Here is a 54,775-nt window from a genome sequence, read left to right on the forward strand (position 1 = left end):
TTTTTGTTCGGATTTAATTCATATTAGAATAGTTATGTCCCAGCCTCGTCCGTCTTTTTATTTATTTAACCGCCTTAAAGAAGAAGGAGTCAACCTTCATTACTATGCTCAAATAAGGAATTCGCACGCTATGTCGGACAGTTTATGCTCGATTTAATGCGTGATAACACCAACTGAAATCATTCCCCGTTTTGCTAACCGAATCCGTGCAATCCATTTATAAGCTTACCGGGTCGGAGAAATTGAGGTGGGCAAGTATCCTGGTGAAGCCATAGAGAAAACTGGTTCTTGTCTATACCTTTTTTCAAAACATGTGACATTTATGAAAACTTTTGCTATGCTAGATTCGAACTAAATAATATGAAACTACTAGGGGTGCCCTAACTGGGCTGAGAGGAAAGTGTGTTTCCGACTCTTATCGACCTGATCTGGTTAATGCCAGCGTAGGGAAGTAGTGAGATTGTTCTCATAACTATTTTCTTGTGAAGCCAGGTCTAATCATGACCTGGCTTTTTAATTGGTTGATTTTACCCCTTAAGATTGGAGGTCAAGTATGAATAAAACCCGTCTCATCACGACGATGGCCGTCTTTATCGCAATTGGAACAATCAGCGCACAATTAATCTGGTTTCCCGCCGGTGTAGCCCGCGCTTATCCAGTACAGCATGCGATTAATGTCGTAGCCGCTGTCACCTTGGGACCCGGTCCGGCAGTCATTATTGCTTTCATTATCAGTCTATTACGCAATATGCTCGGACTAGGAACCTTATTAGCCTTCCCAGGTGCAATGGTCGGCGCTTTTCTTGCAGGGTTCCTGTATAAGCAAACCAAGAAGCAATCGCTCGCCGCATTAGGTGAAGGGATTGGCAGTGGGGTTATTGGTGCATTATTTGCAGTGCCATTTGCTTATGTATTTATGGGGACATCGGCCGGTGCATTTGTTTTCATCCCCCCATTCCTTGTAAGCAGTATATCTGGAGCAATTCTTGGACTGCTCGTTGTATCTAAAGTTTACACCAAGGGCTTAATAAAAAATTAAAATGAGTAAGTTGATGAAGGAGAATGTTCAATGAAGAATGTTGCATGTGCTCTAACGATAGCGGGTACGGACCCGAGCGGCGGTGCTGGAATTCACGCCGATCTGAAAACGTTTCAGGAATTGAAAACTTATGGGATGTCGGTTATCACCTCCATCGTGTCCCAAAACACGACAGGTGTTCAAGCTGTTTCCCACGTCTCTCTAGAAATGATCGAACAGCAACTAGACTCGATTATTTCTGATATGCCTATCCATGCATTTAAAACAGGGATGATTGCCAATCAGGATATGATGAAATTGATTTATAATAAAATAAAGCATTTGGATGCACCTTATGTTATGGACCCGGTCATGGTTGCCACAAGCGGTGACACATTGATTGAACGCGATTCCCGTAATTATCTGCGGAAGAATTTGCTTCCGCTTACAACAATTGTAACTCCAAATATTCCAGAAACAGAATATCTAATAGGTGAAAAAGTTGAAACCGATGAGGACATGAAGCAGGCTGCCGAAATGCTTGTGAAAAATTTTGGCGCGAAAGCTGCACTAGTTAAAGGCGGTCACCGCGAAGGCGATGCGGTTGATTTCCTTTATGATGGTTCAAGGATCCATAGCTTTTCGGCTCCCCGAATAAATACAAATAATACACATGGTACAGGTTGTACGTATGCAGCAGCGATAACTGCTAATCTAAGCCAAGGCCTCCCTCTTAACATTGCGGTTAAACAGGCAAAACATTATGTAACGCTCGCGATCAAGTATTCTTTGGACTTAGGAGCTGGTAGCGGACCGACGAATCATTGGGCACCGCGTATCCATACAAATAATTTAACGACAACTGAGGTGGAGTAACGATGTCATCATTTAATCCATTAAGCTTAAGGAAATATTTCATTATGGGTAGTCAAAATGTTAAAGGTAATCCCGTTGCTGTTCTGGAGCAAGCAATACAAGCTGGAATTACAATTTTCCAATTTCGGGAAAAAGGTCCAGGCTCCCTTTCAGGAGATAGTAAAATTAAGTTAGGAAAAGAATTGCGGGCAGTTTGTAGCGTACATCAAATTCCATTTATTGTTAATGATGATGTAGAATTAGTAGACAAATTAGATGCAGATGGGATACATGTCGGGCAAGATGATCAATCGGTGAAAGAATTACGGGAGATGTTTCCTAATAAAATCATTGGATTATCTGTTTCAAATCAGGACGAATTAAATAATAGTGCGCTAGAATATGTTGATTATATAGGTGCTGGTCCAGTGTTCCTTACTACAACGAAAGTGGATGCAAAATCTAGTGTCGGGTTGGATTGGATCCGTTTCTTGCGTGCAGAATTCCCTGAGTTTCCGATAGTCGGAATCGGTGGGATTAATACAACAAATGCGAGCTCAGTATTAAAAGCTGGAGCAAATGGTGTTTCTTTCATATCCGCTGTAACGAGAGCAGAAGATATAAAAGAAGCAGTAAGTAAATTATAATATTCTTATTTTTGTTCGCTATGGCAAATAACAGACAGGAAATTATGAACGGTGTATACAATGGAATCTGCTCCAGCGCTTTATATTCACCACAAGAGTGCCTTCTGGGCGTTGATAAAATACGTAAAAGATTTAAATCGATACGCAAGGCATCTACCTTATATCAAAGAATAAGCATAGAAAACAGCCTCATACATTTTTGTACGAGGCTGTATTTTTATTTATTTTTTGGAAGCAATCGGTCATCAACCGGAATCTCCGGTCTTATATCTAAGAGCATAGAGATGAATTGATCCCTATTTTCCGGCGATATAGCAACTCGTCAAGTTTACTACAAGATATTTGTATTCGTTTTAAGGATAGTGCCGGAGAGTTAAGCGGCATTTTTGACAAAGCAATTAATTTAATGTCCGGGATATGAACAGTCTGCCGAATCGGGCCATAATAGATTTTATCTTGTCCCCTTCTATTTTATATCCAGTCCGGAACCAGAACCAGAGCAGAAATGCAGCTAATCCGAACATAATGAACATGATAGTAACCTGCCCTTTTAAGAGCGGAAATAATATCCCAAGTAGCGAAATTATCCAGACGATGCCAGTTATCCACTTGTCTCTTATGGATGGAAAATACATAGACTTCCTCCTATTTGGCACTTACTGCGAGCATCCGGTCTAAATTTTTAAATTCGAGCGATTCCAGTTTCGGTTCAATCTTTGTTCGATCGAATCTTTTCTGTGCCGTTTCCAGCTCACAAGAGACGGGTACATCACATTTAATTTCAGCAAGTTCCCTTGAAATGTGAAGCATCTCAAGATCGGTTTCTAATTTGGTACGGATCCCTTTTGTTAATTGATCCGTATTAGCTAGAAGTCCTTCAATGGATTGATACTCTTTAATTAATCGAAGCGCGGTCTTTTCCCCTATTCCTTTTACACCTGGGTAATTATCTGCGCTATCTCCCATTAATGCTTTCATATCAACGACTTGGTGTGGATATATCCCTTTTTTCTCAAAGAAGTTTTCTCTTGTAAACAATTCATAGTTCCCTTGTCCTTTTCTCATGATCGAGACGTGTATATTCTCATCAACTAGTTGAAGCATATCCTGATCTCCTGTTAGAACAATAACCTCGTGATCTGCTTGAAATAGACGAGCAAGCGTACCAATACAGTCATCCGCTTCATAATTTTCCAGACCGACATTTGGAATGTTGAAAGCTTCGACGACTTCTTTAATTAAGTCAAATTGTGGTACAAGCTCTTCCGGGGGTGCTCCACGGTTTGCTTTATAATCTGGATAAATTTCATTACGGAACGTTTTGCTCCCCATGTCCCAGCAACAAATTACGTGGCTCGGTTCATACGTGTCAACTGCATCAAGGAAATACCGTAAAAATTGATAAATTCCATTTGTTGGTATTCCTTCACTTGTTTTCATAAAGTTTCCTCGGAAGGCAGTAGCGAAAAATCCTCTAAATAACAATGCCATTCCGTCTACTAATAAAATCTTATTCTTTTTCATTTATATATCTACTCCTACCTTTTCTTCCATTATGAGTTTTTCCAACTGTTCTAGTGTATCATCTAATCTTGGAAGTTCTGCTGGTGCTGCTAATATCGTGAAGTAATTAGAAACTTGTTGCTCCAGTCGTTGGATGGTTGACTCTTTCATCACCTTGATTAGTTCTTGCCACTGCTCTTTGTAACCTGAAACCATCCTCTCTTGATTTGCTTGGATAAACTTTTCAACTGATGGTAAAAGCATTTGATACAGTTCTTCTTTCATTGTTTCTTTTTCATTTTGTACGAAAAATGCTTTTGTTCCTTTATATTTTCCAATAATAGGTTGGAAGAGTTTCATTTGTATAGCTGGCATTTTCTCCTCATAATCCGGTGTATATAATTCATAATCAAACTGGTCCGGTAAAGCAAATAGTGAATTAATCTCCTTATTTCTTTGATGCATTGCCTGGTATACCTCATTTGCCAATCGTAATGTATGGCGTTCCATCCTTAAAGATACGGCTTGAAGTTCTTGATTAAGTTCAAATTGAATATATTCGATTAAGTTCTCTAGCGCATTCCTCAACTCGGCAGTTGCTTTTCTGCCATTTTCAGTAATTGTTGTTGGATTGAACATTTCCTTAAACATATCGTGATAACGAATACTAAGTCGCTCTATAACATAGTAGAGCTGCTTCTCAATCCGTTGCTCGAGCTGCTGCATATAGACATCCGTTTCATATGTGCGAACATATGTAGCGGCTTGTGTCTGGTCTTGTTTTATCCGCTCTTTTTGCTGCTCTTTATCTGCTTCATCAAGTGTGATAGAGGAAATATAGTGTTCCATTGTTTCATACGCTCGCTTCATATCCCATAAGGCACTGTCAATTGTTAATGAAGCTAAGTCATGATGAATAAAGGAATAAAATTGGCTTTCAAATGCTTCCATTTGCCCGTTTAATGGAAGTTGTTTTACCTTCTCACTAAGCGACTGTTTACTAGATACTGGAAATAATCTGGCATTCCGAATCCCAAGTTTTGTTAATTCGTCTGTGACATAAGTCGTGACGAGCTGTAATTCCTCTTTACTTTCCGCAAGATCGGCAGCATTAACAATGAAAAACATTTTATCCAATTGAAATGCTTCTTTTACCCGGCCGAGTTGTAAAAGAAAATCTCGGTCGGCGCGTGATAACGCATGATTATAATACGTGACATAAAGGATAGCGTCCGCATGTTTAATATAATTGAATGCCACATTCGTGTGCCGGGCATTCACCGAATCCGCACCAGGAGTGTCTACTAAACTGATACCTTGTCTTGTAATGGGGCTATCATAATAGACATCGATTGCTTCAACGAAACAAGCCATCGTCTCATCTGCGACATAAGCGACAAATTCATCAAAGGGGATTGTCCGCTTTTTCCCGATATATTCTTTATTGGCAATATAGCCTTTCATCATGGCGCGGATATAAGCTTGGTACATCTTATTTAAACGTGCATCTTCAGCAATATTCTTCTTATCAATCCATGTAAGCAGCCGATCGAGGGTATCCCCCTTTGGAGAGAATTTATCCGTCATATCGGTTAATTCCTCATATAATTTCGCTTCCTGCTTCATTGTCACAATGACCGTACCGTGCGGGTATTCTTCTGTTATTGGATGGATGCGGTTGACAGTTGCCGTCGTTGGGTTCGGTGAAACAGGTAACACATTTTCTCCAATCAATGCGTTGGAAAAAGATGACTTACCAGCACTGAATGCACCAAATAGAGCAATCGTAAATGTTCGATTTTTAAGCCTATCTTGCTTCCTTTTAAGATCTGTTATTAAATCGGTAAAACCTGGGATTTTCTCCGTAAGCGTGATTGTCTGCTCAATCCGTTTCAGCATTTCTTCAGCTGACAGATTCGTAGGTTGTGCTTCTGCTTCCACTACAGCTTTTATCTCCGTCTTAGTTTCTTCCTGATTTTTTTCATAAATAGACTGCTCGGCGATAACAAATTTATCTTCTTTCCGCTTTGCTTCAGTCAGCGTTTGTTCCCATTCTCTTTCATCGACACGCGGGAAGGCGAATACTTCATCTATTACGCTGATCTTGCTTTCCAATTCAGCTTGAATTTTATTGTATTTATCGATAACCTTCCGTACTTCTTCAAGACTTTCTGAAGATGTTTCTTGTTTTGCCAATGTTTCAGCATGCTTATCCGCTAGTGCTTGCTGGATCACTTCAAGAAAATCTAAGGAGCGCCGCCTGAATTTAGCTTTAATATCGCTTGCGACGTCATTTGTATAATTTAATACATACTCCCCGTTCACTTGAGCGCCATGCTTTAATAACTTTTCAAAATCAGAGTGATCATAATTGATTGAGAAATTATTCACTTCTTCGATTAACGCTTGATCAGTCAGTGCATAGTCCTTCAGGAGCTGAACATATTTATCCCTCAGCTTCCATTGAATTGATGAGCGAATTGTTTCTTGGATTAATTGCTCAAATTCTTCTCTGCGGTTGGCCCTTTCTTCCTCGGTTTTCTTCTTGGATCCAAACAAGCCTACTTTAAAACGTGGTTGCTCGGCTTCAAGATAACTTTCAGCAAGATCACGTACTTCTTTCGGCATTAAATACGCATTTTGCAATGTTTGTTTTAATTCCGATTGAAACGTCTCTTCCAATTCTTCTGGCTCTTTCGCAAGATTTCTCATTAGTTTCTCAGCAGTTTCCATATGAGCCAACTGTTGTTCTACATCTTCATCCATTTCTATTTCGCTCTTTAGTTCATCATACTGCTGTTCCAGGAAGGATTTATGCTTCTCCATAACCTGTTTGACTGAGGCTTGAATATTGAAATGCGTGTCTCCTTCATTTTCTAGGATGGAAAACAATGTAGTTTTTACCTTGTTGAATTCATTGATTGTTAGCGAAGGATCATAAAGTGATGTATAAAAAACTTCGACAGGTTGAATATTCCAAGCTGTAAAGGTTTGCCTGATACTTTCTTTGAAACTGGCAAATGATAATTCCTTTTCATTATGTTTATCAATCTGATTAATTATTAAATAAAATGGGATTTGATTTTCTTGTAGTGATTGAAGAAAATACAAATTAACTTCAGATTGGACATGATTATAGTCCACGACATAAAACAGGACATCTACTAAGTGAAGTGCACTCTCCGTCATTAAGCGGTCAGCATCATCCGCAGCATCAATCCCCGGTGTATCCATTAGCGCTGCTTTATGTGGTATAATTACTTCTTTCGTACTGATTTCGATTCGCTTAATTTCATCTTTATCTGTTGAATAGGCCTTAATCATATCAAGATCGTAAGGTTCCTGATACTCAATAGGATCCCCTTTGGTAAAGAAGACTCTTGCCCAGCCCTCTCCAGATGTTAACTTAACAATATTTGCACTCGTTGGAATCGGACTTTTTGGCAAAATATCCTTTCCAAGCAGTGCATTAATCATGGATGACTTTCCCGCTGAAAAATGTCCTGAGAAACTGACGACGAGCTCCTTATCATGTAACTTTTGATACAACTCCAATATTTTCTTTGCATTTTCCTCATCATTATTTGCCTGCATCAGTTGATAAAGAGCTGCAAGCTGTTCTTCGTTCAACTCTGTTCCTGTATTAACCTGCACCATGAATACTTTCTCCTGCCCCTCTTAAAATAACGATTTTAATCTATTATACGTAATAATTTTTATTGAACGCAAATTACATCATTAAAACATGTACCCCTAATACTAACAATCGTTTAGTTGTTTTACAACTTTATTGGATATGTAAGATAAGGCAGGTTAATGAACCGATTTGGGGCTACTTTTGGGGCTGAATTGGGGCTACATAATATCATGTGGGTAGGCTTTAAAACAACTGACGAATATAAATTAGACCGCTAATGCAGCGGTCTTTTTTAAACTATTCAAACACTTGCGGGTAAACCAGAGGTATTAATGAGGAAATATCTGGCTAATGTGGTGTTAGAGAGATGAGATATCGAGTTTAAAAAATATTTGCCGCTAAATACTAGCGGCCAAATAAATTAATATAAGTCATCTTCATTTTTAGGTTTTGTTTTATGCTCGGTTAAAACATAAATATCCCCGATTAGATTTACCTTATTAACAGATAGTTGTCTTTTTGCAATGATTCTCAACTTTGATTTACTTATTTTTGTAATATAAACATCTTCTTCTGCAGAAAACACATTGTATCCGCATATATTATATAAAGGATTCATAAATAGTTGATCGTTTTTAACATAAAAAGTACCAATGATTATAAATAATAGTAAATTTATTACTAAGCTTCTAGAACTACTTATGTCCATTGATAAGAGAGGTACTATGTAAGTGACTATATACCCCATGGTATCCTCTCTAACAAATTCGGCATTTTTAATTACCCCCACTCTACCCTCAGTTTTTGTGTAAACTAAGAAGAAAAGACTGACTCCAAACATGGATAAAAAAAACATAATCATTAAGCCAATCCAAAAAAACGACTCAGTAGTGCTATTGTTAATAAATTGGTTTAGGAATTGATTAAACGATAGGATTTCCCCATGCTTATCATAAATACGAATGTTTTGAACCATAAGTAATAAATACAAAGGTATAAAAGATGACAGGTAGAAGAGTATTTTTTGAATTGTTCGATTGAACTTCATAACTCATCCCCCATTAATGTTATATTTATTGTGTAATGTCCTCCCCGATACGTCCCAACATAAGAGAAAGATAGTAAGCATCGGCGATACAGAAGAGTATTTGGCTCCTAACTTCCCTGTTACTCATATACACTATTTGACCTTCCTCATTTAATTCAATATCTAAGTCTGCTTCAGCAATTACACCAGGTAATAGGTGTGCCATCTCTAGAAATCCTTCTATACGTCCTGGAGTGTTTATAATTTTGGTTATCCTTTTAGATGCTTGTCTATCATTTAAACAGTCGTCTCTAAATTCTCCAAAATTCGCTATTACATTTCCGTCTTGAATTCTGTCCAATGCCTCAGTAGCTCTTCCAATAAAATAGTCGCTTAAATTAAAAATTGTTTGTAAAGCAAATCTATTAACGATTAGCATTTCACCTCGAAAAACTAATATATCAACATCCCTATCTAATCCTATAAACAATTCATTGTCTACCTTTCTTAAGGTATTATCTTCAATTACTCCTAAAATTCCACGTCTTATCTTTTTCATCTTAGTAAACCTTCTAAAAACATACATTGACTCACCATTATGAGTAAATCTTATACAGTAAAAATTAATTGATTCTAGATCTAACTCCCCTAAATCACCGTGAATATTATCTTCTTCCTCAATTTCCTCTATGGTATCGTTAACGTAGGCAACTTCCAAATTAGCTACAGCTAAGTATCCATCTTGTCCAACGTTAGGATTATATTGTTCTTGGGGTAATTCGAATAACCTCATTTGAAATACTTCATTGTATAATCCTTTTAGCTCTCTCCTTACGGTTCTATGCACTGCTGGTTCAAACACTTCGTAATTTGTCCCTATTTTTTGCACTAATTTCACTGAAACCGATGCTGGGTTTGTTGTATCAAGCCCTTGCAAGAATTGATTAACTTCATTAATATTCAATTTAATCCCCCCTCTGAGTATTAATAACTTAATTCTACAAAAGGGAGCATAATTCCTTCTTTTTATCTAATTAATTTACAATCGTAATAAAATTGAACTAGTAACTTTGATACTCAAATAAAATAAGCCCGGGTTTTCCACGCCCGGGCTTTAGTGTGTTTGCCACATATTATAACACTTTAATTATACCTCATTTAACTCTTAAGCGTTGTCCTGGCTGAATAACATCACTCGTCAAGCCATTCAAGCTCTTGATAGCATTAACAGTAGTATTATACTGTTGAGCGATTCCCCATAAGGTTTCTCCACTTTTTACAGTATGATAAACAGCCCCGCCACCACTGACAATTAACACTTGTCCAGGCTGAATGACATCCCCAGTTAATCCGTTTAAATCTTTCAGCTGCTGTACAGTCATGTTGTGGGCTTGAGCAATACTCCAAAGTGTATCCCCTTTTTTAACAGTGTACGTATTACCTCCACCGCCGGACTTTCTTTTCAATCCTAAGGCTTGTGCAATGCCATTTGCATGTCCTAATGCAATACGATTCAGGTATGCATCTGATTTGAGCTTATTTGCATCGGCCACCGTATCAATGAATCCATTTTCGGTTAACACAGCTGGCATGTTTGATTCGCGCAAGACATGGAAATTCGCACGTTTCTTCCCACGATTTCTAAAGTCCACTTGCTTCATCACTTCTGCATGTAGCTTATCGCGATACGTTACAGTATTGCTGGACACACTACCATTGTAAATGTAATCTTCATAGCCGGTACCACCACCAGCATTGATGTGGATTGATACAAAGTAATCAGCTCCCCAACTATTTGCATCATTAGTACGTTGTGCTAAGCTAAATGTCTTATCGGTTGTCCGACTCATTCGGATGCTATGCCCTTCATAATCCCGATTCAAAATATCGCGGACTTTTAGAGCAATTTTTAACGTTACATCTTTCTCCTTAAGTCCATTGGCTTGTGCTCCTGGGTCCGTACCACCGTGTCCTGGGTCTAAATAAATTTTACTCATTATAAATCTCCTCCTAATAATTTTTATTATTAAAAAAGTGGCTTGCCCGTTTGGACTAGCCACTTGATTAATCAATTGTTTTATAAAGTGTGTTATTTCTCTTTTTTGTCAAAAATATTTTTAAAGAACTCAATAAAAGGATCCATGCTCTTGTCATCCTCGGCCAGTTTAAAATGATTTAATACCGAATTAATCTCACTCAGTAAATACCCAAAATAAAGTACATACAGCGCACTGATTCCCAGTGGCTCTGGCATCAACAATGCGACTGGGATTGAATATACAAGCAAAATAAATAAAAGCAATTTCCGGGCTATCCCAAAAATTGCTTTTGAACTTGAAAAATCTACCTTTGGATTAAACTTAGCGTTAATCCAACCGACAGTAAAGTCGATAATATTCGCCCCCATAATTAAAGCTAAAATATAAATTAATTTTGTGTTATCTGATTCCAAGAAACGCTGCAACCATTCTATCATTTGCATCTATACTCACCTTTCTTTGTTAATTATTCTTTCTCGTATTTCTCCAAAAGAAAAAGCACCCCATTTGGAGTGCACATCCACTATTACATATTCATATTTCTATAGCGCACGAATCACAAATCGGTTCTGCACCATCTTCTTTTATCATTTCAACCTCAATCTCACTAAATTCAGTACCGCATTTTAGGCATTTCATAGATTATCCCTCCAGTGTCAATTATTCGAGATAAGGAGCAATTATCCTCTTTTTACCTACCAACTTTCAATAAAAATCACCCCATCAGGAGCGCTTCTTAATTAGGTATTATTATTTTTTACATCCTTTAATCTTCCTAGTAGAAATAAATGGAAATCATAAACCAAAGTAGAACATGAAAGAATAGACTTCATTAAATAGTAGAGTGCTTCTTTTACAAAACCATGTCGTATGCAATATCGAAAAGCATATTTATTTGCATTAAATTCAACTCTACTAAAGAAATTATAATGCATCCATCGTAATAGTCTCTTTAATAATTTCTCGTTAGTAGGTGTTATATTTAACTTGATTTTAAACCTTTTCTTTTCACTGTTCTTATACTGCCAGGCATGTCGCATTTCATGAGCCAACGTACCAATCAATTGCTCGTTTCTTACTAAAACCACTTTATCTAAATGCCACAAAAATACACCGTTTATTATCTTTGATTTAATTAATAGCTCGGTTAACGATATGTCACACTTTTCTTTATAAAACTGTTCATACTTTACCAATCTTTCTTTTTCGTCATTTACTGGTATGACAATGACCTCATCATCAAGATTCAACTTTTTCTTCAATTCTTTAACATGATCTTGAAATGTTAATTTACTCATAATGTCTACCTCCTTACCCACTTTATCGGAATAAGAAGGGATTATTTAACTTTAATTGTTAAACATCCAGCAATCCAGACTTGTATTTGTTTAAATCGTCGATATACTCCTGCACATCCGCAAGCACCTTATCGACAACCAAAGCACGTAAACCATTAGTATTGCTCTTATTAGCTTCGTACTGTTCTTTGGTGATTTGTACAGGAGTGTTATTGGAAAACTTAAATCCTGACGTAATAAACTGTAACTCCACGCCTGTATATTCTTCACCATAGCCATTGTCATATTTAAAATTAATTCCCGTTATTGTCACTCTCATTTACATCCTCTCCTTCATCTAAATTAAATGCATCATACAAAACAGAAAGAGCGTAAGCATCGTCCCCGGAGAACTCTTGCTCACACTCTTCGCTAGTTAATTCTTTAATTTTTGCTTTAACAACGTTCAGTGGCTTTAACATGTTACTCCCTTCTACGGTTACTGTTTCATCAAAATATGCCTTTAATTCTTGTTCTAACCATTGTTTTGGTTTATCCTTCCCATCCTCTCGAATTGTCCTTTCTCCTGCAACAACAGTTTCTAATTGTTCACTTAGATAGTTCGTAAGCTTGGAGCGATTAACACTCTTTAAACCTTTAAAATTCTCATTTTCAAGGAAGATAATTACCTTTTCCAAATCAATATTTCTGATCTTAATTTTCATATCATGCTGCCTCCAATTTATTTATTCTCGCTTCAAGGCGAGCCACTTTTAATATTAATTCTTCCCTTGTCAGTTCTATCTTTTCATCTACTTCTTGAATAGCTTTCCAGCTGACACTGTTCATGGCGTATTGCTCCACTCCGTCGCCATCGATAACATGCTTAGGGGTATTATAACCTTCACCAATTACTAAGCCATAACGGAGCTTTTCAGTACCTTTTAATCGGTATTGATAAATTGTACTTTGATTAATCACTGCTAGTGCCGATTCATTCCAGGCACGAATATCATCTTTGTATTCTGCCAAGGATCCGGTCGGAAAGCTTGCTGCTCTTAATGGATGATATCTTCCGGCAGTGTCTGCAATTCTAACTTCATTGCTACTAGAAACATGCGGCCGGATGTAAAGATGGGAGTTTTCTGTTGCTATTAACTGATTTTGAAACGTAACATTTCGTGATACAGTTAATTGCCCCATCACCCCAACATCTTGAGCTCTCAAATCAGCATAAGCATTATCACCATAGTGTCTAATTTGAAGCTCTCTTGTTGAACCTGCCAACATTTTTAAAGCAACTGTACCACCGGTAATAATTGCATGGTCGTACCCGTCATCAGACAGTCCAAAGCGTATCATATTTGTACCTTTAGCCATCATTGCAAACAAGTTACGTCTACTACTTACACCAGCTCCACCAGAAGCACCACCACGGTTAATGTGTAAGTAAGTGTAAGGATCCCGCTGGAATCTAAATGCTTCTCCGCTGTAATCAATCCTGCCGTTAAAGTTGTTTCCAGTCCCTCCAAATGTTAGCTTAGCGCTACCCATCGATAAATTACCGTTATTTAAGTTAAACGTCACGCTATTATTTTGGGATTGCAAAATACCACCAACAATACTATTGGCGGTTAACCCTATTACTGTTAATTTACCTACATCAAGCGTACCGGCTGTTATTTTACCAGCGTTAAGGTTTGTGATATTTGCGTTACCAACTCGGAAAGTACCTGTGACTGTTGTATCCCCATCAAGGATTAGCTTTTTACCAGAGATTAAAACACCAGAAGTATCAATATTTATCTGGTTGACAACGTCGCCTTTTTGGACGCGTAGATTAATATTATCGGCTAGTTGGCTTATTTGGGATTGGGTTGCTAGGTCTTCAGGTGCCGGGGACCAGTCGGGAACTTTTGTTCCAAAACCAATGAACCAATCCTTAACATCTATAGTACCGTCATATGGAGTTATAGTAGAATTCCCATTATCTGCTGTATATAAAAGGAATCTAATATATTCCGTATCAGGATTCCTAGTAATTAAAGATTTCGGAACAGGCATTTTTAATGTAGTCCAACCATCACTTGCCTTTACATCAAAATAGCCTTCTTTTATTAAAGTGCTGGGAGTTTTCCCCCAGTCAGCAAACCTGAATCTAAGTTTCACATCCTTACTAACTCTAACGGTTATTGAAACACCCATATCCCTACCCAACCAACTTTTATCATAGATTGGATAGGTAGAATCGTTTAATTGTGAATAGGTACTTAACCCGCTATTGCCTTGAGGTTCATATCTCCGGTAATCATCAAACTCTGTAATTTTCAGTGGATGTGTATTACTATTGTTTGTTCTGAAGTTTGGCTTTTTGCTGTTACCTAAGATGTTCCTACCACCAATCTCAAGATCATCCAAATCATCCCTAACGCTTTTAATCGTACTATCCAAACTTTTAGAAGTCTGCGTAAGTGTATTAATATTTCCTTCCGCATCTGCCATCCTAGTTTGTAAAGCGTTGGCTAACTGTGTAACGGATGAAACGTTACCCTCCACATCTGACACACGAGTCTGCAAACCAGTTGCAAGCTGGGTAACAGATGAAATGTCACCTTCCGCATTTTCTAAACGTCTTGCATAATCGGTTGCTGTCTGTTGTAGAGTAGATATGTTTCCCTCTGCATCACGTAAATCAGATTGTAAAGTATTGGCTAGTTGCGTGACGGAAGATATGTTACCTTCCGCGTCAGTTACACGGGTCTGTAAACCTTTGGCAAGCTGCAAAGCACTACTAGCGTTACCCTGGGCATCTGATACATCTGTCCGCAATCCTTGTACAGACTGTTTAATCGTACTGATTTCACCTGTCTGTTCGTCAACCATTTTGCTTAATGTCGTCATATTGCCACGTATAGTAGTAGCTAAATCTAATGCGCTCCCAGCTGTACTTAATGCATCTTGCGCCTTGTCAAAGGACTTCTGGGCTTCTTCGATTGCTTCTGTAGCATTTCTAGTTGCAATGTTGGCATTTTCCACCGCTTCGTTGGCTCGGTTGCGGGCATTGTTTGCTGTTTCTTCAATGTCTTTGATCTCTTTACTGACAACTAATTGCCATTGAATACCATCATAACGATACGTACGAGTGTATTCACCGTCAACCACTCTAAACCATAGGTCACCCTCTACTAAGTCGCCTGTCGGTTCATCTGGTCCATAATAAATGGTGTTTTTGCCATCGATTCGTTTAATGGATTCGTTATAATCTTTCTCAATGACTTCAATTTTATCGTTGATGTCATTTGTTCTATCATCAATATTATTTATCCGGTCGGAGAATCTTGCTTTAACGCTGCCAACATCAACAGCTAGGTTTTTCTCGGCAAGCACATCATACTCAATACGGTTAACAATAGCTGTACCTTCTACATTTAACTTGCCATGTCTGACCGTTATGGTGTCACCCATACCAACAAGTTCTAATGCAGCAACATCTTTGTACTCTTCCGTTTCCCAAAGATGTTCAAACTGTACTTCCATCTCTACTTTGGGCTTGTCTCTGCCTGTTTCGACAAACCAGCCACTTGCGACATTTAATAAATCTTCTGCCGTTTCAATATCTTCTTCACTGGAGAAGTCCACAGGAAGGATATAAGGCATTTCATAGTCATTAATGTGCGGGCTGTCGATATATTTACCTGGTACAGTAATTAATTGTTCTGGTTCATCGTCAGTTGCTTCTTTAAAGACAAACGGAAATATCCTTGTTTTCAAACTGCTTATATCAAACTTGGCATTTAGTCCAGTAAGATTTTTCTTGTATGTGACTAGGACTCCATCATCACTGCCACGTCTGTCATGCATGACCAATCTAAAATTGTCACGCTCAATCTGGCCGCCCCAAATCTGCAGGACAGACCCTTCCATTCCTCCAATCATCTGTAAAGGATTGGTACGGTATAAGCTCGTACTTGACTGAGTGGTTGTGTTTGTACTTGTTACATCAAACGGATGTGGATAGGCTGTGCTTGATCCGATTAGTTCCATGACCTGCTTCTTGGTTAGATTATTTGCATGTAATTCCTCAACAAAATTATTTCCCAAGTCATACGTGACATGTTGGCCAGCAATAATAAGATTGTCGTTTTCGTGATTTTTGGTGATCGAGTAGATTCGGAAAAGCTGTTCGTCTTGTTTATCATTTGCCTTGGCTTTGATAAACATTTCTTCCTGGATAATGTCAGCTAAGAAACCCTCTGAATCGTATTCCATGTTTAATTCAAACATGCCGTTAAGTTCTTCAGTAGCTATCGCTGAAATAGTTCCGGTTAATAATCCTAAGCCGTTATGGATAAAGTTTGTTTCATTACTGTTGTATAAAACTGGGTACATTGGTTACCTCCTTTCCAGTCAGACATAAAATAAACATTTTGTACTATTTAAAAGGAAAAACCCCCTTCTTGTCGAATGGGTATATAGAAGGAGGTGATACATATGCCTGAAATTGAGATTAAACACGATGGACGCACTGTAGTGAGCCGTGAAGACATTCCATCAGTTACTGGTGGCACTGTAACAACAAAGATTAAATATGATGATGGAACTTATATTGAATGCGTAACAAACTCACAAGGTGAAGTTACCGTTAACAGTAACAAGACCTTCAACATCATGCCCGATGGGAGGACAATTCACCTTACGAATTAATACTCTTGGACTGGACGAAATCGTCTAGTCCTCTTTTATAATTATTTTATTAGCTTTTATAACGACAGCTTCATCAGTAATAATAACCTGACTCATTACACCCACCTCCATCTCGGATTAATTTCTAAACTCTCTATATCTCCATCAAAATTAATTACATTACTTCCATGCCCTAAAACAGGAAAATCACCAATCATATGGTTATTAAGATTGGTGATAATGCCATTATTATTTCTATATGCATTCATCAGTTCTGAATCTATAATAATCGTGCCATTAACGTCCTGTATGGTGATTACTTGGTCATTGATATAAATCTTGCCTGTTCCAGCTACAGTCGCTATGATGATTGGCTGGGATTCATAGCCGGGATTGTTTAAAGTTGTTCGGCCGGTTATTGTTCTGGATGAATCGGCAATTTCGTACTGGAATGGGTCTAATCGAAATATAACAGTGAACTCTCCCATTTCCAACACGTCATTTATAGCATCATCAATTTTCACTGATTTAATTTTATAAAACACAGATTCATCATCATTAAAGCCTAATGTTTTTGCATTAAAAAACTTCATCTTAGCTATCCTAAATGCAGCTTTGAATGAAGTATTCTCGTAAAAGAAAAATTCAATTGGAAGTTCTATATCCTTGAAAGCACCCTTTTTGGTCAGGGAACTGTGACGACCTTTTATTTCAATGTGCTCCGTTTCCTGTTCAGGAGTTGGAACAACAACTCTTTCCCTCTGATAAACATCAAACTTCCTGGTATCTTCGCCGTCAAGATTCGTAATTAAATTCCAGTTTCTAATTGTTACCACCCCAAGCCGCTTGTCTTCTGTTTCCTAAATTACTGAGCATGTTGTCAATTTTATTAATATCTTCATCATTCCTTACGGTGACATTCATGACGATAGGTTGCTGACTTTGCTCATCTTTATCATTATTATTGGCATCCATAGCCATGATTAATTTTTCAAGAACATTTTCCAAGGAAGATATTTTGTTTTCTAGTCCACTATTATTAATCTCATGCTCCACTTTAAGAACCTGCTTATTATCCTGAATGGCGAGTGATATACCACCAATTGTCTGCTTGTACTTCTCAAATCCCTTATTAAATCCTTCAAGCGCATCTTTACCAACAAGTGAAGCTTTTTCTGCTGCCTCTTTCCGCCCCCTGTCAATAGCACCAGCGAAACCAGCAACGAAATTGTCTCCTGTTTCTTCGGTTTCCTTAGATGGAGAAGCTGTACGGATGGAGCTATTCAAGGCACTTAATGCTCTTTTACCTAGGTTCCAGGCTCTGCTCCAAATACTTCCATTATTATCATTAATTGAACTACTAAATCCAGCGACAAAGTTTCTTCCCGTGCTAGATGTGTCAACACTAGCTAAGCCTGAACGTCCACTTGTGGCAACTGTAACACCAGCTGTTCGCACCAAACCTTGACGTGACAATAGTCCACTGCGCATTTGGTTACCAGCTGTACGTCCTCCACCGCCATCAGTAGTACTGCTTAATCGGTCTGTGACATTCCTTGAGATTAAGAGCGCTGCTGTTCTATTGAATCCTAACGTTCCACTCAAGCCACTTTCATGGGAATCACCTTTGGACTTACCATGTGACCTAGCATCACCATCACCTTTGCTCAATTCAGCATCAACATCTCCGACTAACAACCTAGCTGCAGTTGAGTTCGTTGGAGTTGACAATTTTATTCCTTCGCGATGGCTGTCACCTTTTGACTTACCATGCGATTGAGCATTCTTATTGCCTTTTTTAAGTTCGGAATCAACACCATCAACAAGTAATTCAGCGCTAGTTTTATTATCACCAATGGTGAATCCCAAGCTATCCGAATGGGCTTTTCCTTTCTCCTTACCGGCTTGACCCGCTTCTGTTGTACCCTCTTTTAAGGCCTCCACAGTTTTCCCCGATAATTCAGCTGCAATCTCATACGCTTCGTCGGCTGTATAGCCTAGCTTTTCCAAATGTTCAACTAATAGATCCCCATTTAGTTGGATACCATCTTTTACTAATTCGAGAATATCCAACTCTTCAAGCATCTGAAGAAGTACTTCTTCACCAGTATTTATTTTCTCATCGATGGCCGCGATTTGTTTGTCGATCTCTTCTTTATTGGCACCTTGCTCTTCACGGTTTTTAACCAGTTGCTCACGCTCTTCCATGAGTTTGCTGTTTTTATTTTGAATCTGCTCAACAACATTACCTTCAGCAACTTCAATATCGTGAGTAGCTTCCAATGATTTAATTTTTTCTTGAGTAGATTCACTTAGTTTGTCTTTTTGAGATTCCACTAATGAATTAACGGAGCCATATAATTCTAGTTCACCGTTGATATATTGCTGTGCTTGTCTCAATTCTTCATTTTGTTCAACAAGTGTTTGTTGCTGTTCCTTTTGTTTCTCGGTTAGTTCACCATTTTTCTCGTATTCTTTCTCTATCTTAGCTAACTTTTCCTCGTTTTTGGCAAGTGTTTCTTCTAAAACTTGAATACCTTCATAACCAGTCTCATTAATTCCATTGCGTTTAAGAAGAATATCGGCTAGACCTTCATCGAGTGCTTCGATTTTTGCTAGTTCTTTCTCAGAAGCTTCAAGGGAATCCCGTTTTTGCTCCACCTGGTCTTGTAGAAGCTCTACACCTTCCAGATAATCTCCATTTAAAACGTTCATTAAATCTGCATGTTCATGTGTTAAGCGTTGCTGTTCCTCCGAGCCGTGAACTGTATCACGTTGTAACTCTTCTATCTCTGCTAAACGGTCTCTTATTTCTGATTCCGACATTTCAACAGCTTCGGTCATCGTTCCTTGCCGCTCAATAAGATAATTAATATCTTCCTGCGTTTGGGCAATTTCTTTTCTTAATTCTTTTTCCTTTTCAATTCCCTTAAGCCGTTCAGCTTCCATTTCGACCATGGTGGCTTGGTGTAGGGAGTCAATATATTCTCTAACAGCATCCGTATTTTCAACCCAAGCATTGCCTTGGTCTGAAATACTGGTTTCAATATTGGGAGTTTGTTCAATCAGCGCATCATTGGCATCAAATAACTCTTGCAATTCTTCTTTTGATAAACCAGAGTTCTTTGCAAGTTCTTCAAACTGACCTTGTAGTTTAGCAATTTCTTCCGGGTGTTTAGCCTTTTTAATTGCTTCATTCAAATCATAGAGTCTAGCCAATTCGCTATTGCTGATTTCCGCTTTACTGGAAAGCTTATCAAACTTATCGGCTGTATTTTCCAATTCAATCGCTTGATCATTTAATGCTTCAGCACTATCAAGGCTTAATTCTTCCTGCGCTTTAGTTTTCTCATTAACATAAAATAAAGCCGTACCTAAGGCTCCAACTAAAGCTGTACCGCCCACTAACGCTAAACCAATCGGACCAGCAAATGTCATTAGAGCACCAATACCAGCGACTAATCCTGCAACCGCCGTGGTGACTCCTAAAACACCAGTGGCCATCAATCCTGTTTTGGCTATCGCTTCGAGTGTTGCATCATCCATTTCTACAAGACCCTGGGTAAATTCAGTTAGCATATCAGTGCCGTCTCGTACATATGGTATCAATTGTTGACCAAGCTCAATCTGTAAACCTTCAAACGCTGATTTCAACTCCGTAACAGATCCTTGAAGGTTATCCTGCATCGTTACAGCCATATCTGCTGCTGCACCTTCTGAGTTTTCTAGGTCTTCTGTGTAATCAGCTAAAACACCTGAACCTTGCTCAAGTAATGCAGACCAACCAGCTGTTGATTCGGAACCGAATAGCGTTGCTAAGGCAGCTGTTTGGGCTTGTGATGACATTCCATCTAATCCTTTTTCAAGTTCAGCCACAACACCGTCAAGTGATTTCATGTTACCATCCGCATCAAATACATTGATACCTAGTTTCTTAACTAGCTTTTCAGCTTCGCCGGTTGGCTTGGATAATCTGATTAAACCTTGACGTAACATACGACCTGATTGGGACCCTTGAATTCCGGCGTCTGACATTATCATCACACCAGAAGCTAGGCCTTCAATATCCATTCCCAATGTACTAGCGATAGGAGCGACCGTAGCCATTGCATCACCCATCTGCTCAACATTAGTGTTAGCATTAGATGACGACTTAGCAAGTACATCCGCTATTCTTCCAGCGTCTTCTGCTTCGTACCCAAAACCGGATATGATATTTGATGTAATGTCGGCAGCTCTACCTAAATCCATCTGAGCACTTGCCGCTAGGTCTAAGAGTGCTGGAGTAGCCTCCATAATTTGATTGGTATCAAAGCCAGCCATTCCCAAGAATGACATCGCATCCGCTGCTTCCGTTGCACTAAACATAGTGGATGCTCCCAGGTCTTTGGCTAGTCCTTCCAGTTGTTCAAACTCTTCACCAGTGGCGCCCGTTAGAGCTTGCACCTTACTCATACCGGTTTCAAACTCTGCAGCTGTATTTATAACACCTTTACCTATTTTAAGAAGCCCTTTAAACATAACGCCCGTTGCTGCTCCAACGGCTGCACCTGTCGTCGCCATCGTTTTACCCACATCACGGAATTTCCTATCGAACTCTTCATAGGTCATGCGGGTGTCTTTGCCTTCAGAATTAAGCCGTTTCAACTGGCCTTCATATTTCTTCATTTCAGCTTCTGTGTTATTCAGGCGACGGGCCAATTCTTCCTGTTTGGCAGCATGTTCTTCTTCCGTAATATTCCCTTTTTCAAGTTCGGAAGTCCAGTGCTTCTGTTCGTTGGTAATTGCTTGTATACGCTTTTGATACTGCTCAATAATACCATTAAGTTGTTTTTTCTTCGCACCGGTATTGTCTAGTTTATTACCGTACTCGTCCGTTTCGGCGGAAGCGTTACGAAATTCAGAGTTAATTGTTTTAATCTGATTACTCGTTTCAGCCATGGCACTTTTAAACTGGGAAGTGTTCGCAACCAAATTAACTGTTAAATTTCTTCCGCTCATAAATTCACCCGCCTTTCCAGTTAGATTCCAAGATCGTCAATATAAAGAACATCATCTTCATCCGCTTCTTTTTCTTGTTTTCTTCTCCCAAGAAGCTGTAAATGATAGACCATGTCCATATTGTCGATTTCGTTTTGAGATATTCCAATATCAATAAGTTGGTTATACATATCCATCACGGTTTCATTTAGGTTTTTTTTTCGTCAACTTCTGCTAAATCAACACTTTTTAATAACATTTCTGCTGCCATCGATACTTGGCCCATAACAAAAAGGGTGCAAGCATTTACTGTTTTCATAATGTCCCTTGAATCCGAACCCTCTTCAAATTCTTGCAAGGTAAATTGATTTCCAAAAACATTACAGACAAACTGCATGTATGAATCCAAATCAGCCACAATCACATTTCCTGAATTAATCTCTTCCGAAATCATTGCGGCTTCTTTCAATAACGTCCCGCTGATTCGTTTAGGCGTGACGAATCGTTGCATCTTACCTTCAATTTCAAGTTCAATGGAAATTGGTTTATGTTCTGTTTTTGTACTCAATAAAATCACTCCTTAACAAAATAAAAAGAGTGAGCAATAGCCCACTCCTTGATATAGCCCTGTGTTATTGCCACGTTAAATGCGCGCTAGTGTCCGTTGACGTAGCATTAACATTTACGGGCTTACGAGGGATTATCTTCTCCTGTATCTTCATTATCATCGTTTTCATCTTTTTTACCTGGAAGTTCAGAAGCAACCTTCGGATCATATACCACATCTGCAAACCATTCATCAGTTGTAACGATTTCTGAACTAAGTCGTGCTCTCCACTCACCGTTATAGCGTAGTGGAGTAAACTTAATCGATAAATTTACGTCTTTAGCGTCAATTGTTCCTTGGTCTGTTTCATGATCAATACCCATAACAGTTGGAGTACCTTTTAATAACCAATAGAAACGGGTTCCGCCACCTCGTATCTTAGCTTCGAATCCTAATGCAATTTCCTTTTTAATATCATCTTTATTACTGAAAATAACACCGTTGACCACTTTCTCGCCAAACATAGCAATTTGAAAACTTTCGGGTAAATCGACTGCAGCCATTTCTACATCGAAACTTTCAAAGCTATCTAATACAGCAAATGGTCCATTATCCGCCCATTTAATTTCTTGGTTTTCATTCGGTGTACCACTTACACTAACTGCCCCTTCAATGCGTTGTACCTCATCATATTCAACACCTGTTCTATCATCTTTTTCTAAAACTGCTCCGTGGAAATTTGATAAACCATGAATTAATCTTGCTTTATTTTTCGTCATTACTCATCATCTCCATAAAAGTTTTTCTCGTAGCGCAAAGCCACGTGATAAAGTTTTGTATCTGTTTCAAAAAGCGGTTGATGATCGTACTTACCGTATTCTAACGATTTCATGATTCTATCAACCGCCTTAATCATTGCTTTTTCGTGGATAATTGATTCTGAATCTGTAAAAATACTCACTTGGAAATTAACAGTCGCTCGTACTTCTTCCCCGTCAGCATAAACTGTCGGTCTATTATTTAATTGACTGTAAACAATGCGGGGAAAGGGTGCATCTTGTTTTGCCACTAAATTATGAAAGCCACCCTTTGATAGAGTGGCCAGTTCTTCATCGTTTCGTAACGCACTAAGCAATTCAGCTTGTGCATCATAGTTACCTAAGTCTGTTGTCACGAGATCACCCTCTCCATCACATTCATCATTGCTTGTGCAACTTGGCTTTCTGTTTGGCTTAAAGAATTTCCCACTGGTGATTGCGGCGCTTGGTAGGATGTTCCGTATTCCACAAACTTTGCGCGCCATCGAAGGGACATTTTAGGAGCAATGTTTATCCTCCTACCTTCCGCACTTTCAGTCGGTCGCCCAATACGGATATTATCAGCGATATGCTCACCGTCTGCACCGGAGCGATTCCAGTTTTGTTCTTGCTTCCTTTTGACAATCTCAGCACCTGCTTTTAAAGATTCATCTTCAATCTTTGTGAGTTCATCAGTGGCCATCCCTTCGAATTCAGTTGCTAATTCTTCAAAACCGGCAAAGTCCATTTTGAAGCCCATCTATCTCACCTCATTCACAATGAACTCATGCTCAATATTTTTTTCTTCCAAGTTATTTAGATATTCAATCTCAAAAATGCGACCTTTATAGTTAAGGCGTAGTTTCTCGCCTAACTCATAGTACTTTTCCTCCACATCCTTGCGGTAACGAGTGTTTATTCTGGCTGATATTTTTGCTTGTGCAGCACCAGCCATAATAAATTCGTTACCACGGATGTTTCGTATCTGGGCATAGGTGGTCCCGAGATCACTTTTTTTCCAACCTTCTATCCAATGTCCATCGTCGTTTTGGTATTCTTTCAATTCTTCGTAATGGACAAGCTTGTTAAATCTTGCCGGGTTATTTAGTTGATTCATTGTTGTGATAGATGATTTATTCATTTTTAATCAATCCCGCCTGTAAAAGCATGCTCGTAAGTGTACGATCTAATTCCTGGGCAATTGCTGTATTTCTATTTTCATACCAGCTGGTTACAAGAAGAATAACTATCTGTTTATGAATATGTTTTTCTTTATCAAATTCTTGTCCAGTAGCATTCTTTAAATAATCTTGAGCCGTAGCAATAAGATGTTTCAATAACTCATCATCATGCTCGTAGTGCTCGTCCAATCGTAGGAACTGTTTGACCAAGGAAAGCATTAGCCTTCACCCTCTTCGGGTTCATCCGGCTCCTCTGGTGGATCTGGTTCGATTACGTTAACAGTTGCGGTGTCAGAAATACCTTCCGCACTAACCGTAATTGTCGCTGTACCAGTACTGACAGCCGTCACCGTACCGTTGCTTACTGTGGCCACGTCTTCATCGCTAGAAGACCAGGAAACATCCTGTTTAGCTGTAGAAGGTTCTACTTTTGCCGTTAAATTACGGGTTGCGCCAACCTCCAGGTTATTTGTTTTCGGTGATACAGAGACAGATTCCACATCGCTGTATTTTGTTTTAACCATAACTGTAGCTTTTTCGGATTCTTTATCACCAATAACTTCCGACACAGAAAAAGAGTACTCTGTGTTTGGAGTTAAACCTTCAACAGTGTACTCTTTATCCTCAATAGCTTCAGCAATCAATTCTTCATCTTGATATACATTGTAAGGCATAGTAATCTCCTTTCTATCTATTGAAAATAGCCCTGTTTAAAGGCTAGTCCCACACTAAATTAACTGTGGTATCAGTTGCACTAGCCTTTAAGTTCACGGGCTGTTTAGGGTGTTTCCTCTTCAGTTTTTTCTGTAAAGTCAATTACAATAACTGATTTTTCGTCTAGAATACGAACATCTTGACGTACTGCTACCATTAAAGCTTCACCGAAATGCATATAGTTAGTCCAAGATGCTTGATACTGGGAGCGATCGAACAGTACAATACCATCTTTTAAGTTTCCGATGATAATTGTATTTTCGCTGTTTTTTCCGATCATTTCATCCGGGAGAACTTCTACGCGTGCGCCAAGCAGGCGTTTTGCCGTTGGTTCTTTTACATCCGGCTGTAACAAGTAATTTCCTTGTTTGTCCTTCAGTTTATCGAGTGTAGCAAATGCTGTTTGGGAAACAATAGCAATGTTGTGATCGTAGTTAGGTTTAAGATTTAAATTAATAGCATCTTTAATGCCATCAATCCCTACAGCTTCCTTTTGTACGAACTTAAGAGTAGATGGTTCTCCGTTAATCTTTCCAGGTGTACCATTTTTGATAGCGTTAATAATCGCTTTATTTCGTGTAGATGCGATAGTACGAGCCATCCATGTCATTAATTCGGATAAAACATTGACTGCTGCATCTTCAATTGCTTCACGAGAAACAAGGAAGTAGCCACGATATGTTTTAATCTCATACCCTAATTGGTAGAATGGTTTAACAGCAAGTGCAGGGTTTTCTTCCAATTCTGCTACTTCAGGGAGTGCCGCAACTTCTGATTCACGGACAACAGGGAATTTCCCGCTACCGTTTGCAACTGATTTTACAGTCACATATTGATCTAAGTTAAATTCCTTTTCCTTCAACTTCATAATATCTGTAACAACTTGTTCAGGGATAACTACGAAACCTGAGTCTGTTTTTAACTTATCCCCATCAATTTCACGTGTTTCGAGATAATTTTCGAATGCCTGGCGCTGTTCTTCATTAGGTTCAATTCTTGTTCCATCATCAACTTGACGATACCGAGACATATCAACATCGCGCTCTTCCGGTTCTCCCCCCTCCCGTCCATCAGCCGGTTTCGTACCATCCATCGCACGCTGGCGGGCTTCGATTTCTTCTTTTTCTTCATTCAATTCACGGACTTCCTTTTCTAAATCGGTGAATTTCGTGTCACCACGTTTTTCGTCATCTTCCAGCATCCCGCGTATTTCTGCCAAGCGATCAGTAATTTCTTTTAACCGTTTGCCGTCTTTGTCACCATTGAAAAACTGTAATTTCATTTCTAATTTTTTCTTTTTAATCGTCATTATTTCATTCCTCCTAGGTTAATTAAAGTTTTTATTTTTGCCGCTTGTTCCTCGCGATATTCTTTTAATTCATCATCGTATTGTTTCATAGGATCAAAACCTCTTGCGCTAACTTCCGAATCTGGGTAGGCGGGAAAAGCAACCGCTGAAATTTCCGTTAGTTTAGCCTTTTTAATAGTACGTAAAGGTAAGTCGTCTTCCGGCTCGTATATATCATCGTCCGCATCCCTAAATGCAAAACTGACGCCATCCACGTCACCACGTTTAATAGACTCATAGGTGTCATTTCCAAGGCTTGTGCTAGGTAAATCCAACTCAAAACGCAAACCTATATCATCTTCTTTTAAACGTAATGTATTGTTTTTAACGCGGCCCAACACTTTTGATTTATCATGTGACCATAAAAAACGTTGGTCATCGTCATTTAGTGATTCTAAGAAGGCGCCTTTCTTGAATTGCTCTCTAAATTTATAATATAAACCCAAAACATGAGATCTCTTTTCCCATTTAACTGCATAACCACTTAAAGTCCGGTTACCGTCATCATCTTCACGGATACTAATATCATTCGTTAGCATTTCCCGAGTTTCCGTTTTGTCCATCAGCCTCACCGCCTTTCGAATATTGTTGTCCAGCCATAGTGACTGGAAGCATGTTGCCATTGAAATACAATTGATCGCCACCCGGTTCTGGTGGCAGGTTTTCTCTCGCCCTAGCTTCATCAGGCTTCAAAAATCCGTTTTGAATCCCTTCACTATACGCTTCATACCTTGTTTTCAAATCAGAACGCAACATGGCATCAACGTTAAACCGAATAAAAAAGCCCTCACTGATTTCTTGTTCAGTAAGAAGCTTATAGGTCATCTCTTCTTCATATCCTGTTAACTTAGGTTGTAATGTATCTTCATAGAACTCTTTATTTTGTTGCTCTTGGTTATGGTGGGTAGCACGTTCTAAGCTATTCAACTGATGCATTTTAACACCGAAAGCACTAGCAATCTGTCTTTCACTCAATGCCTGCAATTCCACAAACTGCGAATCAGCTAAAGATGTACTGATAGATTGATAATCAAATCCAATCGGTAACGGCAACAATTGACCCGCTTTTTCAATACCTCCAGAGACACGGTTCATTCTTGCCTGTAATTCTGTTTGGCTCTTTTCGTCCAAATCACCAATGTATTTCACAACTCCGCGAGCATGGAGACCATTCTTTAAATAGTTGTTGGTAAAACGTTGGGCTTCACCAGCATTATCAATAACGGTTTGTAGTTGTTCACGTATTGGCATGGGTTGAATCCCGTCTTTCGTCATTCCCAAGAAATATAAAACATCTTGATAAGAAAGCTTATATTCAATGCCACCTTGACGGTAAAGGAAAAACATAGGATTATCCCCGGTTTTAAATAAATCCACATCATCAATATAAGTTTCTACATGGTCCATATTTAACGGGATTAAAGAAACTGGGTTACCGTTTTTGTTTCTTCCAATCGCCACAACAGAATACCCATACCAATTCACCTGGTATTCAATTGTCTTCCATAACGTAGAAGCAGACATTAACTTGTTTGGTCTAAGTTTCAATATTTTAGATACTGAATGGTCATCTGCACTATCATTTCCTTTATGGACCTTGACAGGTAACTTACTCACATTGTCCGATAAAATTCTTAGGCAAGTGATTAAGGTTGTTTCCTTCATGCCTTTTTTGTCCATATTCACACCAAACATGGACCTGAAAACCGGTGACTCTAGAAGCTTATCTACATCAATATCTTCTTTCTTGATTTCTCTACCAAATAATTTCACAAATTAATCACTCCCTTCTGGTAAATGCCAGGAATAAACCAAATGAAATAAGGACTGCTCCTAACAAATACATAGCTGCTACTACGTTAATTTCGTATGTAGCAATTAGAATGAAAGATAGTCCAGACAAAATAAAAAGCTCATTAATTATACTTTTAATGAACTTGATTGGTTTGGATATTAAGTTTTTGATTTTTTTCATTCACCCCACCCTTTAAATCGGACGGTACTTTTTTGAGCATTTTCTAATAGCATTCTCAATAACCATTCCTCAGGAATATTGTTATCTCCTTGAAATTTTAACAGAAGGCCTGCCAATTCATTTTCAAGTTTCTTATACTCTATTGGTTTCATTTCATCACCCCATATTATTCGCCCAATCTTCAATAGCTTTATTCGGATCGTATTCTTGCTTTTTGTTATTCGCAATCGCCCTGGTCAATCCCATAAGCATTGCGATAATACCGTCAATTTTACCTTGCGTTTTATCGAATTTAATTCTTCCTTGACTGTTTTCTATGGCAACCGTACTTTCGGCCATCCAATTAAACACCGGATTATTAGGGTGCTTCAATTTGTTTTCGTATAATAAATCGTAGAAATCTGCAATGGTAGGACTAAAACCGAACCCTTGAACATGGTCCACCATAATAAAACCGTCATTTTGTAAATCGGAAGCTATACCACTGGAAGCAAATTTATCAAATACAATTTCTTTTATATCGTATTCTCTAGATAGCTCTTCTATAATTTGGCGAACATATCTAAAGTTAACAAAGTCGCCTTTTGTAGCTATCATATAACCCTGTTTTGCATATGCTTCATAAGGGAATTTATCTACCTTACCATCGCTGATTAGGGTTTCTGCCGGCTTAAATAGATAAGGTAACACATGATATTCATCATCTATCGGAAACACCAAGACAAGCGCTGTAAAGTCTTTATCAACAGATAAGTCCAGCCCCGCATAGCATGCTTTACCTTTTAAAAACGATAAATCACTGATTGTATTGTCCTTATTATTCCAGTACTTCATGTTAATAGCTCTCTCGGCTTCTAAAACCACATGTTGATTCAAGTAATATCTTCTGAATCCAGGTATCAAAGCAGGCATTACTTTTGCCTGTTTGGATAACCTTCTTAATTCGTCAGACTTTCTGAAGCCACCAGGTAACAAGTCAATCCCGGGATTAGCTTTTGTCCATTGTTCTTCATCTTCTATATCGCAATCATCATCTGCACGGTAAATGGCAGCATAAAAAGAGTCATCCTCAACTTCACCCGACTGTACTTTTAAAGCGTATTGGTATTTTTGATATTCGAGATTATGCTCATCCATTCCATTTGAAGCTGTGGTGATTGACATGATTATCGGCTCATCACGAGCACCTTGACCAGTTTGTAATTTTGTATAGTTTTCCCCGCCCGTTTTGTCCTCATGCGTTTCATCCACTGCCGCAATGTATGGGTTAAATCCATCCAATTTAGAAGTATCAGAAGAAACAATTTGAATAAATGAATCTGTAACTTTCCTTAAAATTCTTCTTCTGCTGTTTACAATCACGCAATGTTTCATAAGTGTTTTATTCGTGCGGATCATGTATTCAATCATATTATAAATATTGTCCGCCTGTTCTCGTGAGTTGGCAGCAACAATATTTTCTTGCCCCATTTCATCATCTGTGAAAAATAAATACAGTATGATAATTGCAGCAATAAAGGACTTTGAGTTTTTACGAGCCATTGTAATGAAGATTTCTCTATATCTTCTTAAGCCGTCAGATTTTCGTTTTGTCGCAATAATGTCAGTAGCTATTTTAAGTTGATAATCCAACAGTTTTATCTTTTGTCCTTTTTTACCCTTTGGAAGATTAAGCTTTTCAATAAACGTCTTGAACTTTGCCGCTTCTTTTTCATCAAAATAATATTTTTCCTTTGCCATATCCCTCGTTCCCCTACTTAACTATCATGTCTTCCATTTCCGGGTCAGTTTCATCCCCCCTTCCATTTCCTTCACCTCTGTTTTTATCCATACGGATCCGTGAAGCTGGAGTAAATCCTAACTCCTTGGCGATGGTCTGCATGCTTGCAAAGGCATCCTTAGCTATGCTGACTTCCGGGCGCTGTTGCACGTAGCCATTAGGCGTTTCGAATGTGTAGCCTTTTTTCATAAGAATCGTTTCGCTTCGCTTCCACTTTGCATAGGCCTGACAATATGCTTCAAGTGCTTTTAAATCTACCTCTGAAAATGTGTCATGATCAATTAAAGGCAGCACTCTTTTCCATTCCGTTTTCGCCATATTATCTAGCCAAGATGGGACTTTATATGTTACTTTACCGTTTTCTGACAATTATCAACTCCCCCCTATCCTAAAATCATAGAAAGTTGCACGGTCGACTGGGGGTGGGTTCTCAGCGACTTGCTTTTGAAAATTTCTCACCTCCCCCCTCCCATACTTTTTCACATCTTCTGCTGTTTTCTTCCTGTGACAAGCATGACATAACGGCTGGCAATTGTTTATCGTGAGTCGCAATGACCAATCAACACGAATAGGTATGATATGGTCAACCTCTTCAGCTGGTGTCAAAAGACATTGAACACATAAGTAATTGTTAATCATCATCACGTAGTCACGTAACGCTCGCCATTCCTTAGAGTTATAGAACTTAACCAGGACTGGATCACGTTCTACATTGTAACGCTTGTATCGCTTGCGTTCCTTCTCTTGTTGAATGTGTTTATGTTCTTCACAATAAGAATCCTTTGTGAGATTGTTGCAGCCGAACTCATTGCAGATGCTGAATGGTTTGGTGCTAGTCGGTAGCATGACCTTTAACCCTTCGCTCGATTTTATTTACAGTAGGATATTTATCACCTAATTCTATATGCTCAATTGCGTAAGTTAATCCACCTGGAATAGAAGTGTCTGTATCCCAATCAAAGAATACATTTTTCTTATACTCAATCTCTTTTCCTTTATAAAATACTTTAGGTACAGATGTTTCATCCTGTAGTTCGATAACTAAAAGCTTTGGTGTAAATCCTCCAACAGCTAGACAGTCTGGGCAATATTCCGTCGTCGCTACGTTATTACAACCAACTGAAAAACATTTATTCATTTCCTTCATCTCCTTTTATAAATTAAAAAGACACCTACTAATTTAAGTAAGTGTCTCTTCCTGCATCCTCTTCTTCAATGCATCCTTGTCTTTATTAAGAAGCTTGTCATTCATTTTAATTTCAGCAAGGAGTCTTCTGGATTCTTCAATCGTTTTTGCCTGGCCATGCTGTTTACGTTTCTTCATGTTACGTTTAATGTCACGTCGCATCTTCGCATCAGTGTAATAAGAAACATATTCATGCTGACAATCTGGACAAGTGAAATAATATTTATGAATTTGATTCTTTAATACTTTTTTCTTTAGTTCAGTTTCAAACTCACAGAAACAATCGTTACATGTTACTTGCATGAAGGTCACTCCCCTTCTTCAATGTATCGCATCATGTATTCATAGTTTTCTTCTATAACAGCTTTGTCAGATTCCAGCGACGCGCCTTTAGCATATTTTATAAGTGAATCAGATGCCATTAAGCTGATGCTATAATCCACACCATCTAACTCTATTGGAATCGTATCTGTTTTATCAATATATTTATTAGTAAACCTTTCAAATAACTTATGGTCATTTTCACTTACATCCTCAATCGCAATACCATTATCGATATTCTCAAAGATTCTATCCATAACCTGCATCGAATCTTTGGCAACCTCTTCATCTACATTCTCATGAATCTTAACTTCTCCACACGCAGCTAAAATTAAAATAGATAATAATATGAATAAATACTTTCTCAACTCAATCACCCCGTAACTTTTTAACTTTATTATGATTGAGTTGGAAACTTTATGCAATTGTTTATGCTACAACTATAAAACAGATTTTCAATAGATTCTATACATTTTATACACCCTAAGAAAATGTTAAGTTATGGGCAAACTTAATTATTTTCATTATTTCAGCGTGTTTACTGTAAATATAATTCGGACTCAAATCTAATTCATCTGCAATATTAATTAGTTTTTTTCCTTCAACATACTTATGATAAAGTATTTTATTATCTAAACCGTCAAACATGCTAATTAACTTTTTAGCATTAAATAAATCATTCATCTTGTGGGCAAGTTCATATTCGAGTGCCGCGATCCTTTCCTCTAACCCTGAAGCAATGGAGTGCTCATTTAATTTGACCTTACTTAAATCACCACTTGTCCACCTTTTCAATTCTCTTTTTTCTCTATCTAGCTGGTATTCAAGATAATCAATTTCATTCGTTAATTTTTGATAGTCAAGCAGCCATTCGTACAAATTGCTTCACCTACCTTTTATGTTTGTTGTCAGAGATGAGTGTCAGAGATTAAAAACCTCAATAAGCTTTATTCTATCAACGTTTATACAACTGTCAGAGATACGGGAAAAAATTCTTTTATATTTTTATTATTGTTCTTTTTTTCTTATTTTTTATTTTTGTTTTATATATACTACTTTATCTATGACAGTAAGAATAAAATATACTATAAAGCTATATATAATAAGGGTCTATGACTGTCAGAGATGTTTTTTTCATCTATGACACTTAAGTTCATTGAAAAACCTTGAAAGCCTTGATATACATAAGTTAATGGGCTGTCATAGATGTTTATGCTATGTCTATGACTCTATCTATGACAGATTTATTATTTAACATATACTTCAGGACGTTTACCATCTTTTGTAATTCTTTTCTTGCCATACCCAGCACTCTTCAAGCGGCGACCAAATTCTGTATTACCTACAGCATTTAAACCATGTTCTTCACAGTAAGCGGCATACATACGATAGGCCGCACTAGTAACCTTTTCATTCATATCGTGTTCTTCTAAGAATGCTACAACACTATCGGACTCTACGAAATATTGTCTCGTAACATCTTCTATCGTTTCGGACTTCGACAGATCACCATTCTTCAGTATCCTTTCTACCCCCGCAAGCGCAAGTTTGAGAAGGTAGCTTTTTGCATTCGGACTGGACAGTTTTTCATCAATGCTCACGTCACGCTCCTGGACAACCGCATCACACGGTATAATTTGCATCCTTCTTTTAATCCCACCAGACTTATCTTTAAAGACGGGCAATTCGTTACAAGTAAAAACCAACGTTGCTTTATTGCTAAAAGCGATAGCTGTTTGGTATATGGGCCTAACCATCACCGGATCACCAGAAGCAATTGTTTTAAAGTTACTGGACTTGTCTAAATAAGAAGCGTCAATGTCATCCGCCACATTAAGGAGCGTACCAATCAAACTGTACACACTGGTATCATCTTCAAACTTATCAAGCGGTACATTTGTGTGTAGCCCCTCAGCGAATGCCTGCAGCATCTTAATTAAAGTTGACTTTCCATTACTACCGGATTCTCCCCAAAAGAAGAATGACTTGTGGGGAAATCCTTTTGTCATCAAAACATGGCCAAACATTTCCTCTATTACATTGCGTAAATCTTTCCGGTTACATGTAAACCAATTAAGGAAATTGTCCACATGCTCATCGTAAGCATCTTCTTTATAATCAATATTTAAGTAATATGGTGTAAAGCCTGGATCCACTTCAACCACTTCATTGTCATAAAGTACATATCCGTTCGCGAACTGTACGGGTAAATCGTCAGCATCTTGTAGTGTTGATTTAATCTGGAATAGATCAAGCAGCTGTTTATGTTGATTTGGTTTAAGGGCTATCAGTTTATCGATGGCTCTTAAGAGTAAATTATTATCATAAATAAAATGATCATCTTGCTTAAAGAAAAGTTTCCCTCGATATAAATGAATATCCAATCTCTCCACCAGAACCTCGCTGGTCATAATAATATCTTTCGGGTCCAGATACTTTTGTTTGGTTGGAGCAGGGTTCTTATTTTTAACTGATTGGATAGTGTTTTTGAGTTCACGCTCATCAAGTGGTTTCGCGAATACGTATTTATTGATGAAATCGGCAAGTTCATTTAATGTTTCGCCGTCTAATGAGTATTGTTCTAAGGTCGACAACAAATGACTGTATAAGGCACTGTTTCGTCCTTGCCCGTCTGTCATTTGATAAATGTCATGCCTTAACTTGCTCGGGTAAAGAAGAAATGGCAGTTCTGGCAAGTCATTTATATTATCAAGATATTGCTCATTTTCCATTCGTCTTAGTTTGCCATTTTGTTTAATGGTGGCATGTGCCCTGGTGCCAGTCTTATAATCCACCTTTGCACCACTGACTGTTAATTTGTCGGTATAGTTACGAAATGGTGTTCGAATATTTTCTGCTGTTGGCCTCTTATACCACAGATGAAACCCTCTGGTGGTATGTACTTTTAAAGTAGGATGGCTTGAATAAATCAAGCCACCTATGTCCGTGTAATCATCAAAATCTACTACAATAATATCTTTATTTAAAATGACCCCTGCATCATCATAATTTTTATGATCTGTTGAAAAAGTCTTAAAGTCATGCTTCGGTACCTTGCCATCTAATTCGATAAAACGAAGCAAGCAATCACCTCTTTTCTATGGTGCGATGTGGTATAATAGAATAAATTAATCAATACCCACTACTACCAAAACCGTTCGAACCTCGTTCTGTTTCTGGTAGTTTTTCTATTTCATAGGCATGTACTTCCGGTAACTTCTGAATAACCAGCTGGGCTAGTTTGTCGCCTTTTCGTATTACGTACGAACCATATATTTCCGTATCTCTTGTTGCGGATCCATTAATATAAAAACCATATCTGTGAAAAGCACCGTTTGGCATTCTTCCGTTATGAATATTATCTACAAGGATACAAATTTCTCCCGTATACGAATTATCAATCGTTCCAAGCTGCACTCTTAATTTTGTTTTACTTGTCACACCACTTCTTGGTCTTACCTGTGCTTCATATCCATCAGGTAGATTAATTGCTATTCCTGTTTTGACAACTATTGTTTCACCAGGGTCAATAATCACGTCCTCATTTGCAAATAAATCAAAACCTGAATCACTGTAGTGTGCCCTTGCTGGCAAAATTGCATCATCTGCTAGTTTCTTGAAACCTACTTTAATCATTCAGATTCACCTTCCAATTCCTCATAACATTCATCACAATACAATTCATGTCCAATATTTTTCATACGATCAAATTCGCAGATTTCCCCGCATTCTGGGCATGGTGTAGGCATATTCATTCAGATTCCTCCCGACTCATTAAAATTCCATAGCCAGCAATATCATTCCAAGCATTTTCGTTACCATGATTGCCATGGGCGATTCTCATTTGTTTATCGAACAGTCTAATAATCCCAAGCATATCTTTATACTGACCCGGTTTGATTCCATTCGGATAGAGTATGCTTAAAAATTCATCGCTCATATGGAAAGCATCACCGTACATTTTATTTTTTGATTGGACCAATTCCCCGATCCGTTTTCCTGTTTCAATGTAGTTCATTGGTTAGTCTCCCTTCGGTCCTGAAAGTTGTTCTGGTGTTGCCCACTTCAATTCTCTACCTCTGGCTCTTCTCACATAAAAATAAGGACTAAGATACTCTAATCGCTCTTTAGCTTTTGCTTTAGATGCATAGAGTGCAGGTTTCTTTTTGTTCGGATAAGCAGTGATCCAAGCACTCATTCTCTCACCTGTATAATAATCTCTAACCATTTTATCTCCCGCATAAAGTTTACCTGTGCCTTGTTCGGCAATTACATATAGTGGTCTCATTCTAATTCCTCCAACTCAACATTTATAATTTCCGGCATTTCTCCCAGCCGATCCTGTACAACTTTCCGTATTTTTTCCAGTTCTTCACCAAATGTGCCATGCTTCCTTATAATTTCCTCAATTCTTTCACCAACTTCATAAAAGAATTTAATTGTCCCTTCTTTCGTGGACATGAATAGATAATCAAAAATGTTCACAGGAATGATCATAATTTTAGCTCCTGTCGTTACCTCGGATACGTTTAGTCGGTCCCCCTTACCAATCGGGATAGCGCAAAATTGGTAATCTCCTACCTGAATGCCATGCCCGACGGCCGGTGTCCACTCTTTCATCGCTAGCCAGAATTGCTGGGGTTGCTCATTTACTGTTATTTTCATTTCCCTCCACCCTTCCATTGATTACTATGTTCAAGTACATAACGCCTACCAGATACATAAATAACAGTTGGAACATGTTTCTTCACTTTATCGACCTTCACAATTGGCCTATACTTTTCTCCTTTGGTGAATTTCCGCATCTAAAATATCCACCCTTCAATTTCTTTAATGTACCAATTTAAATCAATGTGCCGTTTGTTTAATTTGTCTAGTGATTCATTCCAAACCAAGCAATTCTCCGATGTATAAGGCACTTTTGTATATTTGGTTTCCGCGCCTTTTTTTGTTTTATAAATGGATCCGGCATATTTATCCCTGGAAGCAAACACGCGATTCACGTCTGGAAGCTTTTCAAAATGACTTGTATATGTCCCTTCAAGCAACGTATCTTCTTTCATTTCGTGTGCCATTCCGTCAAATTTACCGGCTCTCACGACGTTTTGGAACCGTTCAAGTCTATTAGCCCTCCACTCGTTTAAAACCGTCCTATTTGGCTTAATTCCGTCCATATAGTAATCAACTAATGCCTTATCAATAATCGTTAAGCTATTTCGCTCATAGTTCCCACCTTCATGGTTCGCAAACCGGCCACGAGCGTGTAACGTGTCATCGTCATATTTAATTACATAATTGTTTACATCGCGCTGGGCAATTTGTTTAATGTAATCAATCTCGAATTCTAGCGAATAGTGCTGCTCAAATAATTTCACGATTTTTAAAATAGATTCTTTCATTACTGGCTCGTACTTGATAATAAGTCCATCCGTATTCGTTTGGATGAGTTCACAAAAATTCTCCAGGAGAAGTATCAAATGGGTTAGAATCAATTGACCATTAACTACTACATTATTAGCAGCTTGAGGATTATAAAGATTTGTCCACTTTGATTTTAATCCCCCATAGACAATGTTCGTAATCAACTTGTATGCCTGTTCCTTGTTGTCCTCCTGGTTTTGTAATTCCCTTCTGGTGCTATATATCGCTTTATATCGCCCGAGCGCCTCCCCTGTTAAAAAGCCGTTGTTTAATATCAAAGAAGGATAATAGGACTTCACATCAATCTGCATGAAATGACCTTCTGAAGCATAATTATTTTTAGCTGCGTGTAAACCTCCAAACCCATAAATATGATCTAATCCAGCTAACTTAAAGGTGAACTTCTGTTTCTCCAAATCTTTAAAATCCCGACCACCCCGGAACTGTTTCTGTATATCTTGATAAAAATCAATAACAGGTTTGGGAAGTTCAGTCACAGTGAGCTGTTTATCAAAGGTGAGTTTCAACCGATCCGCATCTTTACCTTTTCGTGATTTTAAAACATCACTAGCTAAATTAACTCGAGTCTTTTTTAAAGATGATGCCGGAAGTTTAAATTCTTTTACTACCTCGAATTTACTCGTAAAATAATCTTCTCGTTCACTAAAGATAAATTGCATGGTTTTCAAATCTGTCTCAATATCTGTATTGGTAATGTCATAAGATAAATTAGCTTGAATTTCTTTTAAATCCAAATCGGGAAGCTCTTGTTTTAAGTCGATACTGATTGGATTTTGTAGATTTAAAGTGAAGCGTTTCTTACCTATTATTTTTTGTAACGAATCGTATGGATCCATGCCCTTTAAAATACTAGCAAGCAACTTATCATCCATGCTGTAATTGTTATAACCAACCAGGAAGTATGTTTGAGACAAAAGGCGCTCTAAAGCGCCCTTGTCTATAATTGTTGTTATTTCATCATCTTTCATAAACACCGCTGACCAATCATTGTAGCTAGAAGCAGTTACTTTATAAAAAGTAAACATGACTTACTCAAACTGCGGTTCGTCACAAATGAAGTTTTGACCGCGTTTCCCTGTTTTTTTGTTTTCCCAGTTGGTTAACGTAAGGTCTACCTCTATTCCCACACCATTCTCGAAAGCATCAACTAAACTAGTTTCTGGTGTTTCAAAATCCTCTGGATTCAATTCAACTCCTAATGCACCAGCTACACGTAGTGCTAGCTTGATATTCATGTTCATGAAACGTTCATTGTGGAAGGAAATCATCCCAAAGTATTTACGGCCTTCATAGCCTTCTGAAAGAATCTCAAACTGAAGAGATAACCATTCGAATCCACTGTCATTAGTTCTCCATTCAACATTCTCAAGCATTGCTTCATATGTTCCTTCTGGTAGTTCTTCAAAGTCACTAACTGCACCTTTCTTTACGTCAAAACCTTCTGCTAAAATTTTTGCTGCTGCATCCATTAAACTCATATCTGATCGCTCCTCATTTATATTTAATATTTGTAGTAATTCTTTACATTGGTGCTCATTAAACGTTCCAATATGAGCATCTTTTTCCGATAAGTTCATGGCTTCTTGGAGCCATTTATAAGCCTTTCCCCGGCTCATTTCACCAGACTTCCATTTACGGTCAAAATATTTATGACATTTCATTCTAAGTTCTCTTAGTTTGCCGTTGGCCATTGTCCCTAAAGGTGTTTTTCCTTTTCCATGCGTGCCTACCCTTGCATCACAAGGGCGGCATACGTAGAGATTAGTCCCATAATCTTGACCATAGAAGTCTTTACTGGAAAGAAATTCTGCTTGCTGATTACAATAAGGGCAGTGCATTTATTCAGTAGCCACTCTTCTACGTCTGCGACGTGGGGATGGATTGTCTTCTTTTTTGTCCTCTTTTTCTGGTTCAGTCGATTTATCTCCCTCAGGCTTAGAATCTTCTTTCTTGGTGTTGGTATCTTCTACCGCTTGTGCACGTTCCTGCTGTTTCAAAGCACGCTCCACTTCCTGCTGTTTTTCCTCTTCCTTCACAATGGCATCTTGTTCTTTCTTAGAAGTTTTTTGGGAACGATCATAAGCACCGGACACCGTATCAAGTAATTTAGCAATGCGCTCATCGTCTACTTTGTCCCGAGTGTAATTCTTCCGTTTCGAATCAACTCTACGAATATAGTTTTTTCCAACCTTGCGGCATAGAATAGTGTAATCACTATTTCCATTGACAATATTCAACCATTTTAATTTTAGAGACGGCACATAACGCTCCACGTCATTTTCTGTAATGACATTGACCCTTGATAAGTAGAGGACATTCATCCCTGTTTTCATGGTCAATTCTTTCAATCTCATAACCAGGACCCGGACCATCATTTCATGTGTTTGGTGGCCTTTCCCCCAGCCAATATCACCAATGTTTTTAACTCCATGTTCTTCAATTATTTCTTGTTCAAATAGAGTAACTACATCATCAATCACATCAATTACTATGGTTTCGAATGTATGGTTACCTGCTTCAAGTTCGGTGATAGCCTGAATCAAGATTTCACTTGCTGGTTTGGTGATTTCCCCTTTTGCATTTCGTTCGTTGCGAATATTGATAGACGGTGTTTCAATCATTTCAGCATTTCCATCGGTGTTCATGTTTAATGGATTCGGAAACTCATCTGCAAAGTAGGTTTTACCATGCATGGTCCCCCCAAAGATCACAAAGTTACGCGGCGTTTCTTTTGCTACTTTCCTTTCATTCTTCGGCAAAATTGACATATTATTTTTCCTCCTCAACAATTTTGAAAGTCATATTGTTTTGCTTCATAAAAGCTTCCAATGCATCAAGCTGTGATTCCGTTCCAACCACTTCATAAACCTCAATGAATTGCTCTTCATCCTCTGTTGGTGGTTTAATTTCTTGCTTGAACTCGTTGTGCATTTTCTCGGCACCAGCCATCCGTTTTTCTTTTAATTCTTTTTCTCGCTTTTGCTCTAACTGGTTAATGGCATTCTTTGCATCATCTTCAATGATCTGTTTAATCTCATCATTTTCTTTATGACCAATTAAATGTATATAACTACTTTCTAAGAGTTCGGTACCCAGCTTTAAATTGGTAATTTCTACATGTTGCTTAATAAGTTCTTTTTGTGTTTCTTCCGTTAGCTTTTGGGCAATGATTGCATTCGCCTGCTCGTGTAACTCCTCTTCAATCGATTTAAGAGTAGTAGATTTGTTAAGGAAACGATCTTCAATCACAAGTTGGTCCGCAATCTCATCCGCAAGCTGTAAATCGTCGATGACTTGATTACGAATACCCTCCACCTTGATCCGTTTCTCCTCACGTTGTTTCTCATCAAAATCTTTTGACTGTTCCAGAAGAGGATCAATGACAGAATCAAACTTTTCATTCAATTTTTTAGTCAGTGCTTCAAACTCTTTAATTGGTTCTGTCAGTTGTTTCTTCGTTTTGACCCGGTACTGATCAACTAAGCGCTTGCCTTTTCGTAAATCAGCAATGACCTTGTTGCATTCCTTCGCTTCTTTTTCTGTGAAGGTTAAACCCTCATACTTTTTAAGATTTTCTTCAAGTTGCTTTTCAATCTCTTCATAGTTAAATTCAATGACAGCTGGTTCAAATTTGACCGTTTTTACTTCTAACTCTGTAGCCATCGGCCTTTTCCCTCCCGGAATAATATTTTCTGGTAAACAGTTGTTATAGTCCCATTCGCTTGCACCACGATTGTTAGAAAGCCAATCGCATCTTTTCCAAAATAGTTCAATTTCATGAAGTAGGTTCTTTATGAAATCATCATCACGTTTTACGATAATAGAAGTGTCTAATCTTTTAGCATCAAATTCCAAATTGAAATCTGCCGGCCGTTCATATAGTGCAAGAACACCTTGTTCTAAGCCATTTGCAAACATGTAAGCCTGCATCTGTGCTTTATAGACTTCTATGGTTGGTACAGCGCCATGTGTCTTTATTTCAAGTAATGTTTTTGCATCATAATCCACACCGTCTGTGTTGGCCCGAATACTGTTTTCTTCATCGATGGTAGATGTTTCTACAAATTCATAGTCGGTAGTGAGATTGATATACTCCCGAATCTGTGGCTCCATTGCATGGCCGTAAGCTGTATATTCGTTTCCTTGGAAATCCGATTTCGTGATACCAACTTTTTCACTTGCTAGTTCGTACTGTGTTTTAAATTTACTTAATCCAAGGATGACCGGAACGTCGGAACCACCAACATATTTATGGCGGTTCTCTGTTACGTTCGGTTCGTCGCGTTGGAGAAGGGAACTCATATATTAATCACTCCGTCCCATTCTTTGAATTCTTTTTCAAAACGGTTTTGTGCTTCGAGTCGTTTATTTTGATTAAAGATTTCGGTGTGAATTCCTCTTACTGCTTCTTCTACCAATCTAACCAATGGAAATGCACCTGCATTATTGAACATTGTACTTTTTACAATCTCGTTTTTATAAGTGATCGTTATTCTGTAACGGAATGGAAACAATATGTTTGGATCATGACTTGCAGTAACTTGATATTTATGACCATCTATTGAAACGGTTTTATTCACAACCTCATCTCCTTCTTAAACAATTCTTCTGTAAAATCTTCCTTCCGTTTCAATGCTGCATAAACAGCTTCTTCAACGGACCCTTTCGTCACATATTCATATACAGTTACTTTTTTAGTTTGACCGTTACGGTATGCCCTACCTAATGCTTGATCGTGATTCTGGTAACTGTACGTTGGTGTGTAAATAATCACGATATTTGCATACTGTAATTCAATGGCGGCAGCACCTGCCTGGTACTGAACAATGGTGACAGAGTTTTTCAGGCCTTCTTTTTCTTCTTCATTTGGAAGACTGAATTTCTGGCCACTCACTTCATAAACTGTTTTCTTCAATTTCTTCATAAGCTTCACAAGCTCGTCCTTTTCTTTTGTGAAGTTGTAGAAGATGATAATATTTTCTTCCGTACCTTCTGCCAGCATTTCCGTATATTTCAGCTTATCCTTTTGATTGGCATAGTACCGTAAGCCATATTGAAGTTTCTGGACCGTGTCATAAAGTTCTAGTTCACCATCCACTTCCAGGACTCTATCTTTATGAATCTTGTTATATTCTGTCGACTTCTTAAACTCTATTGGTTCGTGATGTATTCCAGGTAGATCAAGGCACTCTTCTTTTGCTAGTCTGATAGAAAAAGACTGATAGAGTTTGTTTAGCTTGTCCTTTTCTGTGAAATCGACCACTGCTTTAAATCTTCGGTTGCCAAAGAATTTGTCCTCATATACTGCATGTTTTTTAAGAAACTGTGTTTTATTCTTGTAATGGCCGAACATGATCATGTAAGCAATTGTATCTTCCCAACCGTTAGAACTTGGGGTAGCACTTAACAGTAAGAAGTTAGTACTTGCCTGTGAAAGCTTAATCCCTGCCTTACCGCGTTGACTTGTTGGGTTCTTAATGTAATGGCACTCATCATAGACAACAAACCAGCCAGCGAACTCTTTCCAGCGCCTAGCAAGGACACCGTAGCTTAATGACTCATACTCAATGTCGATACCATAATGATTGGAAACAAAATCAATTTCACGATCCCAGCCACCTTCATTTATCTTTTGTGGAGGAGCCACTATCAATAACGGTTCACCATTTGAATGTCTGATGTAATGATGAATAGCCATCATGGTTTTTCCAGTACCGGTATCTGCAGCAATCAGATAGTTTGGATCGATTTTATTGAGTAAGTTTTTCTGAAAATCATATAACACGGAATTCCTTAAGATTTTCCTTCGCTTCTTCGAGACTGTAAGCGACAAAAGCTACACCTCCCGATTTACGAATCAACTCTATATGTGCCGCCTGAAGTGGACTAACTACACCACCCGGTTGTTTCACTTCAATGGCCACGAACTTCCCATTTACACATGCTGTAATATCCGGTGTGCCAGCACGGCTATAAATGGAACCATGATTCTTGATGTGGTAAGCGCCTAAGCTGTCCAGGTAACGTTGTATTGCATTTTCAATTCTTTTTTCACTCATATACGACCACTGGACCGAAGTAAATCCATATCTGACTTTTTAGCTTTACGTGCTTTTAATTTCTGGTTCGGTTCTTCATAGAAATAGTCTTCCAGTTCTTCCGATGATGTTTGGTTATCCTCAACAAGTTCAGCAATTCCGACCACGTTTAATTCTGTTTGAGTTCGACCGGTATCATCTGCAAGCTTAGCTTTATCGAATTTACGAGTATGCGTATTAACGACTGACAAAATATGCGGCACATCATCTTTATAAGCAAGGACATTTCCATGTTCTAAAATGTGCTCAATTATTTTTGCTTCTTTCTTTTGAATAAGCTCAAGATCCTGTTTCCGTTTATTTTTTAGTTGTTCCATTTCGTTAAAAAGACCATTGATTTCTGATTGCTTCAAATGTGTATTTACATTAACGTCCATTTTAAAAAATCTCCCCTCGTGTTATAATGTCAGTAATATATATTTTTTCTTAAATCACCAGTTGGCGCTGGTGGTTTTTTATTTTCTCAACCATGTTTTCTCTAAGGACCTTAAAGCTTTTACCTTTAATACCAAGATTGCTTTGAATTTCTTTATAGGTATAGCCTGCAATTCGTTGTTGAAATAGATTGTTTTCTTGTCTATTGAATCCAGAAGAAACTTCCTTAAAATAAAACCTGTCTAAAGCTTGCTCTTCAAGATTTATTTCAGAATGGATCGTTTCTACAATCTCTACACCTTCAACTATCTCCGCATTTATACTTTCGCTATAATCACACTGGCGGATTGGTCGCTTTAAATAGCTTAGATAGTCTAGCAATTTCAAACGAATGATCCGATGTGCATAGCTGTCAAAAGACAAGCCATCTTCCATTGGTCGGAAATTTTCACTTGCTTTCCATAGGGCAATCCTACCGACTTGGATTAAATCATCCATTTCAATCCGGTACTTTTCACAAATGTATTGTGCTCGGAAATGAATGCGTAAAACGCGTCTTATGATATATTCCTTTTCGAACAGAAAGTCATTTGTTGGCATGAAACTCACCTCCCCTCACTTTCCCAATCGACAACTAATGCAGTCAGTGCTTTTGATTTATCCACCCGACTTTCAAAACGACGTTTCCCGGTTGGTGTTGTCATCCAATGAATAAACTCTGGATTTACATTTAGTGCATCAGCGCATTCTTTTTGAGTGCCCATAACCAAGAAATCATCGCCCTTGTAAACTGCATAAATAGCGTTTCTTGAGTAGGTCATTCCTTTAGGTTTTTCCAAAGTCGTTCACCCCCCTTCAAAACATGTGCCTTCTTAAATAAGATGTAGCTTGTTCGCTAATGTCTCTATCAATCTTCTTGCGATTAAGAGCATGAAGTGTATCCAACGAACGTTCAAGCTTCAACATGACTTCCCTCTTAGAACTAAATTCCGCATTTTCAGCCATATGCAAAGCATTAATTGATGTGTTCATGATGTTTTCTACTTCATCCAGCATTTGTTGCCAATCCTCCATGAGGTAGTGTTCTTTAAGAGCCAATTTTCTTCACCTCACTTATCCTTCAATATTTTCTTAAAGCAACCATCACATAACAGACTGCGTTTATTGCGCGGAGGACTACCGCATTCGATGCATTTGTTCATTCCGATTCTCCTTTCAGTGCTTGGCGTGCTTTTCTACCGCCATCAAGTCCTAATTGAGTCCTGCCATGATGGTCATATAGAGTCCAAGACTCATCATCCGCATAAAACTCCAAAGCCTGTTTGTAGCGCTCTATTTTCTTCTGCATTAGATTACTAACATGTTGTCCAGTAGCAATTGCGCTTTCCAATTCCTCCACACGATTGATAAGGTGACCCAGCGCATCCGCCCTCTTTTTACCGTACTCATAATCTTCTTTAGTCTTTTGATTAGAAAGGATTACGTTTATATCCCCCAGCCATTCTTTGGCTACTTGCAATTGGTCAGTCATTCACTCCCACTCCCTTTCGCATGTTTTATCATTTGTCCAACTGTAACGATTTCGCGTAAATCGGTAGAGTACTCAACGCTTGCCAATTTAGCGTGTTCGTCACCGTCACATACATAATCAAGTAGTACGTTACTAATCATTCTCTTCATCCTCCTTTACTTGACGATAGACAGCTGTAATTTCTCCATGTTTTAAATCGTATTCAGCACTTTCTAGATGCATAGATTTACTAAAGTCGATATAAGTCCCATCAGGTTTTACCTCGAAAAAATTCCCGCGACTGGTTTGTACTACGTCTCCTGTTCTTACCTCCATCACTTATCCCTCCCTTAAAATTTTCTTGCATAGCTTACTGCACGATATAAATTCATTACTTCTTCATTTTTTTCGTTATACTCTCGGTCGTACAAAATAGGAATGTTGTACGTCAGTTCCAGGTCATTCATTAACGAACCTAATCTCCTTGTTCTGATTGGTTCATCACATTTATCTATCTCGTTAAATCGTTCCTGATAAGATTGCAGTTCTTCGTGTGTCATTTTGATTCACCTCTCCCTTTCTTTTAAAATTCTTAACGCCTACCCACGCGTTTTACTTTATTGCCATTCATCAACAATGTTTGCTATAGCTTCAATGGTTGGCTTATACAGCCACCAACGTTTACGGTTTCTTCTGCGTTCGTGCAATTTCACCCGAGGATCAGGCAATATTTCATCTTCCAAGTACCTAACAGACATGCATGTTATTTCCGAAAGCATATTTATGTCAGCCAATAACTGTTGGTGGTGCACTTGACTCTGAATTTGCTTTTCAATCTGATCCTGAATTGCTTTTTCATCAATTTCGATTGTCACTTTTGGAGGTAACATTTAATCACCCCTGATATTTAAAATTGCGCAAATGCGTTTAATGTGCTCTTGTGCTTTTGGACCTGTTCTTTTCCCACTTAAAATATCTGAAAGATATGGTCCGGATATTCCTAGCAATTTTGCTAGCTCTCCATGCTTCATTTTTTTCTTGTAAAGTTCATTTCTTACACGAATACTTAAATCATCCGACATTCTCTATTCTCCTTTTTTTGGTATAATCTCCTATAAGGGAGGTGATTTCTTGAAAATAGCAGCATTAATATTTTTGTTATTATTTCTCTATACTAGGAGGTCTGTTGGACTCTTATGGAAAAATATAAAAATCAAAAACTTACTTATAACCTATAAAGAATTTTTCAGAGCAGATAATCAAAAAGAAAGAATGAAAGTTTTTCAGCAAATTGCACAAAACCGCCCTTTGAGTAATGATTTAATAGGTGGGCTATATTTTTACTCTCCTTCTTATGATGATTTTTCGGACGAAGATAAACTAAAAAATACATTTATTTCCTTAATGGAATCTTTTGATAATAATTCGCATTGGGCTAAAAAATATCTACATCCGAAATATTTTGCTAAAGATCTTTTTATTCTTCCTGCTTCTATATTCGGATTCCTACTAAACCATAAATTCAAGTCATTTTCTTCACTTCTTTTGAGTTGCCTTACATGGATAGCAACCATATTAATATCTGCATACGCAAATGAAATACGATTATTTATCGAAGAACTCATTAAAAAGATTATTGAAACAGTATAAGTATTAGCAACAATAAAATGTAAGCAGTATGAAAAATGCGATGGTATTTATCTGCAAGCAATAATGAATCCAGTTTTTTCTCTAGTACATTGAACATCATTTTATTAACTACTAAATTATCCTCATTTGTTGTTGGTGCAACTTTTGGGGATTTTTCTTTTTGTTCTTCCACTTATTTCACCTCACTTCCTTGTATTAGCGTTGCTACCGCTTTTTAAGCTATTAATCCGAAATAGGATATACCTTCATTGGCTAGGTATCACAGCGCATATTAGAACAAAAGCTAATTTTTTAGCGAAAGTTATTGACCCTAATTAGCGCGTATGCTATTATAAAAGCATAGCTAAATAAGACTTAAGAAAAGCCTGTAACATCACATTTTATCTGCTCCCCAGCGAAAAAATGTTTTTAGGTAGGTCGTATTTTTTATTGTCTTTTTTCGCTAATCAAATAGCTTATGAACATAGTATATTAGCATTCGCGCTAATTGTCAACACTTTATTAGCGTAAATATTATATTTTTTGTCATAAGCTCTCGAGAGGTTGATATAAGTGAGTTTAGTCGAAAGAATAAAAATGCTATGCAACGAGAAAAAAGTAACTTTTGCAGAAGTGGAAAGAAAAGTAGGCATTTCAAATGGACAAATAAGACGTTGGGATAATTCATCTCCCAAGATTGAAAATGTGCAAAAAGTAGCCGACTATTTTGATGTTTCTACCGATTATCTTCTTGGTCGTACCGACAAAAAACGTTACTATGATCTAACAGAAAAAGACGAAAAAGAAGTAGAAGAAGAATTACAACGCATTCTTAATAATGCAGAAACTAATTTTGGTTTTGCTGCATTTGATGGGAAAACTCCCAGTGAAACAGATAAAGAAGACTACGAAATGTATGTATCCGCGATGAGAGATGCTATAAGATTACACAAGAGATTAGCTAAGAAGAAATTCACCCCTAAGAAATACAGGTAAGGGAATGATTCCGTGACAATAAAAAAGAGGGTCAATCAGTTATTTAAGAAGTATGGTACAACAGATCCATTTGAGATAGCTAAAATAAGGGGAATACCGATTATTTACAGACCTTTAGGTAGATCATATGGTTTTTTCACTAATTACTATAGAACTTTTACAATTCAAGTGAATGAAGATATACCTTATAAAAAGCAACTTTATACCATTATGCATGAACTCGGTCATATTACATTACACCCAGAGATAAATTCCGCTTTTTTGAAAGCCAATACATACTACATGACTGATAGATATGAAACGGAGGCTCATGAATTTGCCATAGAGATGTTCTACAATCAAGAAGAATTGAAAAATGTCACCATTCAAGAAGCTACTGAAGAATACGGTGTTCCCGAACAGCTTCTTATTAAAAAATTTTACACTTAAAAAGAACAAACGTTTCACTTTAAGGAGGTGATGCAGTAATTTGTCCCCAATAATACGCCTACCCACGTATGAAGGGATGAATAATATTGAAACTATATAAAACCGATATTGACGATGAGGTCTATTACTATTTTTTGAAAAATGGTGAAAAACGTTGGATGTATCGCCATAAATACAAAGATACTTCAGGAAAGAGAAGGGAGAAGAAAAAGAGTTCGTTTGAGACAGAAAAAGCTGCATATAGAGCATTATTAAAAGTTAAAGCCGATTTATTAGATGGCCATCATACAAAAGTAGAAAGTGATCAAATTACAGTATCTCAATGGCTCGATATATGGTATGAAACTTATAAAGGTAATTGGAAAATATCATCTCGAAAACAACGAAAGAAAATTATAAAAGATAAAATCAAGCCTCTTCTTGGTAAATATAAATTAAGTCAATTGGATCGGGGCACTTATGTACGAGAATATATAAATGTTTTACTCGAGAAATACCAACCCAGTTCTGTTCAGTTGTATCATAGGCTTTTCAACATCGCTATTAACGCTGCTGTAGAGGACGAAATTATTCCTCGTAACAGGTTTAAAAAAGTTTCTATTGAAAAAGATGAGGAACTAGATAATTTCTTAACACCTGAAGAATTGAATATTTTTCTGCACTCTGCTAAAAAGTATGTTAATTTTACAAATTATACACTCATATACTTACTTGCGTATACCGGTCTTCGTCGAGGTGAAGCGTATGGTTTAAAATGGGAGGATTTAAATTTTAAAGAAAAAACGTTAACCGTTAGACGAACTAGAGATCATTTTGGAGAGCGTACACCGAAAACAAAAAACAGTTATCGTACAATTCCAATTGATGATATGGTTATAAAAAAAATGGAGTCTTATCAAAAATGGTGTATTAAAACAAAATTTAAATATGGTATGAAGTTAGACAAAGAAAAAGATTTTATTTTTATTACTCGTTTAGGGGCAACGCCCGCTAATACCAACTCCGTTCCTCAAGCATTTGATGCTATTTACAAATATATGAAGAAAGATGAAATTAACGTTAGGAGAATAACACCACACGGACTAAGACATACACACGCAACTATCTTAATCAATAATGGTGTACCTCCAAAAACAATTGCGGATCGTCTAGGAAACACCGTGGAAATGATTTATAAAGTGTACTCCCATTCATTTAAAGAACTAGAAGATAAAGCTGTTTCTACATTCATCGACGTATTGAATGGGGCTAAACCTGGGGCTAAATGATACTTTACAGCCCCAGGAGCTTGGTATATATAGCCTTTCAAGTTAAATAATCTATTATACGTAAAAATCACCTATATTTCTACCGCTCCCCCTTAGTTAACATAATAAAGTTATCGTAAATTGAAAACTGGGGTCAGAGCATTTGTCCCATTTTTTAAATACACAGAAAAGAGAGCCTTAACTGTTTTGCAGTCAAGGCTCTTCTAATGCTATAAAATTAGACTGGATAAACACCGTGCTTTCTTTCTGTGAAGGTAAGATTCTTATCTTCATAGATTTCGTATCGTTTAATAAGCTCTTCCCGTAAGCGGTCCGGATGAATGATATCATCAACAACCATTTCTGATGCTAAACGATAAATATCAATTTCATCCTTATAGGCGTCCTGCTTCTCTTTAATAAACGCATTTCTTTCTTCCTCAGGCAACTCAGCGATTCTTTTTGCGTATACCGCATTCACTGCTGCCTCAGGGCCCATGACAGCAATTTGGGCATTTGGGAATGCAAGTACCGAGTCTGGTTCAAAAGCTGGTCCTGCCATCGCGTATAGACCTGCACCGTATGCTTTCCTCACGATAACAGAAATTTTAGGTACCGTAGCTTCACTCATACTCGCGAGCATTTTTGCACCATGACGGATAATCCCTTCTCTTTCAACTTTTGTACCAATCATAAAACCTGGAACATCTGTCAAGAAAAGAAGTGGAATATTAAATGCATTACAAAGCTGGATGAATTTCGCAGCTTTATCCGCGGAATCTGTGAAAAGGACACCCCCTTTTACACGAGGCTGATTCGCAATAATCCCTACACTTCGGCCATTAATCCGCGCTAAGCCGGTAATCAATTCTTTCGCAAATTCTTTCTTTACTTCAACTAAACTGTCTTCATCGATTACCTGTTCAATTAATTCAATCATATTAAAAGCCGCATTCTGATTTTCCGGAACAATTTCTGTTATCGTCTTATCCGACGCTTTCACGGCTTTCTGAGCTGACTCAGGAGGCTTATTCCTAAAGTTCGGCGGGAAATAGCCAAGATATTTTCTTGCATAAGCTATTGCTTCTTCTTCCGTTTTCACAAGGACGTCACCGACACCGGAAACGGTACAATGCATTCTTGCACCACCCATTTCCTCTAAAGACACTTTTTCACCGATTACCTTCTCCGCCATTCTCGGCGAGCCAAGATACATCGATGCATTACCTTCGACCATTACTACAACGTCACAAAAAGCTGGAATATATGCTCCTCCTGCTGCAGATGGGCCGAATAATAAACAAAGCTGTGGCACCCTTCCAGATAGTTTTATTTGGTTATGGAATATCCTGCCCGCCCCTCTTCTACCAGGGAACATCTCGATTTGGTCGGTGATTCTTGCACCGGCGGAATCAACAAGGTAAATAATCGGAATTTCCAAGTTAAGTGCTGTTTCTTGAATCCGAAGTATTTTCTCAACGGTCCGTTTCCCCCATGATCCAGCCTTAACAGTCGAATCATTGGCCATCACACAAACATTTTGACCATTGATTTTGCCAATCCCTGTAACTACTCCATCAGAAGGTAAATCTCCGGCCATACAGTTGGCGAAAAAAGCATCTTCTATATCTAAATCTTCATCAAATAAAAGCTCTAAACGTTTCCGTACAAACAATTTCCCCTTTTCTGTGTTTGCTAGGTGATATTTTTCTTTCCCACCTTGTTTAATCGTTTCTACCCGTTGTTCTAGTTCCTCAATAAATGACATGTTCTAGTCCTCCCCCCAACTATTCCCCTTTATAAATCGGTTTCCGCTTTTCACTGAATGCTTGCAAGCCTTCTTTCCGGTCCTGAGTCGGTATCGTTTTCTGATAAGCAAGATGCTCGATTTCAAGTCCTGTTACGAGATCCGTTTCCGCCCCACGATTAATTGCAAGCTTTGCCTGTTCCAAAGCTACTGGACCATTGGCAGTAATTCTTTCCGCAATTTCCCTAGACTCGTTTATTAATTCCGAGCTCGAAACTACCTCATCTAAAATACCGAGCTTTTCCGCTTCATGGGCAGTAATTGATTGAGCGGTATAGATGAGACGCTTTGCCTTGCCGGACCCAATTAAGCGCGGCAATCGCTGTGTCCCGCCCGCTCCTGGAATAATTGCTAATGATGTCTCTGTAAGCCCAAGCTTCACATGTTCTGCAGCTAAGCGCAGGTCACAAGCAAGAGCCAGCTCAAGACCACCACCAAATGCGACACCATTGAGTGCTGCAATTACCGGCATGCGCATGCTTTCAACTCGGTTCACTGTTTTACCGATATAGCGAACTGCCTGAACGACTTCCCGATCAGTCATCGTTTTCCGTTCTTTAAGATCGGCCCCCGCACAAAAAGCTTTCTCTCCCTTGCCAGTAATAACCGTACAAAAGCTTTCCTCATTTGCATCAACTGAATCGAGTACTTGATTTAGTTCATTTAACAACTCGGTGGACATTGCATTCGCTGCCTCAGGTCGATTTAAAGTAATGGTTGATACATGATTTTCTATATGAACTTCAATCATCCCGTTGCCCCCTTTTCTCCCTGATTATTCGATAATTGCAATTTCGTCTCCTTCATTAACAAAGTCCCCTTCAGCGACTTTCAATTCTTTGATTACGCCATCAGCTTCAGCTGGAATCGGGATCTCCATCTTCATTGATTCCAAGATAACGACATCCTCTCCAGAGCTAACAACATCCCCTTCGTTCTTAACAATTTTCCATACATTACCTGCCATACTTGCAACTATTTTTTCCATAATTGTTCCTCCCTACGATTTTTGGATTAATGGGATATAATAATTATCCACAAAATTAGTCGTTGTATTTCCTTGTTTAAATTGAGGAACCGCTACAGATTTCTCTAGCATTGGCAGATTCGTTTTGATCCCATCAATCCGATAATTTGCCAATGCCTGTTCCAAACGCTCAACAGCTTCTTTCCGTGTCTCTCCCTTTACAATCAATTTACCAATCATTGGATCGTAAAAAGGGGTTACTTGATAATTTTCGGTAAAAGCAATATCATGGCGGATTCCTTTTCCCTCAGGTAAATTCACGCTTGTTATGGTACCTGGGGAAGGGAAAAATCGTACCGGGTCTTCCGCATAAATTCTTGTTTCTATTGCGTGTCCATTCCGTTTAATTTCCTCTTGTTTAAACGGAAGCTCTTCTCCATTTGCAATCCGGATCTGCATTTCAATCATGTCGATGCCTGTTATTTCCTCTGTTACAGGGTGCTCGACTTGAATCCTTGTATTCATTTCCAAAAAGTAATAGTTCTCTTCTTCATCCACAAGAAATTCAATCGTTCCCGCATTCGTATAAGAAATTGCTTTCGCTGCCTGGACGCCAGTTTCTCCCATCTTTTTTCGCGTTTTCTCTGAAATAAATGGTGATGGAGCTTCTTCAATCACCTTCTGATTACGCCGCTGAATCGAGCATTCCCGGTCAAATAAGTGGACAGCATTTCCATACTCATCTGCAAGAATTTGTATTTCAATATGGTGCGCATTTTCTATTTTTCTTTCCAAAAACATGGAACCGTTACCAAAAAAATTCAATGCACGTTCGGAATTACTTGTAAATACTTTTCTAAGTTCTTCCTCTTCCCGGACGACTTGCATCCCGATTCCACCGCCGCCTGCAGCAGCTTTCAGCATAATTGGATAACCAATTTCCTTGGCAAACTCTACCGCTTGTTCTACATCGGTAATTGCCTTTTCTGTTCCTGGTACAACAGGTACGTTTGCCGCAATCATTGCATTCCGGGCATTTATTTTATCCCCCATTTGTTGAATAACTTCACTTTTAGGACCGATAAAACGAATCCCTTCTTTTTCACATCGTTGTCTAAATACGGCATTCTCACTAAAAAAACCATAACCCGGGTGAATAGCATCGGCTGCGACCTTTTTAGCAACATCGAAAATCTTATCCATATTCATATAACTTTCATTAACTTGAGAAGCTCCTAACAAATAAGCTTCGTCTGCCGCTTTTACGAACGGTGCTTCTTTATCCGCCTCTGAATAAACAGCAATGGATGTAATACCAAGACGTTTACAGGTCCGAATAATCCGAGATGCAATCTCCCCTCGATTTGCAATTAGTATTCTCTTAATCATTGGCTGCCCCCTCTATTAGATTACTGATCTCAACGGTTATCCTAGCATCCTAGATATCTTGCAATAACAAGACGTTGAACTTCGGAAGTACCTTCACCGATTTCTAAAAGTTTAGCATCACGTAGATAGCGCTCTACTTCATATTCCCTCATATAGCCATATCCGCCATGAATTTGGATTGCCTGATCAGCCGTGCGAACTGCAGTTTCTGAAGCATATAATTTCGCAAAAGCTGCCTCCTTACCAAATGGCTTATCTTGATCTTTAAGCCAAGCAGCTTTATGAACCATCGTTCTCGCTAGTTCAACTTCCATCGCCATATCTGCCAGCTTAAATTGAATCGCTTGAAATTTAGATAGGGATTGGCCAAACTGCTTTCTTTCCTTTGCATACTCGAGTGCTTTATCTAAAGAACCTTGGGCTATCCCGACACCTAGTGCGCCAATCGATATTCTTCCTCCATCCAGCGTTGAGAGGAATTGCTTGAATCCTTTGTTTACTTCACCAAGGACATTCTCTTTCGGGACGATGACATGATCAAGGACAATTTCAGCGGTATCCGAACCTCTGACACCCATCTTATCGTAATTGCTCGTAATTGTAACGCCGGCAGTGTCTGTTGGCACAATAATCGAGGAAATAAGTTTCTTCCCATTCTCATCCTTGCCAGTCACCGCAGTAACGATTAAAAGCTTTGCAAAGCTTGCATTCGTTATAAAGCATTTTTCCCCATTAATAACATAGTTGTCACCTTCCAGCACGGCGGTCGTCATTGTACCACCTGCATCCGATCCCGCATTCGGTTCCGTAAGTCCAAAGGAGCCGAGCGCCTTTCCTTCCGCTAAAGGTTTTAAAAATTTCTCTTTCTGCTCATCTGTGCCAAAATAATAAAGCGGGCTTGCACCTAGTGAGACTGCTGCAGCATAACTAAGCCCCGTACTGCCGCATACCCGGCCAATTTCCTCCACTGCAAGAGCATAAGAAACCGTATCTCCGCCAGAACCACCATACTCTTCCGGAAATGGAAGTCCAAGTAACCCTAATTCACCAATCTGCTTAAATATATCTTCTGGGAATTCCGCCTTCGTGTCAATTTCAATCGCCCGTGGTCGAATTACTTCTTCCGCAAAATCTCTCACCATTTTCCTAATCATCTCTTGTTCCTTTGTTAATTCAAAGTTCATCCGCCTATTCCCCCTTGTTTAACTTATGAAAATCAAGACCGACTGGTTGGTCGGTATCCTGGTAAAAAAATACTCCTCTAGGAAGTCCCATCTCCTATATGCCCATTCCGAGTGACAGCATGAAGAATCAAGAAAAAATCCATTTCGCTGGTACCATTTATATGTCCAGTTCACCATACCGAGAATA

71 protein-coding genes and 1 riboswitch are annotated in these 54,775 nt (G+C 38.3%); of the genes, 8 read left to right on the forward strand and 63 right to left on the reverse strand.

The features are described from left to right. The first annotated feature begins 361 nt into the window (after nucleotides 1-361). Nucleotides 362-467: riboswitch (TPP riboswitch) on the forward strand. 86 nt (nucleotides 468-553) lie between these two features. The 3 genes from thiW to thiE are packed head-to-tail and all read left to right on the forward strand — an operon-like array spanning nucleotide 554 to nucleotide 2,520. Beyond that, the gene (gene thiW / locus IEX94_RS10990; RefSeq protein WP_188857269.1) at nucleotides 554-1,039 is read left to right on the forward strand and encodes an energy coupling factor transporter S component ThiW; all 486 of its coding nucleotides are present in this window, start codon (nucleotides 554-556) and stop codon (nucleotides 1,037-1,039) included. A gap of 30 nt (nucleotides 1,040-1,069) precedes the next feature. Further along, entirely contained in the window at nucleotides 1,070-1,894 is an 825-nt protein-coding gene (gene thiD / locus IEX94_RS10995) for a bifunctional hydroxymethylpyrimidine kinase/phosphomethylpyrimidine kinase (protein WP_188857278.1), read from the forward strand. A 2-nt stretch (nucleotides 1,895-1,896) separates the two neighbouring features. Beyond that, complete coding sequence (gene thiE, locus IEX94_RS11000; protein ID WP_188857280.1) at nucleotides 1,897-2,520, forward strand: thiamine phosphate synthase; 624 nt, start codon at nucleotides 1,897-1,899, stop codon at nucleotides 2,518-2,520. 270 nt (nucleotides 2,521-2,790) lie between these two features. Here the strand turns inward: thiE and IEX94_RS19815 are convergent, their stop codons facing one another. The 12 genes from IEX94_RS19815 to IEX94_RS11055 all read right to left on the reverse strand — a co-directional run bounded on the left by IEX94_RS19815 (nucleotide 2,791) and on the right by IEX94_RS11055 (nucleotide 16,392). Then, nucleotides 2,791-2,913: a hypothetical protein gene (locus IEX94_RS19815; RefSeq protein ID WP_229782677.1), complete on the reverse strand. Its 123-nt coding sequence runs from the start codon at nucleotides 2,911-2,913 to the stop codon at nucleotides 2,791-2,793. 5 nt (nucleotides 2,914-2,918) lie between these two features. Continuing rightward, nucleotides 2,919-3,155 carry a hypothetical protein gene (locus IEX94_RS19820; RefSeq protein WP_229782678.1) on the reverse strand — a complete coding sequence of 79 codons (237 nt, stop codon included), beginning with the start codon at nucleotides 3,153-3,155 and terminating at the stop codon, nucleotides 2,919-2,921. Nucleotides 3,156-3,165: 10 nt separating this feature from the next. Then, nucleotides 3,166-4,044, reverse strand: a complete 879-nt coding sequence (locus IEX94_RS11010) for a 5'-3' exonuclease (protein ID WP_188857283.1) — start codon at nucleotides 4,042-4,044, stop codon at nucleotides 3,166-3,168. Continuing rightward, on the reverse strand, nucleotides 4,045-7,680 hold the full coding sequence (locus IEX94_RS11015) for a dynamin family protein (RefSeq protein ID WP_188857292.1): 3,636 nt from the start codon (nucleotides 7,678-7,680) through the stop codon (nucleotides 4,045-4,047). A gap of 401 nt (nucleotides 7,681-8,081) precedes the next feature. Next, a complete protein-coding gene (locus tag IEX94_RS11020) occupies nucleotides 8,082-8,708 on the reverse strand; it encodes a KwaA family protein (protein WP_188857294.1) in 627 nt (208 codons plus the stop codon). A 25-nt stretch (nucleotides 8,709-8,733) separates the two neighbouring features. Beyond that, entirely contained in the window at nucleotides 8,734-9,651 is a 918-nt protein-coding gene (locus tag IEX94_RS11025; protein ID WP_229782679.1) for a Kiwa anti-phage protein KwaB-like domain-containing protein, read from the reverse strand. A 190-nt stretch (nucleotides 9,652-9,841) separates the two neighbouring features. Then, on the reverse strand, nucleotides 9,842-10,684 hold the full coding sequence (locus IEX94_RS11030) for an N-acetylmuramoyl-L-alanine amidase (RefSeq protein WP_188857297.1): 843 nt from the start codon (nucleotides 10,682-10,684) through the stop codon (nucleotides 9,842-9,844). A gap of 92 nt (nucleotides 10,685-10,776) precedes the next feature. Then, entirely contained in the window at nucleotides 10,777-11,169 is a 393-nt protein-coding gene (locus tag IEX94_RS11035) for a phage holin family protein (RefSeq protein ID WP_188857306.1), read from the reverse strand. A 297-nt stretch (nucleotides 11,170-11,466) separates the two neighbouring features. Next, entirely contained in the window at nucleotides 11,467-12,024 is a 558-nt protein-coding gene (locus tag IEX94_RS11040) for a hypothetical protein (RefSeq protein WP_188857308.1), read from the reverse strand. A gap of 58 nt (nucleotides 12,025-12,082) precedes the next feature. Beyond that, nucleotides 12,083-12,343: a hypothetical protein gene (locus IEX94_RS11045; RefSeq protein WP_188857311.1), complete on the reverse strand. Its 261-nt coding sequence runs from the start codon at nucleotides 12,341-12,343 to the stop codon at nucleotides 12,083-12,085. Then, complete coding sequence (locus IEX94_RS11050; RefSeq protein ID WP_188857313.1) at nucleotides 12,318-12,728, reverse strand: hypothetical protein; 411 nt, start codon at nucleotides 12,726-12,728, stop codon at nucleotides 12,318-12,320. The genes IEX94_RS11045 and IEX94_RS11050 overlap by 26 nt, the downstream gene beginning before the upstream one ends. Nucleotide 12,729: 1 nt before the next feature. Beyond that, nucleotides 12,730-16,392, reverse strand: a complete 3,663-nt coding sequence (locus IEX94_RS11055) for a phage tail spike protein (RefSeq protein ID WP_188857321.1) — start codon at nucleotides 16,390-16,392, stop codon at nucleotides 12,730-12,732. 102 nt (nucleotides 16,393-16,494) lie between these two features. On the opposite strand from IEX94_RS11055, the gene IEX94_RS11060 reads away from it, so the two are divergent. Continuing rightward, nucleotides 16,495-16,707 (forward strand): hypothetical protein, encoded by a 213-nt coding sequence (locus IEX94_RS11060; RefSeq protein ID WP_188857324.1) that lies wholly within the window; start codon nucleotides 16,495-16,497, stop codon nucleotides 16,705-16,707. A gap of 95 nt (nucleotides 16,708-16,802) precedes the next feature. On the opposite strand, the gene IEX94_RS11065 is transcribed toward IEX94_RS11060, so the two are convergent. The 45 genes from IEX94_RS11065 to IEX94_RS11280 form a co-directional block, all read right to left on the reverse strand. Continuing rightward, nucleotides 16,803-17,522, reverse strand: a complete 720-nt coding sequence (locus tag IEX94_RS11065; RefSeq protein ID WP_188857326.1) for a phage tail protein — start codon at nucleotides 17,520-17,522, stop codon at nucleotides 16,803-16,805. Beyond that, nucleotides 17,509-21,687: a phage tail tape measure protein gene (locus IEX94_RS11070; protein WP_188857334.1), complete on the reverse strand. Its 4,179-nt coding sequence runs from the start codon at nucleotides 21,685-21,687 to the stop codon at nucleotides 17,509-17,511. Before IEX94_RS11070 ends, IEX94_RS11065 begins: the two co-directional genes overlap by 14 nt. Nucleotides 21,688-21,707: 20 nt before the next feature. Then, entirely contained in the window at nucleotides 21,708-21,863 is a 156-nt protein-coding gene (locus IEX94_RS11075; protein ID WP_188857336.1) for a hypothetical protein, read from the reverse strand. Nucleotides 21,864-21,874: 11 nt separating this feature from the next. Beyond that, nucleotides 21,875-22,234, reverse strand: coding sequence for a phage tail assembly chaperone G (gene gpG, locus IEX94_RS11080; RefSeq protein ID WP_188857337.1), 360 nt, complete (start codon nucleotides 22,232-22,234; stop codon nucleotides 21,875-21,877). A gap of 122 nt (nucleotides 22,235-22,356) precedes the next feature. After that, the gene (locus IEX94_RS11085) at nucleotides 22,357-22,992 is read right to left on the reverse strand and encodes a major tail protein (protein ID WP_188857338.1); all 636 of its coding nucleotides are present in this window, start codon (nucleotides 22,990-22,992) and stop codon (nucleotides 22,357-22,359) included. Further along, the gene (gp17, locus tag IEX94_RS11090) at nucleotides 22,992-23,387 is read right to left on the reverse strand and encodes a tail completion protein gp17 (protein WP_188857339.1); all 396 of its coding nucleotides are present in this window, start codon (nucleotides 23,385-23,387) and stop codon (nucleotides 22,992-22,994) included. Before gp17 ends, IEX94_RS11085 begins: the two co-directional genes overlap by 1 nt. After that, nucleotides 23,384-23,770 (reverse strand): HK97-gp10 family putative phage morphogenesis protein, encoded by a 387-nt coding sequence (locus IEX94_RS11095; RefSeq protein WP_188857340.1) that lies wholly within the window; start codon nucleotides 23,768-23,770, stop codon nucleotides 23,384-23,386. Before IEX94_RS11095 ends, gp17 begins: the two co-directional genes overlap by 4 nt. After that, the gene (locus IEX94_RS11100) at nucleotides 23,771-24,151 is read right to left on the reverse strand and encodes a phage head closure protein (RefSeq protein WP_188857343.1); all 381 of its coding nucleotides are present in this window, start codon (nucleotides 24,149-24,151) and stop codon (nucleotides 23,771-23,773) included. Continuing rightward, nucleotides 24,144-24,410: a head-tail connector protein gene (locus IEX94_RS11105; RefSeq protein WP_188857345.1), complete on the reverse strand. Its 267-nt coding sequence runs from the start codon at nucleotides 24,408-24,410 to the stop codon at nucleotides 24,144-24,146. The genes IEX94_RS11100 and IEX94_RS11105 overlap by 8 nt, the downstream gene beginning before the upstream one ends. After that, nucleotides 24,410-24,865 (reverse strand): Ig-like domain-containing protein, encoded by a 456-nt coding sequence (locus IEX94_RS11110; RefSeq protein ID WP_188857347.1) that lies wholly within the window; start codon nucleotides 24,863-24,865, stop codon nucleotides 24,410-24,412. Before IEX94_RS11110 ends, IEX94_RS11105 begins: the two co-directional genes overlap by 1 nt. A 104-nt stretch (nucleotides 24,866-24,969) precedes the next feature. Next, on the reverse strand, nucleotides 24,970-26,214 hold the full coding sequence (locus IEX94_RS11115) for a phage major capsid protein (protein ID WP_229782680.1): 1,245 nt from the start codon (nucleotides 26,212-26,214) through the stop codon (nucleotides 24,970-24,972). Next, complete coding sequence (locus IEX94_RS11120) at nucleotides 26,214-26,816, reverse strand: HK97 family phage prohead protease (RefSeq protein WP_188857350.1); 603 nt, start codon at nucleotides 26,814-26,816, stop codon at nucleotides 26,214-26,216. Before IEX94_RS11120 ends, IEX94_RS11115 begins: the two co-directional genes overlap by 1 nt. Next, on the reverse strand, nucleotides 26,779-28,026 hold the full coding sequence (locus tag IEX94_RS11125) for a phage portal protein (RefSeq protein WP_188857352.1): 1,248 nt from the start codon (nucleotides 28,024-28,026) through the stop codon (nucleotides 26,779-26,781). The genes IEX94_RS11120 and IEX94_RS11125 overlap by 38 nt, the downstream gene beginning before the upstream one ends. A gap of 198 nt (nucleotides 28,027-28,224) precedes the next feature. Next, nucleotides 28,225-28,380 carry a hypothetical protein gene (locus IEX94_RS11130; protein ID WP_188857354.1) on the reverse strand — a complete coding sequence of 52 codons (156 nt, stop codon included), beginning with the start codon at nucleotides 28,378-28,380 and terminating at the stop codon, nucleotides 28,225-28,227. 4 nt (nucleotides 28,381-28,384) lie between these two features. Continuing rightward, on the reverse strand, nucleotides 28,385-29,968 hold the full coding sequence (locus IEX94_RS11135; RefSeq protein WP_188857357.1) for a terminase large subunit: 1,584 nt from the start codon (nucleotides 29,966-29,968) through the stop codon (nucleotides 28,385-28,387). A gap of 13 nt (nucleotides 29,969-29,981) precedes the next feature. Beyond that, nucleotides 29,982-30,377 carry a phage terminase small subunit P27 family gene (locus IEX94_RS11140; protein WP_188857365.1) on the reverse strand — a complete coding sequence of 132 codons (396 nt, stop codon included), beginning with the start codon at nucleotides 30,375-30,377 and terminating at the stop codon, nucleotides 29,982-29,984. 3 nt (nucleotides 30,378-30,380) lie between these two features. After that, nucleotides 30,381-30,854 (reverse strand): HNH endonuclease, encoded by a 474-nt coding sequence (locus IEX94_RS11145; RefSeq protein ID WP_188857368.1) that lies wholly within the window; start codon nucleotides 30,852-30,854, stop codon nucleotides 30,381-30,383. Beyond that, nucleotides 30,841-31,146 carry a hypothetical protein gene (locus tag IEX94_RS11150; protein WP_188857370.1) on the reverse strand — a complete coding sequence of 102 codons (306 nt, stop codon included), beginning with the start codon at nucleotides 31,144-31,146 and terminating at the stop codon, nucleotides 30,841-30,843. The genes IEX94_RS11145 and IEX94_RS11150 overlap by 14 nt, the downstream gene beginning before the upstream one ends. A gap of 42 nt (nucleotides 31,147-31,188) precedes the next feature. Continuing rightward, complete coding sequence (locus IEX94_RS11155; RefSeq protein ID WP_188857373.1) at nucleotides 31,189-31,497, reverse strand: hypothetical protein; 309 nt, start codon at nucleotides 31,495-31,497, stop codon at nucleotides 31,189-31,191. Nucleotides 31,498-31,502: 5 nt separating this feature from the next. Next, on the reverse strand, nucleotides 31,503-31,883 hold the full coding sequence (locus IEX94_RS11160) for a lipoprotein (protein ID WP_188857375.1): 381 nt from the start codon (nucleotides 31,881-31,883) through the stop codon (nucleotides 31,503-31,505). Nucleotides 31,884-31,998: 115 nt separating this feature from the next. Then, entirely contained in the window at nucleotides 31,999-32,394 is a 396-nt protein-coding gene (locus IEX94_RS11165) for a hypothetical protein (protein WP_188857378.1), read from the reverse strand. 368 nt (nucleotides 32,395-32,762) lie between these two features. Next, on the reverse strand, nucleotides 32,763-34,598 hold the full coding sequence (locus IEX94_RS11170) for a phage/plasmid primase, P4 family (protein WP_188857381.1): 1,836 nt from the start codon (nucleotides 34,596-34,598) through the stop codon (nucleotides 32,763-32,765). Between the two features lie 49 nt (nucleotides 34,599-34,647). Then, nucleotides 34,648-35,151: a dUTP diphosphatase gene (locus IEX94_RS11175; RefSeq protein WP_188857384.1), complete on the reverse strand. Its 504-nt coding sequence runs from the start codon at nucleotides 35,149-35,151 to the stop codon at nucleotides 34,648-34,650. Continuing rightward, nucleotides 35,148-35,270 carry a hypothetical protein gene (locus tag IEX94_RS20010; protein ID WP_268239590.1) on the reverse strand — a complete coding sequence of 41 codons (123 nt, stop codon included), beginning with the start codon at nucleotides 35,268-35,270 and terminating at the stop codon, nucleotides 35,148-35,150. Before IEX94_RS20010 ends, IEX94_RS11175 begins: the two co-directional genes overlap by 4 nt. Beyond that, nucleotides 35,267-35,533 carry a hypothetical protein gene (locus IEX94_RS11180; protein WP_188857387.1) on the reverse strand — a complete coding sequence of 89 codons (267 nt, stop codon included), beginning with the start codon at nucleotides 35,531-35,533 and terminating at the stop codon, nucleotides 35,267-35,269. The genes IEX94_RS20010 and IEX94_RS11180 overlap by 4 nt, the downstream gene beginning before the upstream one ends. A 3-nt stretch (nucleotides 35,534-35,536) precedes the next feature. Continuing rightward, nucleotides 35,537-35,803, reverse strand: a complete 267-nt coding sequence (locus IEX94_RS11185; protein WP_188857390.1) for a hypothetical protein — start codon at nucleotides 35,801-35,803, stop codon at nucleotides 35,537-35,539. Beyond that, nucleotides 35,800-36,180 carry a hypothetical protein gene (locus IEX94_RS11190; protein WP_188857394.1) on the reverse strand — a complete coding sequence of 127 codons (381 nt, stop codon included), beginning with the start codon at nucleotides 36,178-36,180 and terminating at the stop codon, nucleotides 35,800-35,802. The genes IEX94_RS11185 and IEX94_RS11190 overlap by 4 nt, the downstream gene beginning before the upstream one ends. Next, on the reverse strand, nucleotides 36,177-36,320 hold the full coding sequence (locus IEX94_RS11195; RefSeq protein ID WP_188857397.1) for a hypothetical protein: 144 nt from the start codon (nucleotides 36,318-36,320) through the stop codon (nucleotides 36,177-36,179). Before IEX94_RS11195 ends, IEX94_RS11190 begins: the two co-directional genes overlap by 4 nt. Then, nucleotides 36,321-37,982 carry a DNA polymerase B gene (locus tag IEX94_RS11200; RefSeq protein ID WP_188857400.1) on the reverse strand — a complete coding sequence of 554 codons (1,662 nt, stop codon included), beginning with the start codon at nucleotides 37,980-37,982 and terminating at the stop codon, nucleotides 36,321-36,323. Nucleotides 37,983-37,985: 3 nt separating this feature from the next. After that, nucleotides 37,986-38,795, reverse strand: coding sequence for a zinc-finger-containing protein (locus IEX94_RS11205; protein WP_188857404.1), 810 nt, complete (start codon nucleotides 38,793-38,795; stop codon nucleotides 37,986-37,988). Beyond that, nucleotides 38,796-39,725, reverse strand: a complete 930-nt coding sequence (locus IEX94_RS11210; protein ID WP_188857407.1) for an AAA family ATPase — start codon at nucleotides 39,723-39,725, stop codon at nucleotides 38,796-38,798. A 1-nt stretch (nucleotide 39,726) separates the two neighbouring features. Beyond that, nucleotides 39,727-41,259, reverse strand: coding sequence for a DUF1351 domain-containing protein (locus IEX94_RS11215; protein ID WP_188857409.1), 1,533 nt, complete (start codon nucleotides 41,257-41,259; stop codon nucleotides 39,727-39,729). Beyond that, nucleotides 41,256-41,537: a hypothetical protein gene (locus IEX94_RS11220; protein WP_188857410.1), complete on the reverse strand. Its 282-nt coding sequence runs from the start codon at nucleotides 41,535-41,537 to the stop codon at nucleotides 41,256-41,258. The genes IEX94_RS11215 and IEX94_RS11220 overlap by 4 nt, the downstream gene beginning before the upstream one ends. Beyond that, a complete protein-coding gene (locus IEX94_RS11225) occupies nucleotides 41,534-42,790 on the reverse strand; it encodes an SNF2-related protein (RefSeq protein WP_229782681.1) in 1,257 nt (418 codons plus the stop codon). Before IEX94_RS11225 ends, IEX94_RS11220 begins: the two co-directional genes overlap by 4 nt. After that, nucleotides 42,732-43,016, reverse strand: a complete 285-nt coding sequence (locus IEX94_RS11230) for a VRR-NUC domain-containing protein (RefSeq protein ID WP_188857411.1) — start codon at nucleotides 43,014-43,016, stop codon at nucleotides 42,732-42,734. Before IEX94_RS11230 ends, IEX94_RS11225 begins: the two co-directional genes overlap by 59 nt. Beyond that, nucleotides 43,013-43,432, reverse strand: coding sequence for a hypothetical protein (locus IEX94_RS11235; protein ID WP_188857412.1), 420 nt, complete (start codon nucleotides 43,430-43,432; stop codon nucleotides 43,013-43,015). The genes IEX94_RS11230 and IEX94_RS11235 overlap by 4 nt, the downstream gene beginning before the upstream one ends. A 49-nt stretch (nucleotides 43,433-43,481) precedes the next feature. Next, nucleotides 43,482-44,030 (reverse strand): sigma-70 family RNA polymerase sigma factor, encoded by a 549-nt coding sequence (locus tag IEX94_RS11240; RefSeq protein WP_188857414.1) that lies wholly within the window; start codon nucleotides 44,028-44,030, stop codon nucleotides 43,482-43,484. 5 nt (nucleotides 44,031-44,035) lie between these two features. Then, the gene (locus tag IEX94_RS11245) at nucleotides 44,036-44,269 is read right to left on the reverse strand and encodes a hypothetical protein (protein WP_229782682.1); all 234 of its coding nucleotides are present in this window, start codon (nucleotides 44,267-44,269) and stop codon (nucleotides 44,036-44,038) included. A gap of 16 nt (nucleotides 44,270-44,285) precedes the next feature. Beyond that, entirely contained in the window at nucleotides 44,286-44,528 is a 243-nt protein-coding gene (locus IEX94_RS11250; protein ID WP_229782683.1) for a hypothetical protein, read from the reverse strand. Between the two features lie 100 nt (nucleotides 44,529-44,628). Further along, the gene (locus tag IEX94_RS11255; RefSeq protein WP_188857418.1) at nucleotides 44,629-44,961 is read right to left on the reverse strand and encodes a hypothetical protein; all 333 of its coding nucleotides are present in this window, start codon (nucleotides 44,959-44,961) and stop codon (nucleotides 44,629-44,631) included. Further along, complete coding sequence (locus tag IEX94_RS11260; protein ID WP_188857421.1) at nucleotides 44,958-45,101, reverse strand: hypothetical protein; 144 nt, start codon at nucleotides 45,099-45,101, stop codon at nucleotides 44,958-44,960. The genes IEX94_RS11255 and IEX94_RS11260 overlap by 4 nt, the downstream gene beginning before the upstream one ends. Continuing rightward, on the reverse strand, nucleotides 45,094-45,276 hold the full coding sequence (locus tag IEX94_RS11265; protein WP_188857424.1) for a hypothetical protein: 183 nt from the start codon (nucleotides 45,274-45,276) through the stop codon (nucleotides 45,094-45,096). Before IEX94_RS11265 ends, IEX94_RS11260 begins: the two co-directional genes overlap by 8 nt. A gap of 14 nt (nucleotides 45,277-45,290) precedes the next feature. Beyond that, entirely contained in the window at nucleotides 45,291-45,500 is a 210-nt protein-coding gene (locus IEX94_RS11270; protein WP_188857426.1) for a hypothetical protein, read from the reverse strand. A gap of 57 nt (nucleotides 45,501-45,557) precedes the next feature. Then, entirely contained in the window at nucleotides 45,558-45,830 is a 273-nt protein-coding gene (locus IEX94_RS11275; RefSeq protein ID WP_188857429.1) for a hypothetical protein, read from the reverse strand. Further along, nucleotides 45,831-46,022, reverse strand: coding sequence for a helix-turn-helix domain-containing protein (locus tag IEX94_RS11280; RefSeq protein WP_188857432.1), 192 nt, complete (start codon nucleotides 46,020-46,022; stop codon nucleotides 45,831-45,833). Between the two features lie 49 nt (nucleotides 46,023-46,071). Between IEX94_RS11280 and IEX94_RS11285 the strand changes: the two genes are divergently transcribed. Continuing rightward, nucleotides 46,072-46,590, forward strand: a complete 519-nt coding sequence (locus IEX94_RS11285) for a hypothetical protein (protein WP_188857435.1) — start codon at nucleotides 46,072-46,074, stop codon at nucleotides 46,588-46,590. On the opposite strand, the gene IEX94_RS11290 is transcribed toward IEX94_RS11285, so the two are convergent. Continuing rightward, a complete protein-coding gene (locus tag IEX94_RS11290; protein ID WP_188857437.1) occupies nucleotides 46,574-46,762 on the reverse strand; it encodes a hypothetical protein in 189 nt (62 codons plus the stop codon). The genes IEX94_RS11285 and IEX94_RS11290 overlap by 17 nt on opposite strands. 380 nt (nucleotides 46,763-47,142) lie before the next feature. On the opposite strand from IEX94_RS11290, the gene IEX94_RS11295 reads away from it, so the two are divergent. The 3 genes from IEX94_RS11295 (at nucleotide 47,143) to IEX94_RS11305 (ending at nucleotide 49,262) form a co-directional block, all read left to right on the forward strand. Then, entirely contained in the window at nucleotides 47,143-47,565 is a 423-nt protein-coding gene (locus IEX94_RS11295; protein WP_229782684.1) for a helix-turn-helix domain-containing protein, read from the forward strand. A gap of 12 nt (nucleotides 47,566-47,577) precedes the next feature. Beyond that, the gene (locus IEX94_RS11300) at nucleotides 47,578-47,994 is read left to right on the forward strand and encodes an ImmA/IrrE family metallo-endopeptidase (protein WP_188857438.1); all 417 of its coding nucleotides are present in this window, start codon (nucleotides 47,578-47,580) and stop codon (nucleotides 47,992-47,994) included. 86 nt (nucleotides 47,995-48,080) lie between these two features. Beyond that, entirely contained in the window at nucleotides 48,081-49,262 is a 1,182-nt protein-coding gene (locus IEX94_RS11305) for a site-specific integrase (RefSeq protein WP_308425595.1), read from the forward strand. A 217-nt stretch (nucleotides 49,263-49,479) separates the two neighbouring features. Here the strand turns inward: IEX94_RS11305 and IEX94_RS11310 are convergent, their stop codons facing one another. The 5 genes from IEX94_RS11310 to IEX94_RS11330 are packed head-to-tail and all read right to left on the reverse strand — an operon-like array spanning nucleotide 49,480 to nucleotide 54,588. Continuing rightward, on the reverse strand, nucleotides 49,480-51,009 hold the full coding sequence (locus IEX94_RS11310; RefSeq protein WP_188857439.1) for an acyl-CoA carboxylase subunit beta: 1,530 nt from the start codon (nucleotides 51,007-51,009) through the stop codon (nucleotides 49,480-49,482). Nucleotides 51,010-51,028: 19 nt separating this feature from the next. Further along, on the reverse strand, nucleotides 51,029-51,799 hold the full coding sequence (locus IEX94_RS11315) for an enoyl-CoA hydratase (protein ID WP_188857440.1): 771 nt from the start codon (nucleotides 51,797-51,799) through the stop codon (nucleotides 51,029-51,031). A gap of 24 nt (nucleotides 51,800-51,823) precedes the next feature. Continuing rightward, nucleotides 51,824-52,036: an acetyl-CoA carboxylase biotin carboxyl carrier protein subunit gene (locus tag IEX94_RS11320; protein ID WP_188857442.1), complete on the reverse strand. Its 213-nt coding sequence runs from the start codon at nucleotides 52,034-52,036 to the stop codon at nucleotides 51,824-51,826. A gap of 12 nt (nucleotides 52,037-52,048) precedes the next feature. Further along, on the reverse strand, nucleotides 52,049-53,404 hold the full coding sequence (locus tag IEX94_RS11325) for an acetyl-CoA carboxylase biotin carboxylase subunit (RefSeq protein ID WP_188857445.1): 1,356 nt from the start codon (nucleotides 53,402-53,404) through the stop codon (nucleotides 52,049-52,051). 41 nt (nucleotides 53,405-53,445) lie between these two features. Next, nucleotides 53,446-54,588 carry an acyl-CoA dehydrogenase family protein gene (locus tag IEX94_RS11330; RefSeq protein ID WP_188857454.1) on the reverse strand — a complete coding sequence of 381 codons (1,143 nt, stop codon included), beginning with the start codon at nucleotides 54,586-54,588 and terminating at the stop codon, nucleotides 53,446-53,448. Nucleotides 54,589-54,775 lie beyond the last annotated feature (187 nt).

The sequence above is a fragment of the Oceanobacillus indicireducens genome, assembly GCF_014647195.1.
Taxonomy (GTDB): Bacteria; Bacillota; Bacilli; order Bacillales; family Amphibacillaceae; genus Oceanobacillus; species Oceanobacillus indicireducens.

Excerpts from the sequence above, each read along its gene's own strand:
- thiW (WP_188857269.1), top strand. The coding sequence starts at position 554 with ATGAATAAAACCCGTCTCATCACGACGATGGCCGTCTTTATCGCAATT.
- thiD (WP_188857278.1), top strand. The coding sequence starts at position 1,070 with ATGAAGAATGTTGCATGTGCTCTAACGATAGCGGGTACGGACCCGAGC.
- thiE (WP_188857280.1), top strand. The coding sequence starts at position 1,897 with ATGTCATCATTTAATCCATTAAGCTTAAGGAAATATTTCATTATGGGT.
- IEX94_RS19820 (WP_229782678.1), bottom strand. The coding sequence starts at position 3,155 with ATGTATTTTCCATCCATAAGAGACAAGTGGATAACTGGCATCGTCTGG.
- IEX94_RS11010 (WP_188857283.1), bottom strand. The coding sequence starts at position 4,044 with ATGAAAAAGAATAAGATTTTATTAGTAGACGGAATGGCATTGTTATTT.
- IEX94_RS11015 (WP_188857292.1), bottom strand. The coding sequence starts at position 7,680 with ATGGTGCAGGTTAATACAGGAACAGAGTTGAACGAAGAACAGCTTGCA.
- IEX94_RS11020 (WP_188857294.1), bottom strand. The coding sequence starts at position 8,708 with ATGAAGTTCAATCGAACAATTCAAAAAATACTCTTCTACCTGTCATCT.
- IEX94_RS11030 (WP_188857297.1), bottom strand. The coding sequence starts at position 10,684 with ATGAGTAAAATTTATTTAGACCCAGGACACGGTGGTACGGACCCAGGA.
- IEX94_RS11035 (WP_188857306.1), bottom strand. The coding sequence starts at position 11,169 with ATGCAAATGATAGAATGGTTGCAGCGTTTCTTGGAATCAGATAACACA.
- IEX94_RS11040 (WP_188857308.1), bottom strand. The coding sequence starts at position 12,024 with ATGAGTAAATTAACATTTCAAGATCATGTTAAAGAATTGAAGAAAAAG.
- IEX94_RS11045 (WP_188857311.1), bottom strand. The coding sequence starts at position 12,343 with ATGAGAGTGACAATAACGGGAATTAATTTTAAATATGACAATGGCTAT.
- IEX94_RS11050 (WP_188857313.1), bottom strand. The coding sequence starts at position 12,728 with ATGAAAATTAAGATCAGAAATATTGATTTGGAAAAGGTAATTATCTTC.
- IEX94_RS11055 (WP_188857321.1), bottom strand. The coding sequence starts at position 16,392 with ATGTACCCAGTTTTATACAACAGTAATGAAACAAACTTTATCCATAAC.
- IEX94_RS11060 (WP_188857324.1), top strand. The coding sequence starts at position 16,495 with ATGCCTGAAATTGAGATTAAACACGATGGACGCACTGTAGTGAGCCGT.
- IEX94_RS11070 (WP_188857334.1), bottom strand. The coding sequence starts at position 21,687 with ATGAGCGGAAGAAATTTAACAGTTAATTTGGTTGCGAACACTTCCCAG.
- IEX94_RS11075 (WP_188857336.1), bottom strand. The coding sequence starts at position 21,863 with ATGGATATGTATAACCAACTTATTGATATTGGAATATCTCAAAACGAA.
- IEX94_RS11085 (WP_188857338.1), bottom strand. The coding sequence starts at position 22,992 with ATGACGAAAAATAAAGCAAGATTAATTCATGGTTTATCAAATTTCCAC.
- IEX94_RS11095 (WP_188857340.1), bottom strand. The coding sequence starts at position 23,770 with ATGGGCTTCAAAATGGACTTTGCCGGTTTTGAAGAATTAGCAACTGAA.
- IEX94_RS11100 (WP_188857343.1), bottom strand. The coding sequence starts at position 24,151 with ATGAATAAATCATCTATCACAACAATGAATCAACTAAATAACCCGGCA.
- IEX94_RS11105 (WP_188857345.1), bottom strand. The coding sequence starts at position 24,410 with ATGCTTTCCTTGGTCAAACAGTTCCTACGATTGGACGAGCACTACGAG.
- IEX94_RS11110 (WP_188857347.1), bottom strand. The coding sequence starts at position 24,865 with ATGCCTTACAATGTATATCAAGATGAAGAATTGATTGCTGAAGCTATT.
- IEX94_RS11115 (WP_229782680.1), bottom strand. The coding sequence starts at position 26,214 with ATGACGATTAAAAAGAAAAAATTAGAAATGAAATTACAGTTTTTCAAT.
- IEX94_RS11120 (WP_188857350.1), bottom strand. The coding sequence starts at position 26,816 with ATGGACAAAACGGAAACTCGGGAAATGCTAACGAATGATATTAGTATC.
- IEX94_RS11130 (WP_188857354.1), bottom strand. The coding sequence starts at position 28,380 with ATGAAACCAATAGAGTATAAGAAACTTGAAAATGAATTGGCAGGCCTT.
- IEX94_RS11135 (WP_188857357.1), bottom strand. The coding sequence starts at position 29,968 with ATGGCAAAGGAAAAATATTATTTTGATGAAAAAGAAGCGGCAAAGTTC.
- IEX94_RS11145 (WP_188857368.1), bottom strand. The coding sequence starts at position 30,854 with ATGCTACCGACTAGCACCAAACCATTCAGCATCTGCAATGAGTTCGGC.
- IEX94_RS11150 (WP_188857370.1), bottom strand. The coding sequence starts at position 31,146 with ATGAATAAATGTTTTTCAGTTGGTTGTAATAACGTAGCGACGACGGAA.
- IEX94_RS11155 (WP_188857373.1), bottom strand. The coding sequence starts at position 31,497 with ATGCAAGTAACATGTAACGATTGTTTCTGTGAGTTTGAAACTGAACTA.
- IEX94_RS11175 (WP_188857384.1), bottom strand. The coding sequence starts at position 35,151 with ATGATTAAAGTAGGTTTCAAGAAACTAGCAGATGATGCAATTTTGCCA.
- IEX94_RS20010 (WP_268239590.1), bottom strand. The coding sequence starts at position 35,270 with ATGAATATGCCTACACCATGCCCAGAATGCGGGGAAATCTGCGAATTT.
- IEX94_RS11180 (WP_188857387.1), bottom strand. The coding sequence starts at position 35,533 with ATGAACTACATTGAAACAGGAAAACGGATCGGGGAATTGGTCCAATCA.
- IEX94_RS11185 (WP_188857390.1), bottom strand. The coding sequence starts at position 35,803 with ATGAGACCACTATATGTAATTGCCGAACAAGGCACAGGTAAACTTTAT.
- IEX94_RS11190 (WP_188857394.1), bottom strand. The coding sequence starts at position 36,180 with ATGAAAATAACAGTAAATGAGCAACCCCAGCAATTCTGGCTAGCGATG.
- IEX94_RS11195 (WP_188857397.1), bottom strand. The coding sequence starts at position 36,320 with ATGCGGAAATTCACCAAAGGAGAAAAGTATAGGCCAATTGTGAAGGTC.
- IEX94_RS11200 (WP_188857400.1), bottom strand. The coding sequence starts at position 37,982 with ATGTTTACTTTTTATAAAGTAACTGCTTCTAGCTACAATGATTGGTCA.
- IEX94_RS11205 (WP_188857404.1), bottom strand. The coding sequence starts at position 38,795 with ATGCACTGCCCTTATTGTAATCAGCAAGCAGAATTTCTTTCCAGTAAA.
- IEX94_RS11210 (WP_188857407.1), bottom strand. The coding sequence starts at position 39,725 with ATGTCAATTTTGCCGAAGAATGAAAGGAAAGTAGCAAAAGAAACGCCG.
- IEX94_RS11215 (WP_188857409.1), bottom strand. The coding sequence starts at position 41,259 with ATGAGTTCCCTTCTCCAACGCGACGAACCGAACGTAACAGAGAACCGC.
- IEX94_RS11230 (WP_188857411.1), bottom strand. The coding sequence starts at position 43,016 with ATGAGTGAAAAAAGAATTGAAAATGCAATACAACGTTACCTGGACAGC.
- IEX94_RS11235 (WP_188857412.1), bottom strand. The coding sequence starts at position 43,432 with ATGGACGTTAATGTAAATACACATTTGAAGCAATCAGAAATCAATGGT.
- IEX94_RS11240 (WP_188857414.1), bottom strand. The coding sequence starts at position 44,030 with ATGCCAACAAATGACTTTCTGTTCGAAAAGGAATATATCATAAGACGC.
- IEX94_RS11255 (WP_188857418.1), bottom strand. The coding sequence starts at position 44,961 with ATGACTGACCAATTGCAAGTAGCCAAAGAATGGCTGGGGGATATAAAC.
- IEX94_RS11260 (WP_188857421.1), bottom strand. The coding sequence starts at position 45,101 with ATGATTAGTAACGTACTACTTGATTATGTATGTGACGGTGACGAACAC.
- IEX94_RS11265 (WP_188857424.1), bottom strand. The coding sequence starts at position 45,276 with ATGGAGGTAAGAACAGGAGACGTAGTACAAACCAGTCGCGGGAATTTT.
- IEX94_RS11270 (WP_188857426.1), bottom strand. The coding sequence starts at position 45,500 with ATGACACACGAAGAACTGCAATCTTATCAGGAACGATTTAACGAGATA.
- IEX94_RS11275 (WP_188857429.1), bottom strand. The coding sequence starts at position 45,830 with ATGTTACCTCCAAAAGTGACAATCGAAATTGATGAAAAAGCAATTCAG.
- IEX94_RS11280 (WP_188857432.1), bottom strand. The coding sequence starts at position 46,022 with ATGTCGGATGATTTAAGTATTCGTGTAAGAAATGAACTTTACAAGAAA.
- IEX94_RS11310 (WP_188857439.1), bottom strand. The coding sequence starts at position 51,009 with ATGTCATTTATTGAGGAACTAGAACAACGGGTAGAAACGATTAAACAA.
- IEX94_RS11315 (WP_188857440.1), bottom strand. The coding sequence starts at position 51,799 with ATGATTGAAGTTCATATAGAAAATCATGTATCAACCATTACTTTAAAT.
- IEX94_RS11320 (WP_188857442.1), bottom strand. The coding sequence starts at position 52,036 with ATGGAAAAAATAGTTGCAAGTATGGCAGGTAATGTATGGAAAATTGTT.
- IEX94_RS11325 (WP_188857445.1), bottom strand. The coding sequence starts at position 53,404 with ATGATTAAGAGAATACTAATTGCAAATCGAGGGGAGATTGCATCTCGG.
- IEX94_RS11330 (WP_188857454.1), bottom strand. The coding sequence starts at position 54,588 with ATGAACTTTGAATTAACAAAGGAACAAGAGATGATTAGGAAAATGGTG.